Consider the following 55,097-nt stretch of genomic DNA (forward strand, 5'->3'; position numbering starts at 1 on the left):
ACTTGATGCACTCGGCCTCGCTCAAGCGGTATTCGTGCGTCACCTGCTCCAGCGTCCATTGGCTGAGGACGCAGATCGCGCACAGCAGCAGCTTCTTGTCGGCCACCACCGCCTTCTCCTGCTCCTGCGTCAGTTCCTTCAGCAGCGGCTGGGCGTCCGCCACCCGGCGCGCCAGTTCGGCGAAATCGATCTTGAGCACGCGGCAGATTGCATCGATGCGCGACAAGGCCATGTCGCCCTTGGCCAGCATGCGCTTGACGCTCGACTCCGCCATGCCCAGGCCGGCGGCCAGGTCGGCATACGTCATCTGCGCGGCCTTCAGTTCCTTCTTCAGCACGGTGACGAGGTCGGCGGTGGTGCTCATGAAAAGTACAGGATTGCGATACCGGGAGGGCGACAGGAGGACAATGTAGCCGGAATCCGTCCGCTTTCGACCGCCGAGTGCAGACACTGAAGCCTCAAGCAAGGAGGTCCCATGCGTTTGTCCCTGACCCGCACCGAATGGCTGCTGGCGCTGGCCGCGTCGGCGCTGCTGCTGGTGGCGCTGTTCGCGCCCGCGCTCGCCCAGCCGCCCGATGCGCACGGCTTCGTCGACCAGCGCGTGCTGTGGGGCGTGCCCCATGCGCTCGACGTGCTGTCCAACCTTCCCTTCGCCATCGCCGGCTGGCTGGGGCTGCGCGCCTTGCGGCGTGCGAGCGTGTCCCCAACGCAGCGCGCCTGTGCCCGCCTGTTCTTTGCCGGCCTGCTGGTCGTGGCCGTGGGCTCGTCCTGGTACCACTGGCTTCCGAACGACCTCGGCCTCGCGATCGACCGCGCCTCGATGTCCGTCGCCTTCGCCGGCCTGCTCGGCCTGCTGGTGGCGGGCCTGGTCAGCGAGCGCGCCGGCGCCTGCACCGCTGCGGCACTCCTCGTGCTGGCGCTCGCCAGCGTGCTCGTGTGGTCCCTCACCGGCAACGTCCTGCCCTGGGCCGTGGTGCAGTTCGGCGGCATGCCCTTGCTGTTGATCGCGGCCTGGCTGCCGCCCCGTGCAGGCGCGCTGCCGGTGCGCTGGAGCCTGGTGCTGTTGGCGTACGCGCTGGCCAAGCTGTTCGAAAGCAATGACGCCCTGGTCTTCGCGGCCACCGGGGAGTTGTTGTCCGGCCACAGCCTGAAGCACGCCGTCGCCGCCTTGGCCGCCTGGCCCGTGATCCACGCGTTGGTTACCCGGACGCGCGGGCAGAATGCCGAAGCCATCGGCGCCGCGCCGCTGGCCCACGCGCCCCACGCCTAGAACGAGAGGGAGTAGCCATGACCACCGCTGTCGCGGATCCCGCGCTGCCCGGCGCCGCCGAAGTGCATCCGAACCAGTTCGCGTTGCTGCGCCAGCGCCGCTTCGCGCCCTTCTTCTGGACGCAGTTCGCCGGCGCCGCCAACGACAACCTGTTCAAGTTCGCCTTCACGGTGCTGGTCACCTACCAGCTGCAAGTGGCCTGGCTGCCGCCGGCGCTGGCGGGGCTGGCGATCGGCGCGCTCTTCATCCTGCCCTTCCTGCTGTTCTCCGCCACCAGCGGCCAGCTCGCCGACAAATACGACAAGCGCAGCCTGATCCTGTTCGTGAAATGGCTGGAGATCGGAATCATGGCCATCGCGGCCTGGGGCTTCTTCCGCGCCGACGTCGTCGCGCTGCTGGCCTGCACCTTCCTCATGGGCCTGCACTCCACGCTGTTCGGGCCGGTCAAGTTCGCCTACCTGCCGCAGCACCTGAACGAGCGCGAGCTCACCGGCGGCAACGGCATGGTGGAGATGGGCACCTTCGTCGCCATCCTGCTCGGGCAGGTCGCGGGCGGGCTGCTGGTGGACGTGCCCGCCATCGGCCCGCAGGCGGTCGGCATCGCCTGCATCGCCCTGGCCCTCATCGGCCGCCTGGTCGCGCAGGCGATTCCGTCCTCGCCCGCCAGCGCGCCGGACCTGCGCATCAACTGGAACCCGTTCAGCGAGACCTGGCGCAACCTGAAGCTGGCGCACGGCAACGTCGTGGTGTTCCGCTCGCTCCTGGGCATCAGCTGGATGTGGTTCTTCGGCGCGGTGTTCCTGAGCCAGTTCCCTTCCTTCGCCAAGGAGGTGCTGCACGGCAACGCGCAGGTCGCCTCGCTGCTGCTGGTGGTGTTCTCGGTAGGCATCGGCATCGGCTCGCTGCTGTGCGAGATCCTGTCGCGCCGGCACGTGGAGATCGGCCTGGTCCCGCTGGGCGCGATCGGCATGACGGTGTTCGCCGTCGACCTGTATTTCGCCTCGCGCTCGCTGCCCCCGGCGGGGGAGATGGGCCTGGGTGCCTTCGTCGGCGTCGCGGCGCACTGGCGCGTGATGGCCGACCTCGCGCTGCTGTCGCTGTTCGCCGGTCTCTACTCGGTGCCGATGTACGCGTTGATCCAGCTGCGCGCCACGCCCACGCACCGCGCGCGCATCATCGCCGCCAACAACATCCTCAACGCGCTGTTCATGATCGCCAGCGCGGTGATCGCCGGCGCCTTGCTCAAGGCGGGCTTCACCATCGCGCAGATCTTCCTGTTCACCGGCCTCGCCAATGCGGTGGTCGCGGCCTATATCTTCCTGCTGGTGCCCGAGTACTTCCTGCGCTGCGTGGCCTGGCTGCTGTCGCGCGTGGTCTACCGCTTCGACGTGCGCGGCGACGACCACATCCCGGTGCAGGGCCCGGCGGTGCTGGTGTGCAACCACGTGAGCTTCGTCGATGCGGTGCTGCTGATGGCGGCGAGCCCGCGGCCGATCTATTTCATGATGGACCACCGCATCTTCCAGGTGCCGGTGCTGGGCTGGCTGTTCAAGCTGGCGCGCGCGATCCCCGTCGCGCCGCAGAAGGAGGATCCGGCCGTCTACGAAGCTGCCTTCGAGCGCGCGGCCCAGGTGCTGCGCGAAGGCGACCTGCTGGCGATCTTCCCGGAAGGCGGCATCACCCGCGATGGTGAACTGCAGCCGTTCAAGGGCGGGGTGATGAAGATCCTGGAGCGCGCCGCTGCGGATCGCGTGCCGGTGAGCGTGGTGCCGATGGCGCTGACCAACCTGTGGGGATCGTTCTTCAGCCGCATCGAGCGGGGCACGGCGATGGTGAAGCCGTTCCGGCGCGGGTTGTTCAACCGCGTGGGCTTGCATGTCGGGGCGCCGGTGGCGGCGGGGCAGGTGCAGCCGGAGCTGCTGCAGCAACGCGTGGCGGCGTTGATCGCCTCCTGACGGCTCAGACCCCGCGCGCCCGATCCGCCTTGAACTGCTGCACGAAGGCTGCGAACCGCCCCTGCTCCAGCGCCTCCCGCACCTCCTGCATCAGGTTCAGGTAGTAGTGCAGGTTGTGGATGGTCGCCAGCATGGGCGCCAGCATCTCGCCGCAGCGCTCCAGGTGGTGCAGGTAGGCGCGCGAGAAGCCGCCGCTGACAGTGCCGTCGGCGCGGGTCGCGCCCTTGCAGGCGTAGCAGGTGCAGGTCTCGTCCAGCGGCCGCTCGTCGCTGCGGTGCTTGGCGTTGCGGATCTTCAGGTCGCCGAAGCGCGTGAACATGTGGCCGTTGCGCGCATTGCGCGTGGGCATCACGCAGTCGAACATGTCGACGCCTTGCTCGACGCCCGCGACCAGGTCCTCCGGCGTGCCCACGCCCATCAGGTAGCGCGGCTTGTCCGCCGGCAGCCGGTGCGGCGTGTGCGCCATGATGCGCAGCATGTCTTCCTTGGGCTCGCCGACGCTGACGCCCCCCACCGCATAGCCGGGGAAATCCATCTCCACCAGCGCCGCCAGCGACTCCTCGCGCAGGTGCTCGAACATGCCGCCCTGCACGATGCCGAACAGGGCGTTCGGGTTCTGCAGGCGCGCGAATTCGTCCTTGCAGCGCAGCGCCCAGCGGCGCGACAGCTCCATCGACACTCGCGCTTCGGCTTCCGTCGTGACGTGGCCCTTGGTGTCGTACGGCGTGCACTCGTCGAACTGCATGACGATGTCGGAGTTGAGCGTCGTCTGGATCTGCATCGAGATCTCGGGCGTGAGGAACAGGCGGTCGCCGTTGACCGGCGAGGCGAACTTCACGCCCTCCTCGCTGATCTTGCGCATCTCGCCCAGGCTCCAGACCTGGAAGCCGCCGCTGTCGGTGAGGATCGGCTTGTTCCACTGCTCGAAGCGATGCAGGCCGCCGAACTGCTTGACCACGTCCAGGCCCGGCCGCATCCACAGGTGGAAGGTGTTGCCGAGGATGATCTGCGCGCCCATTTCCTCCAGCGAGCGCGGCATCACGCCCTTGACCGTGCCGTAGGTGCCCACGGGCATGAAGATGGGCGTCTGCACCACGCCATGGTTCAGGGTGAGGCGGCCGCGGCGCGCATGGCCTTCGGTAGCGAGGACTTCGAAGTTCAGCATGTTTCGTCTTTGCGTTGCAGCAGCATGGCGTCGCCATAGCTGAAGAAGCGGTAGTGGTGCTCCACGGCGTGCCGGTACAGCGCCATCATGTGCTCGTAGCCGGCCAGCGCGCTCACCAGCATCAGCAGGGTGGACTTGGGCAGGTGGAAGTTGGTGAGCAGCAGGTCGACCTGGCGGAAGCGGAAGCCCGGCGTGATGAAGATCTCGGTGTCGCCGCTCGCCTGGCCGCTCGCGGCCCAGGATTCGAGCGTCCGCACCGTGGTCGTGCCGACCGCGACCAGCCGGCCGCCCCGCGCACGTAGTTCGGCGATCGCCTGCTGCGTGGCCGCCGGCACTTCGTACCACTCGCTGTGCATCCGGTGTTCGGCGATGTTCTCGGTCTTCACCGGCTGGAAGGTGCCGGCGCCCACGTGCAGGGTGACCCCGGCGCGCCGCACGCCGCGCGCTTCCAGTTCGGCCAGCACCTGCTCGTCGAAGTGCAGGGCGGCGGTCGGAGCGGCGACGGCGCCCGGGTTCTTCGCGAACACGGTCTGGTAACGCTGCGCGTCTTCGGCCGTGTCGGCATGCGTGATGTAAGGCGGCAGCGGCACGTGGCCGTGCGCCTGCATCAGCGCGTGCGGCTCGGAACTGAAGGCGAAGCGGAACAGCGGGCCGTCTTCGCGCGGCCAGCGCCCGAGCAGCGTGGCGGTGAAGCCGCCGTCCATGCGCAGCACGGTGCCCACAGGCGGCTTCTTGCTCACCTTCATGTGGGCCACGACCTCGTGGCCGGTGAGCACGCGTTCGACCAGCAATTCCAGCTTGCCGCCGGTGGGCTTCTCGCCGAACAGGCGGGCCTTGATCACCTGGGTGTCGTTGAAGACCAGCAGGTCGCCGGCGCGCAGCAGCGAGGGGAACTCGCGGAAGCCGCGGTCGACGGGTTGCGCGCCGGTGCCATCGAGCAGGCGGGAGCCGCTGCGGGTTTCCGCGGGGTGCTGGGCGATGAGTTCGGGCGGCAGGGCGAAATCGAAATCGCCCAGGGTGAATTGACGCATGTCGCTTGAGGGCCGGACGGGCCCGTGCCAAGGGTTGTTGAAGAGCAGGGCAGAATTGTCCCATGCCGGAAACCAAGGCGCTGTCCGAACCCCAGAAAGCCCTCGTCAAGATGGGATTGGGCCGCGACATCGACCTGGCGCTGCACCTGCCCCTGCGCTACGAGGACGAAACCCGCATCGTCAAGCTGGGCGACTGCCGCGAGGGCGACACGGCGCAGATCGAGGCGACGGTGACCGAGAGCCACGTGGCCTTCCGTCCGCGGCGCCAGCTGGTGGTGACCGTGAACGACGGCAGCGACACCTGCCAGCTGCGCTTCTTCAGCTTCTATCCCTCGCAGCAGAAGGCGCTGGCCGTCGGCACGCGGCTGCGCATCCGCGGTGAACTGAAGGGCGGCTTCATCGGCTGGCAGATGGTGCACCCGACCTACAAGGCGGCCGGTGGCGAGCTGCCGCAGGCGCTGACGCCGGTCTATTCCACCGTCGCCGCACTGCCGCAGGCCTACCTGCGCAAGGCGGTGCAGTCGGGGCTGGCGCGTGCCGACCTGTCCGAGACCTTGCCGCCCGACGTGCCGCCGGCGCCCGCGCGCGCAACGACGTGGACGCTGCAGCGGTCGCTGCGCTTCCTGCACCATCCGACGCCGGACGTCTCGCTGGCCGCGCTGGAGGATCACAGCCACCCGGCCTGGCAGCGGCTGAAGGCGGAAGAACTGCTGGCGCAGCAGCTGTCGCAGCTGGAAAGCCGGCGCGAGCACGAACTGCTGCGCGCGGCGCCGCTGCAGGCGCGACCGGGCGGATTCCAGGAGCAACTGCTCGCCGCGCTGCCCTTCCAGCTCACCGCCGCCCAGCGGCGCGTCGGCGAGGAGATCGCCCAGGGCCTGGCGCGGACCACGCCGATGAACCGCCTGCTGCAAGGCGACGTCGGCTCCGGCAAGACCGTGGTTGCCGCGCTGGCCGCGGCCATCGCGATCGACGCCGGGCGGCAATGCGCGCTGATGGCGCCGACGGAAATCCTCGCCGAGCAGCATTTCCGCAAGCTGATCGGCTGGCTGGAGCCCTTGCTGGCGCCGCGGGGCCAGCGCGTGGCCTGGCTCACCGGCTCGCAGCGCAAGAAGGAACGCGCCGAAATGCTGGAACTCGTGGCCAGCGGCGAAGCGGCACTTGTGATCGGCACCCACGCGGTGATCCAGGAGCAGGTGCAATTCCACCGGCTGGGCCTGGCGGTCATCGACGAACAGCACCGCTTCGGCGTTGCGCAGCGGCTGGCCTTGCGCGGCAAGACGGCAGGCGAGGGCAACGAGCCGCATCTGCTCATGATGTCGGCCACGCCGATCCCGCGCACGCTGGCCATGAGCTACTACGCGGACCTCGACGTCTCCACCATCGACGAACTGCCGCCGGGCCGCACGCCCATCGTCACCAAGGTGATCTCGGACAGCCGGCGCGACGAGGTGATCGAGCGCATCCGTGCGCAGGTGGCCTCCGGCCGGCAGGTCTACTGGGTCTGTCCGCTGATCGAGGAAAGCGAGTCGCTGGACCTCACCAATGCCACCGCGACGCACCTGGCGCTCTCCGAGGCGTTGCCCGGCGTGCTGGTCGGACTGCTGCATTCGCGCATGCCGCAGCCGGAGAAGAAGGCGGTGATGTCGCTCTTCACCGGCGGGCAGATGGGCGTGCTGGTGGCGACGACGGTGATCGAAGTCGGCGTCGACGTGCCCAATGCCTCGCTGATGGTGATCGAGCATGCGGAGCGCTTCGGCTTGTCGCAGCTGCACCAGTTGCGCGGCCGGGTCGGGCGCGGCGCGGCAGCGTCGGCCTGCGTGCTGCTCTATTCCGCCGGCGACAACGGCCGCCTGGGGGAGACGGCGCGCGCGCGGCTGAAGGCCATGGCCGAAACCAACGACGGCTTCGAGATCGCCCGGCGCGACCTGGAGATCCGCGGGCCCGGCGAATTCCTGGGCGCCCGCCAGTCCGGCGCGCCGCTGCTGCGCTTCGCCGACCTGGTGCTGGACGCGGCCCTGCTGGAATGGGCCAAGGACGTCGCCCCGCACATGCTGGATCGCCATCCGGAGCTCGCGCGCAAACACGTGAACCGGTGGTTGGGTGGAAAATCGGAATACCTCAAAGCTTGATGGGGGACAGACCGCAGCTCTGTCCTCCACTGACTAGAAAAGAAGAATGACGCTCACCGAACTCAAGTACATCGTCGCCGTCGCGCGCGAAAAGCATTTCGGGCGGGCCGCCGAAGCCTGCTTCGTCTCGCAGCCGACGCTTTCGGTGGCGATCAAGAAGCTCGAGGATGAGCTGGAAGTGAAGCTGTTCGAGCGCAGCGCCAACGAGGTGGCCGTCACGCCTCTGGGCGACGAGATCGTGCGGCAGGCGCAAAGCGTGCTGGAGCAGGCCGCGGCCATCAAGGAAATCGCCAAGCGCGGCAAGGACCCGCTGGCCGGGCCGCTGCGGCTGGGCGTGATCTACACGATCGGGCCCTACCTGCTGCCGGACCTGGTGCGCCAGGCCATCGCGCGCACCCCGCAGATGCCGCTGATGCTGCAGGAGAACTTCACGGTGAAGCTGCTGGAGATGCTGCGCACCGGCGAGATCGACTGCGCCATCATGGCCGAACCTTTTCCCGACACCGGGCTGGCGATCGCGCCGCTGTACGACGAGCCGTTCCTGGCCGCCGTGCCCACCACGCACCACCTGGCCGTGCACAAGACCATCGTCGCCGAGGAGCTGAAGAAGGAAACGATGCTGCTGCTGGGCACCGGCCACTGCTTTCGCGACCACGTGCTGGAGGTGTGCCCGGAGTTCGCGCGCTTCTCCAGCGACGCCGAGGGCATCCGCAAGAGCTTCGAAGGCTCCTCGCTGGAAACCATCAAGCACATGGTGGCCGCCGGCATGGGCGTGACGCTGGTGCCGCGCCTTTCGGTCCCGAAGGACGCCTTCGCCGCCAAGCCCAAGCGGCGCAGCGACGACCAGGCCTTCGTCAAGTACATCCCGTTCGAAGGCGAGCCGCCCAGCCGCCGCGTCGTGCTGGCCTGGCGGCGCAGCTTCACGCGCTACGAGGCCATCGCCGAATTGCGCAACTCCATCTACGCCTGCGAACTGCCGGGCGTGAAGAGGCTTTCATGAGAACCGACGCACCGAAGAAAGATCCGCTCTACCAGCCGGGCATCCTGGACGGCGTGCCGCCGGTGGCGCGCTACGTTCTGTTCAACCTGGCGGACGGCGTGGATGCCGCGGCCATCAAGCAAGCGCTGTCGCGGCTGGCGCCGCTGGTGAACGGCAGCGACGTGGTGGTCGGCATCGGCCCCTCGCTGGTGAAGGCGCTGGGCGCGGAGATCCCGAACCTGCACGAATTCCCGGACCTGTCCGCGCACGGCGTCAAGGTGCCGTCCACGCCCGGCACGCTGTGGTGCTGGCTGCGCGGCTCCGACCTGGGCGATTTGCTGCACGTCACGCGCAAGGTGCAGAAGGCGCTGGCACCCGCCTTCACCGTGCGCCACGTGCTCGATGCCTTCCGCCACGCCTGGAGCGAAGGCGGCCACGGCCGCGACCTGACCGGCTTCGAGGACGGCACCGAGAACCCGGAAGGCGAGGCCGCGGAAGAGGCAGCCTTCGCGCACGGACTCGGCGAAGGACTGGATGGCTCCAGCTACGTCGCCACCCAGCAATGGGTGCACGACCTCGACGCCTTCGAGGCGCTGGGCGACCAGGACCGCGACCACGCCATCGGCCGTCGCCTTTCGGACAACGAGGAACTGGAAGACGCGCCGGAAGCCTCGCACGTGAAGCGCACCGCGCAGGAAAGTTTCGACCCCGAGGCCTTCGTGCTGCGCCGCTCCATGCCCTGGATGCTGAGCATGCAGGCCGGGTTGATGTTCGTCGCTTTCGGCAAGTCGCACGCGGCCTTCGAGGCGCAGATGCGGCGCATGGCGGGCTACGACGACGGCATCACCGATGCGATGTTCAGGATCTCCAAGCCGGTGACGGGTGCCTACTTCTGGTGCCCGCCGATGCGCGACGGCCGGCTCGACCTGCGCCGGCTCGGTCTCGGCACGGCGTGATGCTGCAAGAGAAGGCGCGGCTCTACCTCGACCTGATCCGCTGGAACCGGCCGGCCGGCTGGCTGCTGCTGCTCTGGCCCTCGCTGGCCGCGCTGTGGATCGCGGCCGGCGGCTTCCCCGGCTGGCACCTGGTGGTGGTGTTCACGCTCGGCACGATCCTGATGCGCAGCGCCGGCTGCTGCGTGAACGACGTGGCCGACAAGGAGTTCGACCGGCACGTGAAGCGCACGGCGCAAAGGCCGGTGACCACCGGGCGCGTCTCGGTGCGGGAAGCGCTGGTGTTCGGCGCCTTGCTGGCACTGCTGGCGTTCGGCCTGGTGCTGACGACGAACGCGGTTGCCGTCGCCTGGTCCTTCGCGGCCCTGGCCATCGCGATCGCCTATCCCTACGCCAAGCGCTACGTCGCCATGCCGCAGGCGGTGCTGGGCGTGGCCTTCAGCTTCGGCATCCCGATGGCTTTTGCCGCCGTCCAGGCGCGCGTGCCGCTGCTGGCGTGGGTGCTGTTGCTCGGCAACCTGTTCTGGGTGCTGGCCTACGACACGGAATACGCAATGGTCGACCGCGACGACGACCTGCGCATCGGCATCAAGACCTCCGCCATCACGCTCGGGCGCGCCGATGTGGCGGTGGTGATGGCCTGCTACGTCGCCACGCTCGCTATCTGGGCCGCGGTGCTGGCGGGAAGGATTCCGGCGTGGGTGGTCGCGGCGACCGTGCTTGCGGCCGGCGCGCAGGCGGCCTGGCACTACGCGCTGATCCGCGACCGCTCGCGCGAAGGCTGCTTCCGGGCCTTCCGCCTGAACCACTGGCTGGGGTTCACGCTGTTCGCGGGAACCGTGCTCGGCTACGCCGTGCGGTAGCCGCTTCAGCGGCCGAATTCGTCCCCGAGTTCCTCGGCGCGCCTGCTCGCCGCGTGCAAGGCCTTGATGAAGCGCGCCTTCACGGCGTCCTGCTCCATCGAAGTCAGCGCCGCGTAGGTGGTCCCGCCCTTGGAGGTCACGCGTTCGCGCAGCAACTCCAGCGGGTCGGACGAAGCCTTGGCCAGCGCCGCTGCACCCGCGAAGGTGCCGACGGCCAGGCGGCGCGCCTGCTCGGCGCTCAAGCCCATTTCGCCACCGGCCTGCACCATGGCTTCGAGGAAATAGAAGACGTAGGCCGGGCCGGATCCCGACAAGGCCGTCACCGCATCGAGCTGCTCTTCGCGCTCCACCCAGAGCGACTCGCCGGTGGTGGCGATGACCTCTTCGACGCGGGCCTTGTCTTCGGCACTTACCGCGCCGCGGGCAAACAGCGCCGTCATGCCCTGCCCCACCAGGGCCGGCGTGTTGGGCATGGAACGCACGATGCGCTCGGTGCCCAGCCACTGGGCGATGCTGCCGGATCGGATGCCGGCGGCCACGCTCAGGTGCAGCGCCTGCGCGACGTGGGGCCTGGCCGCCGCGGCGGCGTCCTTGAAGGTCTGCGGCTTCACCGCCCAGACCACCAGCGTGGCGTCGGCCAGTGCCGCGCCGGCGGCTTCGTCGGCGCGCACGCCGAACTGCTGCTGCAGCTTCTGCCTCGCTTCGGCCCAGGGCTCCACCACCGCGACGCGCGCGGCCGGCAGGCCCTGCTTGACCAGGCCGCCGATGATGGCGCTGGCCATGTTGCCGCCGCCAATGAAGGCGATCCGGCCGCTGTCTTGTGTGCTCATGGGCAGGAGTCTAGTCGAGGAATTCGAAGGCGGCGAACTGCGTCACCTGGTTCGCCGCGAAGTTGTCGTCGCTCACCACCACCAGCGTGCGCCGGCCGTTGGGCAGGCGCGGTCCCCAGCACATGCCCTCGGTGTTGTCCAGGCGCGAGAGGCCGAAGTCGGCGAAATCCGCGACGGGCTGCTTGGTGAGCGCGCGGAATTCGCCCGCCACCAGCTTGTCCTGGCGCAGCACGTCGCTTCCTTCGCGCGTGTCCACCGCGTAGATGCGCAGCGACATGCCGGTGCCCATCGCGAAAGAACGCTCCAGCACCAGCATGCGATCGGCGTCCAGCATCAGGATCTCGCTCACGCCGTTGTCGGCAAAGCCGCCGGGCAGTTGCGGTGCGCGCGGGATCGGATCGGGGATGTACGCGACCTGGCGGACCGCCTGCCCGCTGGCGACGTCGAAAGCGGTGAAGCGGCAGGGGCCGCCGGCGGCACCGACGCGCGGCACCGGGCCGTCCTGCTCCAGCGCCGCTTCCATGGCGACCCAGGCCGTGCGCGCATCGGGCGTCAGCGCGAGACCCTCGAACGTGAGGTTGTTGCGCGGGCCGGTGCCGGGCTTGGCGGGCCAGCGCAGCATCGCAGGGAGGTCGAACTCGCGCACGTAGCTGCCGTCCAGGCGCGCCTCGGTGACGGCCGGCGAGCGGTTGGCGCGCGGATCGCCTTCGCTGGTCCACAGCACGCCGCGGCCTTGCGGCAGCAGGCGGATCGATTCCGGATCGATGGTCTCGGGCGCGCCGCGCGGCGGGTAAGGCCGGCCATCGGGGCCGCGCAAGGTCGAGACGCCTTTCACCTGCACCGCGATGCCTTGTGGGGTTACGCCGATGTCCAGCGCGTAGAAGCGCGCCGGCTGCAGTTCCGAGCGGTCGTCGCTGATGGCCACCCAGGTGCCGGTCGCGGGATCGAAGTCGATGCCGGACAGGCCGCCGACGGTGGTGCCCTGGAACTGCATCTTGTGCGGCAGCGTCGTTTCGCCGAGCAGGCGCAGGTGCGGCGTGGAAGCGCGCGGCAGCGGGATGGGACTGGCGCAGCCGGCCAGGGTGGCGGCGCCGGCCGCGCGCAACAAGGCGCGGCGCGTGAAGGCGGAATCCATGGGGAAGCAGTCTAGCCGCGGGGAGCTGCGATCGCTGCGCGAACGCGCCCTAGGCGGGCGGCGCGGTGCTGCCGCGCACCACCAGGTCCACCGGATACTGCTGGAAGCTTTCCCACGGCTGGCCCTCCAGCCGCGCGACCAGCTGGTCGGCGGCGGCGCGCCCGATCTCGGTGATGGGCGTCGCGACGCTGGTCAGGCCGGGCGTCTGCGTCGCGCCCAGGTCCGTGTTGTCCACGCCCGTGATCGAGATGTCCTCGGGGATGCGCAGGCCGGCCTTGCGGCAGGCCTGCATCGCGCCTACGGCGAAGACGTCGTTGGTGGCGACGATCGCCGTGGGCCGGTCCGGCAGCGCGAGCAGGCGCGCCGCGGCCGCCTCCGCCGCCGGCAGCGAGATCGGCGCATAGGCGATGTAGCGCTCTTCCAGCGCGAGGCCGTGCTCGGCCAGTGCCGCGCGCAGCCCTTCGCCGCGGGCACGCGAGCGGTCGTTGCCCTGCAGCGGCGCGCTGAGCAGCCCGATGCGCCGGTGGCCCAGGGCCAGCAGGTGCCGCGTGGCCTGGCCGGACGCGGCGCGGTTGTCGAAGCCGACACTCGGATGCCGCTGCAGCGTGTCCACGCCCCAGGTGAGCACGTAGGGGCGGCCATAGTCCTCCAGCAGCGAGAACAGGGCCTGCTCGTGGTCCAGGCCCACCAGCACGAAGGCGTCGACGCCATGCTCGATCAGCTGGCCGGCGATGCGCGTTTCGGTCGCCAGGTCGTAGTGGTGTTCGGCCAGCACCAGCGCGTAGCCGCGTTCGTCGAGACGCTGCTGCAAGGCGCTGGTGGTGCGCGCGTACAGCGCGTAGTCGAAGCTGGGGACGATCGCGCCCACCATCTTGCTGCGGTGGCTGCGCAGCGTGCGCGCCGCCCCGTGCGGAACGTAGCGCAGCTTGGTGGCCGCATCGAGCACGCGCTGGCGCGTGGCCGGGTCGACCGCCTGCGAGTTGTTCAAAACCCGGGAGACGGTGGCGGTGGACACGCCGGCCAGCCGCGCCACGTCCTTCGCGCCCGAGCGGGCCTTCTGCTCCATCGCCTGCCTGTCCATGAAATCGATTGCACGAATCTACCCGATCCGATAAGCAAATGAAAACTCTATCCATGGGGAAAGCCCTAGGTAGCACCACAATGACAGGCCGCGTCGCGCTCGCTAGACTTGCCATGTAATCGATTGCATGGCGAACCACCCTTTTCGCTCCCCTACCCACAAGGAGACAGCTGCAATGAAGAAACAAGCATCCACCCGGCGTCGCTTCCTCGGCCAGGCCGCCGCGCTCGGCGCGGTCGGCGCCGCCGGCACCGGCTGGGTCGGCCCGGCCCTCGCCCAGGCGCCCGCCGACCTGGCGCCTTACACCAAGGCGAAGATCAACTGGAAGCAGGCCGAAGGCGAGCAGATCTCCGTGGCGGTGATCCCGGCCAGCTACTTCGACAACCTGCTCTCGCTGCTGCCGCAGTTCGAGGCGCTCACCGGCATCAAGGTGCGTGCCGAGAAGGTGCCGCCCGGCCAGATCCGCCAGAAGGCGATGCTGGACCTGTCTTCCAAGACGGCCACCTACGCCACGCACGCGGCGGACCCGATGTACTACCCGCTGTACGTGTCCAACAAGTGGGTGGAACCGCTGGACAAGTACCTGAACGACGCCACGCTGACCGACAAGGACTGGTTCAACTACGGCGACATCCTGAAGGCCTGGCGCGAAGCCGACTCGGTGGACGGCAAGCCCTACGGCATTCCCTACGACGGCGAGGTGACGGTGCAGGTCTACCGCAAGGACCTGTACGCGGCCAAGGGCCTCAAGCCCGCGGAAACCTACGACCAGCTGGTGTCCAACGCGAAGGCGCTGAACGATCCGGCCAGCCGCGTCTACGGCCTGGCCATGCGCGGCTTCTCCGGTGCCGGCCAGAACATGTACATCTACCCGTCGCTGTTCCGCAGCTTCGGCGGCGACTGGTTCCACAACAAGCAGGTCACCGTCAACAGCCCCGAGGCGGTCAAGGCGCTGGAGTGGTACGTGAACACGCTCACCGCCTATGCGCCGCCGGCGGTGCGCAACTGGAACTGGCCCGACATCGCCGATGCCTTCTCGCAAGGCACGGTGGCCTGCTACCTCGACGCCCACTCCTCGGCGGCGGTGATCACCAACCCCGAGAAGTCCAAGGTGGTCGGCAAGGTGGCCTATGCCCGCTGGCCCAAGGGCCCCAACGGCAAGCGCGTCACCTCGATCTGGAACTGGGGCTTCCCGATCAACGCCGCGCTGACGGAAAAGCAGAAGAAGGCCACCTGGCTCTTCATCAGCTGGGCCGCCTCAGCCGAGACCCAGGCCCGCACCTCCTGGAAGTTCGACGGCCCGGCCAAGCGCTCCGGCCTGAACCGCACCTCGCTGTGGAAGGCGCCCGAGTTCGCCGCCGCCATGAAGGGCGCGGGCGACAACTTCATCGAGGCCGCCCTCGAATCGCTGGAGCACGACACCGACGTCGAATGGCGCCCGCGCGTGCCGCAATGGCCCGCCGTCGGCGAAACCATGGCCACCGCGATCCAGTCGGCCCTGGTCGGCCAGAAGAAGCCGAAGGAAGCGCTGGACGAGGCGCAGGCGCGCATCGTCCAGATCATGAAGGCCTGATGCCACGATGACGGTTGCCACGCCCGCGGGCGTGGGCACGCTGGAGCGGCAGGAGCGGCGCTTTGCGCTCGCCCTGTTCGCTCCGGCGTTCCTGCTGCTCCTCCTCACCACCACCATCCCGCTGGTGTTCCTGGCCTGGAACAGCCTGCAGAAGCTGGACCTGTCCATGCCGTGGGTTTCCGGCTTCGCGGGGCTGGACAACTACGCCAAGATGGGCGGCGACCCGCGCTTCTGGAATTCGCTGTTCCTCACCGTCGTCTACACCGCGTCGACGGTCATCCTGCAGGTGGTGGTCGGCCTGTCGCTGGCGCTGCTCGTGCTGCAGATCCCCAAGGGGCAGGGCATCCTGCGCGTCGCCGCCATCCTGCCGATCGTGCTGGCCCCGGTGGTGGTGGGCCTGTTCTGGCGCACGCTGGTGCTGTCGCCGGACGTGGGGCTGGTCGACCTCGTGACGCGCACGCTGGGCCTGGGCAGCCACAACTGGCTCGGCGATCCGCAGCTGGCGCTGGTCTCCGTGATCGCGATCCACACCTGGCAGTGGACGCCGTTCGCCTTCCTGGTGCTGCTGGCGACGCTGGCCACCTTGCCGCCCGATGTCTACGAAGCGGCGCGGCTGGACCGCGCCGGTCCCTGGCAGCGCTTCCGCCACATCACGCTGCCGCTCATCCGCCCCGCGGTGGTGATGGTGGTGATCCTGCGCACCATGACCGCCCTGTCGGCGTTTGCCGCGATCTTCGCCGCCACCGGCGGCGGGCCCGGCACCTCCACCGAGATCCTGAACCTGTACGCCTACCGCACCTCCTTCACCGAGCTGAACATCGGCTACGGCTCCGCGCTGGCGATGGTGCTGCTGGCGATCACGGTGTTCGTCTCCTGGCTGCTGTTCCGGCGGCGCAAGGCGGCCGCATGAAGAACAACTCGCATTCGCGCCGAGTTGCGCTGTTCGCGATCGCCGGCCTGCTCGTTTCGGTCTGGGCCTTCCCGGTACTATGGGCGCTGCTCACGTCCTTCAAGACCGAGCGCGACGTGCTGGCCTATCCGCCGCTGCTGGTCTTCACGCCCACGCTGGCCAACTACAAGGAAGTGCTGTGGGGCAGCTCCAGCATCCTGCCCAACCTCTGGTCCAGCACGGTGGTGAGCGTGTCGGCGACGCTGCTGACGATGCTGTTCGCGATCCCCGCCGCCTACGCGCTGGCGCGGCTGCGCTACCCGGGCAAGAAGGCGAGCGGCTTCTACGTGCTGGCCACGCAGATGCTGCCGCCGGTGGGCCTGGTCATCCCCTACTACCTCGCCTTGCAGAAGGTGGGCGCGCTCGACACCTACACCGGGCTGGTGCTGATCTACCTGACCTTCTCGCTGCCCTTCGCCATCTGGCTGATGGTGTCCTACTTCGAGGACGTGCCTTACGAGATGGAAGAAGCGGCGCTGCTCGATCGCGCCGGTCGGGTGCGCACGCTCTGGTACGTGATCCTGCCGCAGGTGGGCGGCGGCATCGCCGTGACCACGGTGTTCGTGTTCCTGAACGCCTGGAACGAGTTCATGTTCGCCGTCGTCCTGGGCGGCAACAAGGTGCGGCCGGTGACGGTCGCCATGTTCAATTTCATTTCGGTGGAGCAGACGCAGTGGGCGCGGCTGGCGGCCGGGGCGATGGTCGCCATGGCGCCCGTGATCCTGGTCGGCCTGCTGGCGCAGCGCCACATCGTCAAGGGCCTCACGGTGGGAGCGGTCAAGGGAGGGGGCCGGCGATGAAGCAAGGCAATGGAAACGTCCGCATGCTGGGCGTGGTGAAGAAGCACGGCGAGACGACCGTGCTGCATGGGGTCGACCTCGAGATCCGGGCCGGCGAGTTCTTCGTGCTGCTCGGGCCCTCGGGCTCGGGCAAGACGACCACGCTGCGCATCCTGGCGGGCCTGGAGTCGGTGAGCGGCGGCCAGGTTTTCATGGACGACGTCGACGTGACCGGCGCCGAGCCGGGCGCGCGGGACGTGGCGATGGTGTTCCAGAGCTACGCGCTCTATCCGCACATGACGGTGGCCGAGAACATCGGCTTTCCGCTGAAGATGGTCGGCACCGGCAAGGACGCCATCGCCCAGGCGGTAGCGGATGCCGCGGCGCGCGTGAGCATCGGCCACCTGCTGCAGCGCCGGCCCGGACAGCTCTCCGGCGGCCAGCAGCAGCGCGTGGCGCTGGCGCGAGCCATCGTGCGCCAGCCCAAGCTGTTCCTGCTGGACGAGCCGCTGTCCAACCTGGACGCCAAGTTGCGGCTGGAAACGCGGCTCGAACTGAAGCAGCTGCAGCGCGCGCTGGGCGTCACCACGGTCTACGTCACGCACGACCAGGAAGAAGCCATGACCCTGGCCGACCGCGTCGCCGTGTTCATGGACGGCCGCATCGTGCAGGTCGCCACGCCGCGCGACATCTACAGCCGCCCGGCCCAGGTGTCCGTGGCCGGCTTCATCGGCACGCCGCCGATGAACCTGGTGCCCGCCACCTGGCGCGGCGACACGGCCTTGATCGACGGCGTGGCGCATCCGGTGGGCATCGCCACGCCGCAGCCGCGCGAGATCGTGCTGGGGGTGCGGCCCGGCGAACTGCGCGCCGGCGGCTCCGGCACCGAGGCGCGCGTGGAATACATCGAGGAGCTGGGCGACCACAGCATCGTCGACCTGAAGGCGGGCGGGCAGCGCCTGCGCCTGAAGGCCGATGGCGAGGCCCGCGTGCGCGAAGGCGAGACCACGCACCTGAGCTTCGACGCGCGCGCCGCCCACATTTTCGACCGCGCAAGCGGCCAGCGACTGAACTGAGGACGTCCCATGACCAAGCGACCCAACATCCTGCTGATCCTGAACGACGACATGGGCTATTCCGACATCGGCTGCTACGGCGGCGAAGTCGAAACGCCGAACCTGGACCGGCTGGCGGCCCACGGGCTGCGCTTCTCGCAGTTCTACAACACGGCGCGCTGCAGCCCGTCGCGTGCCTCGCTGCTGACCGGCCTGCATCCGCACCAGACCGGCATCGGCATCCTGACCTACGACTCGGGTCCGGAAGGCTACGCCGGCAACCTCAACCAGAAGTGCGCCACCATCCCCGAGGTGCTGAAGCCCGCCGGCTACCGCAGCTACCTGTCCGGCAAGTGGCACGTGTCGAGCAACCTGAAGGAGCCCACCGACTCCTGGCCGATGCAGCGCGGCTTCGACGACTTCTTCGGCACCATCATCGGCGCCGGCAGCTTCTACGACCCCAACACGCTGACGCGGCGCAACGAGAACGCCGAACACGAGGCGCGCAAGCCGGGCTTCTTCTACACCGACGCCATCAGCGACGAAGCGGTGAAGTTCCTGCAAGGCCACCACGCGCAGCATGCGGACCAGCCGTTCTTCCAGTACGTGGCCTACACGGCGCCGCACTGGCCGCTGCATGCGCACCCGGAGGACATCGCCAAGTACAAGGGCCGCTTCGATGCCGGATGGGACACGCTGCGCGAGCAGCGCCTGCAGCGCCTGGTGGAAAGCGGCATCCTCGACGCGCAGTGGAAGCTGACCGCGCGCGACCCGCGCCAGCCGGCCTGGACCGACGCCGAGCACCAGGCCTGGCTGGCCAACTGCATGGAAGTCTATGCGGCGCAGATCGACCGCATGGACCAGGGCATTGGCCGCATCCTGGGCGCGCTGGAAGACATGGGCGAGCTGGACAACACGCTGGTGATCTTCCTGTCCGACAACGGCGCCTGCGCCGAGGACATCCCGGAAAACGTCACCGTCGACGAACTCGTGAACAAGCTGATGATCGCGCGCTCGCACACCCGGGACGGCGCGGTCGTGAAGTTCGGCAACAACCCGGAGGTCGCGCCCGGCCCGGAGGACACCTACCAGAGCTACGGCCAGGCCTGGGCCAACCTCTCGAACACGCCCTTCCGGCTGTACAAGCACTGGGCGCACGAGGGCGGCATTTCCACGCCGCTGATCTTCCACTGGCCGCAGGGCATCGCGCAGCGCGGCGAGATCCGCCACACGCCGGGCTACCTGCCGGACATCATGGCGACCATCTGCGCCGTCACCGGCGCGCCCTATCCGCAGGCGCTGGACGGCCGCAGCATCCTGCCGCTGGAAGGCCATTCGCTCACGCAGTCCTTCGCCGCCGATGCCGGCACCCGCCCGCCGATGTTCTGGGAGCACGAGGGCAACGGCGCGATGCGCGACGGCAAGTGGAAGCTGGTGCGCGACTATCCCAAGTCCTGGGAGCTGTACGACATGGAAGCCGACCGCACCGAGACGCGCGACCTGGCCTCGCAGTATCCGGAGCGCGTCGCCGCGATGAAGAAGCAGTACGAGGCCTGGGCGCAGCGCTGCGGCGTGCTGCCGCGCGACAAGGTCGTCGCGCTGATGCGCAGCCAGGGCGTGACGAAGGCGTTCTGGGAAGACGAGTGAGCTGCTGCACGCCGCAAGCCGCGGTTCGCGCGGCTCACCACGGCCTACAGGCCGGGGGCCCATCCCCCGTAGGCCGTGGTGAGCCCGCAGGCGAACCGCGGCTGCTTGCGTTGCCCGGCGGCTCCTTCCTCATGGGCACGGACGCGAACGAAGGCTTCGCCGAAGACGGCGAAGGCCCCGCGCGCGAGGTCACGCTCACCCCCTTCGCCATCGCACCCACCGCCGTCACCAACGCGCAGTTCAGCGACTTCGTGCGCGCCACGCGCTACATCACCGAAGCCGAACAGGCCGGCTCCTCCTTCGTCTTCTACCTGCAGATCGAGGAAGAGCAGCGCCACGCGATCCGCCAGGTCTCGCGCGAGCTGCCCTGGTGGCTGGATGTGGAAGGCGCCTGCTGGCAGCGCCCGACCGGCCCGGGCTCGGGCGTCCACGACAAGCCGGACCACCCCGTGGTGCACATCGCCTGGAACGACGCCGCGGCCTACTGCGCGTGGGCCGGCTTGCGCCTGCCGACCGAAGCCGAGTGGGAATACGCGGCGCGCGGCGGGCTGGCGGGCAAGCGCTATCCCTGGGGCGACGAGCTCGCGCCGTGCAACATCTTCCAGGGCGAGTTTCCGTCCCGGCCGGCCGCGGGCTGGACCCCCGGCACGGTTCCCGTGGACAGCTTCGCACCCAACGGCTTTGGCCTCTACAACATGGCCGGCAATTGCTGGGAGTGGTGCGCGGACTGGAGCAGCGCCGACTACCATCGCACGACCGCCGCGCGCGACCCGCTGCAGGACCAGCCCTCCGGCCGCAAGTCGCTGCGGGGCGGCTCCTTCCTCTGCCACGATTCCTATTGCAACCGTTACCGCGTCGCCGCCCGCGGCTCCAACACGCCGGACAGCAGCGCGAGCAACCTCGGTTTCCGCGTCGCCGCGGCCCTGGATTAAAGTAGCGCGCCCATGAAATACATCCTCGCCCTCGACCAGGGCACGACCAGTTCGCGCGCCATCGTGTTCGACCGCGAAGGCCGGCTGGTGGCCGTGGCCCAGCGCGAATTCCGGCAGATCTTTCCGCAACCCGGCTGGGTGGAACACGATGCCCGCGAGATCTGGTCCACGCAGCACGCCGTGGCCCTCGAGGCGCTCAAGAGCGCCGGCGCCGATCGCGCCAACGTGGCGGACTTCGCGGCCATAGGCATCACCAACCAGCGCGAGACCACGGTGCTGTGGGACCGCGCAACCGGACACCCCGTCGCCAACGCCATCGTCTGGCAGGACCGGCGCACCGCGCAGCGTTGCGACCAGCTGCGCGCGCAAGGCCATGCGGCGCTGATCCAGCGAAAGACCGGCCTGGTGATCGATGCCTACTTCTCCGGCACCAAGCTGGAATGGCTGCTGGACAACGTGCCCGGGGCGCGCGAGCGGGCCGAACGCGGTGAGCTCGCTTTCGGCACGATCGACAGCTGGCTGGTGTGGAACCTCACCGGCGGGCGCGTGCACGCCACCGACGCCAGCAATGCCTCGCGCACCATGCTGTTCAACCTGCGCACGCAGGACTGGGACGACGAGCTGCTCGCGCTGCTGCGGGTGCCGCGTTCCGTGCTGCCCAAGGTCGTGCCCTCCAGCGGCGTCCTGGCCGAGAGCGAAAGTTCGCTGTTCGGCGCGCCGCTGCCCATCGCCGGCATGGCGGGCGACCAGCAGGCCGCGACCTTCGGCCAGGCCTGCTTCGCGCCGGGCATGGCGAAGAACACGTACGGCACCGGCTGCTTCATGCTGATGAACACGGGCGCCACGCCGGTGCAGAGCCGGAACCGGCTGCTGACGACGGTCGGCTGGCAAGGCCCCGCCGGCAAGGACAGGACGGCCTACTGCCTGGAAGGCTCCGTCTTCATGGCCGGCGCCACGGTGCAATGGCTGCGCGACGGCCTGCAGATCATCCAGGCCGCGCCGGAAGTGGAATCGCTGGCGGCGCAGGTCGACGACACCGGCGACGTCTACCTGGTGCCCGCCTTTGCGGGACTGGGCACGCCGGACTGGGACGGCTACGCGCGCGGCACCCTGGTCGGCATGACGCGAGGCACGGGCCGCGCCCACATCGCGCGGGCCGCGCTCGAAGCCGTGGCCTTGCAGTCGGCCGACGTGTTTGCCGCGATGACGCGCGACGCCCGCATCCCGCTGAAGGAACTGCGCGTGGACGGCGGCGCTTCGCGCAACAATCTGCTGATGCAGATGCAGGCGGATTTCCTGGGCGTGCCGGTGGTGCGCCCGCAAGTGACCGAGACCACCGCGCTGGGCGCGGCCTACCTGGCCGGCCTGGCCACCGGTTTCTGGCGCGACGCCGGCGAGATCTCCGCCCAATGGCAGGCGGACCGGCGCTTCGAGCCGCGGCTGGGTGAGGCCGAACGGGTCGCCAAGCTCGCGCGCTGGCGCGAGGCCGTGGAACGCTCCAAAGGCTGGGCCCGATCCTGATGCAAGCCATGGATCGACCCGCCGCGGCGACACGGCGCGAGGAACTATTGACCCGCCTGGCGCAGCCGGGCACCTGGGACCTGGCCGTGGTCGGCGGCGGCGCGACCGGCCTGGGCGTGGCGCTCGACGCGGCGGCGCGCGGCTTCCAGGTGGTGCTGGTCGAATCGCACGACTTCGCCAAGGGCACGTCCTCGCGGGCCACCAAGCTGGTCCACGGCGGCGTGCGCTACCTCGCGCAAGGCAACATCGCGCTGGTGCGCGAAGCGCTGCACGAGCGGACCACGCTGCTGCACAACGCGCCGCACCTGGCGCAGCCGCTGGCCTTCGTGATGCCTTCGTACAAGCTGTGGGAGACGCCTTTCTATGGCGTCGGCCTGAAGATGTACGACGCGCTGGCCGGCAAGGCGGGCCTGGGCGCCACCGAATTCCTCAATCGCCGCGAAACCCTGGAACGCCTGCCCACGGCCCGCGCCGAAGGCTTGAAGGGCGGCGTCCAATACTGGGACGGCCAGTTCGACGACGCCCGCCTCGCCCTGGCGCTGGCGCGCACCGCGGCCACGCGCGGCGCCCTCCTGGTCAACTACTGTCCCGCCACCCGCCTGCTGCACGAGAACGGCAAGGTGACGGGCGTCGCCTGCCAGGACGCCGAAACGGGTCGCAGCTTCGAGATCAAGGCCCGCTGCGTGGTCAATGCCACGGGCGTCTGGGTCGACCAGCTGCGGCAGCAGGACGGCGAAGCGACGCAGCATCCGGTGCGGCCCATCGTCGCGCCCAGCCAGGGCGTGCATGCGGTGGTCGACCGGGAATTCCTGCCGGGCCAGCACGCCCTGATGGTTCCCAAGACCGCCGACGGCCGCGTGCTGTTCGGCGTGCCCTGGATGGGCAAGGTCATCCTGGGCACCACCGACACGCCGCGCGGCGACCTGGCGCGGGAGCCGCGGCCGTTCCGCGAAGAGCTGGAATTCATCCTCGGCGAATCGGCCCGCTACCTCAGCCGGGCCCCGCGGCGCGAAGACGTGCGCAGCCTCTGGGTGGGCTTGCGTCCGCTGGTGAAGCCTGACGGGTCGGACGGGGAATCGACCAAGAAGCTCAGCCGGGAGCACACCGTGCTGGTCAGCCGCAGCGGGCTGGTGACGGTGACCGGCGGCAAGTGGACGACCTACCGGGCCATGGCCGAGGATGTGCTGGAGAGCTGCTTCGGCGCGGGCCTGCTGGCCAGGGCTCCGGCAGGAGTGACGGCTAACTTGCCTCTGATCGGGGCGCCTGCTCCTGGCGCCACCCCGACTTCCATCAGCGCGCCTCCGGGCCTGCATCTGTACGGCACGGAAGCCGCGCAGGTCGGCCAGGATCGGGAGCTGGGAGGCGGCCTGACCGCCGCCATGGTGCGTTTTGCCGCCCGCCATGAATATGCGCGGACCGTCGAAGACGTCCTGGCGCGCCGGATCCGGCTGCTGTTCCTGGATGCGGCCCTGGCCGCCGGGCTGGCGGAAGAGGTGGCGGCCATTCTCCAGGCGGAAACCGGCGTGGATCCCAAGTTGGCGGCCTTCCGGGAGTTGGCGGCGACCTACACGGATCTCCCGCTTTGAACTACCCCGTTTGACAAACTCCGCCAATCCGTCATAATCGCGGGCTCGCCTTTTCTCAGGCGAGTTTCTGCCCATTCGAAGCCATGGGTGCCTTCTTCAAGGGGGTCTGCGGCGACGGCGGGCCCAAGACTGCCCCGATGTCCTGCCGGATCGTCCTGCAGGGTGCGTTCGGGACAAGTTGGGAATATTTGAAATGATCCAGACTGAATCTCGGCTCGAAGTCGCCGACAACACCGGCGCGAAGTCCGTCCTGTGCATCAAGGTGCTCGGCGGCTCCAAGCGTCGCTATGCGAGTGTTGGCGACATCATCAAGGTGAGCATCAAGGAAGCCGCGCCGCGTGGCCGCGTCAAGAAGGGCGAGGTCTACAGCGCCGTGGTGGTCCGCACCGCCAAGGGCATCCGCCGTGGCGATGGCTCCCTCATCAAGTTCGACGGCAATGCCGCCGTGCTGCTCAACAACAAGCTGGAGCCCATCGGCACCCGCATCTTCGGACCGGTCACGCGCGAGCTGCGTACCGAGAAGTTCATGAAGATCGTGTCCTTGGCCCCGGAAGTCCTGTAAGGAACCGCCATGAACAAGATCCGCAAGGGTGACGAAGTCATCGTGCTGGCAGGCAAAGACAAGGGCAAGCGCGGCCGCGTGGTCCTGCGCAAGGACGACGAGAAAGTCGTCGTCGAGGGCATCAACCTGGTGAAGAAGCACACCAAGCCCAACCCGCTCAAGGGCACCACCGGCGGCATCGTGGAAAAGGCCATGCCGATCCACCAGTCCAACGTGGCGATCTACAACGCGGCGACCGGCAAGGCCGACCGCGTGGGCATCAAGGTCGACGGCGACAAGCGCACCCGCGTCTTCAAGTCGTCCGGCGAAGAAATCAAGGTGGCCTGAACATGACCCGTCTGCAAGATCATTACAAGGACAAGGTTGTCCCGCAGCTGACCGAGAAGTTCGGCTACAAGTCGCCGATGCAGGTCCCGCGCATCACCAAGATCACCCTGAACATGGGCGTGAGCGAAGCGGTGGCGGACAAGAAGGTCATGGAACACGCCGTCGGCGACCTGACCAAGATCGCCGGCCAGAAGCCCGTGGTCACCAAGGCCAAGAAGGCCATCGCCGGCTTCAAGATCCGCGAGCAGCAGGCCATCGGCACGATGGTCACCCTGCGCGGCGCCCGCATGTATGAATTCCTGGACCGTTTCGTCACCGTGGCCCTGCCGCGCGTGCGTGACTTCCGCGGTGTCAGCGGCCGTGCCTTCGATGGCCGCGGCAACTACAACATCGGCGTCAAGGAACAGATCATCTTCCCGGAAATCGAGTACGACAAGGTCGACGCCCTGCGCGGCCTGAACATCTCGATCACGACGACGGCCAAGACCGACGAAGAAGCCAAGGCGCTTCTGGCGGGCTTCCGTTTCCCGTTCAAGAACTGAGGTAGACCGTGGCTAAAACTGCTTTGATCCAGCGCGAACTGAAGCGCGAAAAGCTGGTCGCCCAGTACGCGACCAAGCTCGCCGATCTGAAGGCGATCGCCGCCGACGGCAAGAAGAGCGACGAGGAACGCGCGGCTGCCCGCGTGGCGATCCAGAAGATCCCCCGCAACGCCAACCCGACCCGCCAGCGCAACCGCTGCGAAATGACCGGCCGCCCGCGCGGCACCTTCCGCCAGTTCGGCCTGGCCCGCGCCAAGATCCGTGAACTCGCCTTCGCTGGCGACATTCCCGGCATCACCAAGGCCAGCTGGTAAGCGGCGAGGAGAGACTTCTATGAGCATGAGTGATCCCATCTCCGACCTGCTGACGCGCATCCGTAACGCGCAGATGGTCTCCAAGGCTACCGTGAGCGTGCCGTCTTCCAAAGTGAAGGTCGCCATCGCCCAGGTGCTGAAGGACGAGGGTTACATCGACGGCTTCCAGGTGAAGTCCGAGTCCGGCAAGTCCGAGCTCGTGATCGACCTGAAGTACTACGCCGGCCGTCCGGTGATCGAGCGTATCGAGCGCGTGAGCCGCCCCGGCCTGCGCGTCTACAAGGGCAGCGCCGCCATCCCCCAGGTCATGAACGGCCTGGGCGTGGCGATCGTCACCACGCCGAAGGGCGTGATGACGGACCGCAAGGCACGTGCCACCGGCGTCGGCGGCGAAGTGCTGTGCTACGTCGCCTAAGGGAAGGATAGAGAAATGTCCCGAGTCGGAAAAATGCCGGTCGCCATCCCCAAGGGTGTCGACGTGGCCATCAAGGAAGACCAGATCAACGTGAAGGGCACCGGCGGCGCGCTGTCGCTGGCCCTGAACCCCCTGGTCAAGGTGAGCAACGAAGACGGCAAGCTGACTTTCGTCGCTGCCGACGCGTCGCGCGAAGCCAATGCCATGAGCGGCACCATGCGCCAGCTGGTGAACAACATGGTGGTGGGCGTGACCAAGGGCTTCGAGAAGAAGCTGAGCCTGGTGGGCGTGGGTTACCGTGCCGCCGCGCAAGGCAACAAGCTGAACCTGACGGTCGGCTACTCGCACCCCGTGAACATCGAAATGCCCGCCGGCATCACGGTCGCCACCGCCACGCCCACGGAAATCGTGGTCAAGGGCGCCGACCGCCAGCGCGTGGGCCAACTGGCCGCCGAGATCCGTGCCGTTCGTCCGCCCGAGCCCTACAAGGGCAAGGGCATCCGCTACGCGGACGAAAAGATCACGATCAAAGAGACCAAGAAGAAGTAAGGAGCACCATGATGTTGACCAAGAAGGAACAGCGTCTGCGCCGCGCGCGCCAGACCCGCATCCGCATTGCGACGCAGGGTGTGGCCCGCCTCACCGTGAACCGCACCAACCTGCACATCTACGCGAGCCTGATCTCCGACGACGGCTCCAAGGTGCTGGCCACCGCCTCCACCGCCGAAGCCGGCGTCCGCAAGGAACTCGGCGGCGCTGGCAAGGGCGCCACGGTTGCCGCCGCGCAGCAGATTGGCAAGCTGATCGCCGAGAAGGCGAAGGCCGCCGGCGTCGAGAAGGTCGCCTTCGACCGCGCCGGTTTTGCGTACCACGGCCGCGTCAAGGCGCTGGCCGAAGCGGCCCGCGAAGCCGGCCTGCAGTTCTAACGGACACGGAACACCGATATGGCAAAGATCCAAGCAAATCGCCAGGCCGACGGCCCGGAAGACGGCCTCAAAGAGAAGATGATCGCGGTCAACCGCGTCACCAAGGTGGTGAAGGGCGGCCGGATCCTCGGTTTCGCGGCGCTCACCGTGGTCGGCGACGGCAATGGCAAGGTCGGCATGGGCAAGGGCAAGTCGAAGGAAGTGCCCCTGGCCGTGCAGAAGGCGATGGAAGAAGCCCGTCGCAACATGACCAGCGTCACGCTCAAGAACGGCACCATCCACCACAACGTGTTCGGCCACCACGGTGCCGCCCGCGTCATGATGGCGCCGGCTCCCAAGGGTACCGGCATCATCGCCGGCGGCCCGATGCGCGCCGTGTTCGAAGTGATGGGCATCACCGACATCGTGGCCAAGAGCCACGGTTCGACCAATCCCTACAACATGGTCCGCGCCACGTTCGACGCGCTGAAGAACGCCACGACCCCGGGTCAGGTGGCGGCGAAGCGCGGCAAGTCGGTCGAAGACATCTTCGCCGCCTGAGCCCGAAGGAATCAACATGGCTACCAAGCAAGAACAGCAAAAGACCGTGAAGGTCCAGCTCGTTCGCAGCCCGATCGGCACCAAGGAAGCGCACCGCGCGACCGTCCGTGGCCTGGGCCTGCGCAAGCTGAATTCCGTGAGCGAGCTGGAAGACACTCCGGCCGTGCGCGGCATGATCAACAAGGTCGACTACCTGGTGAAGGTGCTCTGACATGGAACTGAACTCCATCAAGCCGGCTGACGGCTCGAAGAAGGCGCGTCGCCGCGTCGGCCGCGGCATCGGCTCCGGCCTGGGCAAGACCGCGGGTCGCGGCCACAAGGGCCAGAAGTCGCGTTCCGGCGGCTACCACAAGGTGGGCTTCGAAGGCGGCCAGATGCCGCTGCAGCGTCGCCTGCCCAAGCGCGGCTTCAAGTCGCACAACCTGAAGTTCAATGGCGAAGTGACCCTCGGTCAGCTGGAAGCCCTCGGCCTGGCCGAAGTCGACCTGCTGGCGCTGAAGACCGCCAAGCTGGTGGGCCAGATCGTGCAGAACGTGAAGGTCATCAAGTCCGGCGAGCTGAAGAAGGCCGTCAAGCTGACGGGCATCGGCGCCACCGCCGGCGCCAAGGCTGCCATCGAGGCAGCCGGCGGCAGCCTGAACTAAGCGAAAGCGAAAGGCATCCGTGGCAACGAGCGCAGCCCAGATCGCGAAGACCGGCAAGTTCGGCGACCTGCGTCGCCGGCTGGTCTTCCTGCTGCTGGCATTGGTCGTTTATCGCGTCGGCGCGCACATCCCCGTCCCTGGCATCAACCCCGACCAGCTCGCGCAGCTGTTCAAGGGCCAGCAGGGCGGCATCCTGAGCCTGTTCAACATGTTCTCGGGTGGTGCGCTGTCGCGGTTCACCGTGTTCGCCCTGGGCATCATGCCCTACATCTCTGCCTCGATCATCATGCAGCTGCTCACCTACGTGCTGCCGCAGTTCGAGCAGATGAAGAAGGAAGGCGAAGCGGGGCGGCGCAAGATCACGCAGTACACGCGCTACGGCACCCTGGGCCTGGCCCTCTTCCAGTCGCTGGGCATCGCCATGGCGCTGGAAGGCTCGGCCGGCCTGGTGATGAACCCGGGCTTCGGCTTCCGCATGACCGCGGTGATCAGCCTGACGGCCGGCACCATGTTCCTGATGTGGCTGGGTGAGCAGATCACCGAACGGGGTCTCGGCAACGGCATCTCGATCCTGATCTTCGCCGGCATCGCGGCGGGCCTGCCCAACGCCATCGGCGGACTGCTGGAACTGGTGAACACGGGCGCGATGAGCATCCTGGCCGCCATGTTCGTGGTGGTGGTCGTGGCGGGCGTGACCTACTTCGTGGTGTTCGTCGAACGCGGCCAGCGCAAGATCCTCGTGAACTATGCGCGCCGCCAGGTCGGCAACAAGGTCTACGGCGGCCAGTCGTCGCACCTGCCGCTGAAGCTGAACATGGCCGGCGTCATCCCGCCGATCTTCGCCTCGTCGATCATCCTGCTGCCGGCGACGGTGGTGAGCTGGTTCGCCACGGGCGACAGCCTCAGGTGGTTGAAGGACATTGCGAGCACGCTGAGCCCCGGCCAGCCGATCTATGTCATGCTGTATGCCGCCGCGATCGTGTTCTTCTGCTTCTTCTACACGGCCCTGGTGTTCAACAGCCGGGAAACCGCGGACAACCTGAAGAAGAGCGGCGCTTTCGTCCCGGGCATCCGTCCGGGCGAGCAGACGGCGAAGTACATCGACAAGATCCTGGCCCGCCTGACGCTGGCCGGCGCGCTGTACATCACCTTCGTCTGCCTGCTGCCCGAGTTCCTGATCCTGAAGTACAACGTGCCGTTCTATTTCGGCGGCACCTCCCTGCTGATCATCGTGGTGGTCACCATGGACTTCATGGCACAGGTGCAGAACTACCTGATGAGCCAGCAGTACGAATCGCTGCTCAAAAAGGCCAACTTCAAGACGTCGCTTGGCGGCTGATTTAGAGATTTAGGAGAAAGAACATGAGAGTTTCGGCTTCCGTCAAGAAGATCTGCCGCAACTGCAAGATCATCCGCCGCAAGGGCGTCGTCCGCGTGATCTGCACGGACCCGCGTCACAAGCAGCGTCAAGGTTAAGAGGTAAGACATGGCACGTATTGCTGGCATCAACATTCCGCCGCACCAACACGCCGAGATCGGCCTGACCGCGATCTTCGGCATCGGCCGCACGCGCGCCCGCAAGATCTGCGAAGCGACGGGCATCGCCTATTCCAAGAAGGTGAAGGACCTGACCGACGCCGACCTGGAAAAGATCCGCGACCAGATCGCCCAGTACACCATCGAAGGTGACCTGCGCCGCGAAACCACGATGAACATCAAGCGCCTGATGGACATCGGCTGCTACCGCGGCTTCCGCCATCGCCGTGGCCTGCCCATGCGCGGCCAGCGCACCCGCACCAATGCCCGCACCCGCAAGGGTCCGCGCAAGGCTGCCCAGGCGCTGAAGAAGTAAATGATTTGGGGTCGGACCAAAAGCGCGTAGCGCGTTGCTCGGACCCCTCTGATCAACGAAAGAGATAAGACATGGCCAAGGCTCCTGCCAACAACGCCGCGCAGCGTGTGCGCAAGAAGGTTCGCAAGAACGTGTCGGACGGCGTCTGCCACGTGCACGCGTCCTTCAACAACACGATCATCACGATCACCGACCGCCAGGGCAACGCCTTGAGCTGGGCCTCCTCCGGCGGCCAGGGCTTCAAGGGCTCGCGCAAGTCGACCCCCTTCGCCGCGCAGGTCGCGTCGGAAGTGGCCGGCCGCGCCGCCATGGAGCAGGGCATCAAGAACCTGGACGTCGAGATCCGCGGCCCCGGCCCGGGCCGCGAGTCCTCGGTGCGCGCGCTGGCTGCGCTGGGCATCCGCATCACGTCGATCTCCGACGTGACGCCGGTCCCGCACAACGGCTGCCGCCCGCAAAAGCGTCGTCGTATCTGATTCCGGTTTAACAACCAAGCCCACCGCCGGCGGCGCATGCGCTGCCGGCTCCTGCGCCGAATGGGCGCAGTAGTCATTTAAGGAAAGCAAAGTGGCACGTTACCTCGGCCCCAAGGCCAAACTCTCCCGCCGTGAAGGCACCGACCTGTTCCTGAAGAGCGCCCGCCGCTCGATCAGCGACAAGGCGAAGTTCGACTCCAAGCCCGGCCAGCACGGCCGCACCTCGGGCCAGCGCACCAGCGACTTCGGCCTGCAGCTGCGCGAGAAGCAGAAGGTCAAGCGCATGTACGGCGTGCTGGAAAAGCAGTTCCGCCGCTACTTCGAGGAAGCCGACCGCCGCAAGGGCAACACCGGCGCCAACCTGCTGTTCCTGCTGGAATCGCGCCTGGACAACGTCGTCTACCGCATGGGCTTCGGCTCCACCCGCGCCGAAGCGCGCCAGCTGGTGAGCCACAAGGCCATCACGGTGAACGGCAAGGCCGTCAACATCCCGTCGTACATGGTCAAGGCCGGCGACGTGGTCGCGGTGCGCGAGAAGTCCAAGAAGCAGAACCGCGTCGTCGAGGCCCTGCAGCTGGCCACGCAGGTCGGCATCCCCGCCTGGATCGAAGTGAACGTCGAAAAGGCCGAAGGCACCTTCAAGAAGGTCCCCGACCGCGACGAGTTCGGCGCCGACATCAACGAATCGCTGATCGTCGAACTGTATTCGCGTTAAGCGAGAGAGTGCGTTTTAGTTCCCTGGCGGCCGGGCACGGCGCCAGGGCCCCAGCCTTACCGGTGTAACGAGCCGGGGGTATTGAGAGGAAGTCCTGCATGCAAACCAACCTGCTGAAGCCCAAATCCATCAACGTTGAACAGCTTGGCGTGAACCGCGCCAAGGTCACCCTGGAGCCGTTCGAGCGTGGCTATGGCCACACCCTCGGCAACGCGCTGCGCCGGGTGCTGCTCTCGTCGATGGTGGGTTATGGCGCGACGGAGGTGACCATCGCCGGCGTCCTGCACGAATACTCGTCGATCGACGGCGTGCAGGAAGACGTGGTGGGCATCCTGTTGAACCTCAAGGGCGTGGTGTTCAAGCTCCACAACCGCGACGAGGTCACCCTGTCGCTGCGCAAGGACGGCGAAGGCGTCGTCACCGCCGCCGACATCCAGACGCCGCACGACGTCGAGATCATCAACCCGGATCACGTGATCGCCACGCTGTCGCAAGGCGGCAAGATCGACATGCAGATCAAGGTGGAGAAGGGCCGCGGCTACGTGCCCGGCACGATGCGCCGCTACGGCGACGAGCCGACCAAGTCCATTGGCCGCATCGTCCTGGACGCCTCGTTCTCGCCGGTCAAGCGCGTGAGCTACACCGTCGAAAGCGCCCGCGTCGAGCAGCGCACCGACCTCGACAAGCTGGTGATGGAGATCGAGACCAACGGCGCGATCACCGCCGAAGACGCCGTGCGCGCGTCGGCAAAGATCCTCGTCGAACAGCTCGCCGTCTTCGCCCAGCTGGAAGGCTCCGAACTGGCCGCGTTCGACGCGCCGGTGCAGCGTTCCTCGCAGCAGTTCGACCCGATCCTGCTGCGCCCGGTCGACGAACTCGAACTGACGGTGCGTTCGGCCAACTGCCTGAAGGCCGAAAACATCTACTACATCGGTGACCTGATCCAGCGCACCGAGAACGAGCTGCTGAAGACCCCGAACCTGGGTCGCAAGTCGCTCAACGAAATCAAGGAAGTGCTTGCCTCGCGCGGCCTGACCTTGGGCATGAAACTGGAATCCTGGCCGCCCGCCGGCCTCGACAAGCGTTAATCAATCAATGGTGAACTGACGGTACCTGACACGGCCGTCTTTCAAGATAAGGAAAGGAACACACCATGCGTCACGGACACGGCCTTCGCAAACTGAACCGCACCAGCGAGCACCGCCTCGCGATGCTGCGCAACATGATGGTCTCGCTGCTCGAGCACGAAGCCATCAAGACCACGGTCCCCAAGGCCAAGGAACTGCGCCGCGTCGTCGAGCCGATGATCACGCTGGCCAAGGAACCGACGCTCGCGAACAAGCGCCTGGCCTTCGACCGCCTGCGCAATCGCGACATCGTCGCCAAGCTGTTCAACGAACTCGGCCCGCGTTACCAGACGCGCCCGGGTGGCTACACGCGCATCCTGAAGATGGGCTTCCGCGTCGGCGACAACGCGCCGATGGCGCTGGTCGAACTCGTGGACCGTCCCGAGATCGCCGAAGCCGACAACGCCGAGCAGTCGGCCGCTGAATAAGCTATAATTTCCCTTCTGACGCGCGGTGGAGCAGCCTGGTAGCTCGTTGGGCTCATAACCCAAAGGTCGCAAGTTCAAATCTTGCCCGCGCAACCAAATCAAGACGCCTGGTTTTCACCAGGCGTTTTTGTTTTCCGGCCTCGCGGCGCCGGTGAATATCGGCGCGGGCACAATCGCCGTCCATGACCGAGACCGCTTCCACGAACGAGACCCTGCAGCTGGCTTTCGCGCTGGCGCCGGTGGGCTTGTGCGTGTCGCGAGATCGCGTCGTGGACCTCTGCAACGAAGCCTTCGCGCGCATGTTCGGCTACGAGGCCGGCGAACTGCAGGGCCGGCCGCTGGCGCCGCTCTATCCTTCCCTGGAGGAGTTCGAGGACATCGGCAACCTGGGACTGCCGGTCATGCGCGAGTCGGGCATGTACAGCGACGAGCGGATCATGCGGCGCAAGGACGGCACGCTGTTCTGGTGCCACGTCGCCGGCCGCGCCCTGGACCGGTCGGATCCTTTCGGCTGCGCCGTCTGGATGTTCGAGGACATCTCCGCGCGCCGCCCCGTACGCGCCACCTTGACGGCGCGCGAACGCGAGATCGCGCAGCAACTCGTGGCCGGCGCGACCAGCAAGCAGATCGCGCGGGCGCTGGCCATCAGTCCGCGCACGGTGGAGGCACACCGCGCGCGCCTGATGCGCAAGTTCGACGCGGCGACGGCCGGCGAGCTGGTGGCGCGACTCGTCGGCGCCGGCTGAGCGCCCCAGCGACCGGCGCCACCAACGCCTGGCCAGGGCCGCGCCCCAGGTGGTACTACCCTATTGGCAGCCGCGCGCCCGCTGGACTATCGTTCAGGCCCTGCCATGAACCTTGCCCACACCCTCCTGCGCGTGGCGCGCGCCGATCCGCGCCGGCCCGCCTTGTACGAGGGCGAGCGCCTGCTGTTCGACTACGGCCAGCTGGCCGAGCGCGTGGCGCGCCTGGCCGCCGCGATGCGCGAGGGCGGGCTCGCGCCGGGCGACCGCGTCGCCGTGTTCATGCGCAACCACCCGGCGTACCTGGAAGTCTTCTACGCCGCGTGGTGGGCCGGGCTGGCCGTCGTGCCGATCAACGCCAAGCTGCACGTGCGCGAAGCGCAGTGGATCCTGGACCACGCCCAGGCCCGCTGGGCCTTCGTCACCCCGGACGTCGGCGCCGGCCTCCAGGCGCCAGGGCGCATCCTCGACGTGACCGGCCCGCAGTACCCGGCCCTGTTCTCCGCGTCACCCGCAGTCCTGGCCGAGCGCGACGCGGAAGATCTCGCGTGGCTGTTCTACACCAGCGGCACCACCGGCAAGCCCAAGGGCGTGATGCTCACCCATCGCAACCTCATGACGATGGGCCTCACCTACTTCGTCGACGTGGACGCGATCGACTGCCGGGATGCCATCGTGTACGCCGCGCCCATGTCGCATGGCGCGGGCATCTATGCGATCCCGCATGTCATGGCCGGGGCGCGCCACGTCGTCCCCGCATCGGGCAGCTTCGACCCGGCGGAGCTGTTCGCGCTGGCCCGCACGGTGGGGCGCTTGTCGCTGTTCGCGGCGCCGACCATCGTGAAGCGGCTCGTCGACCACGCCGAGGCCACGGGTTCCGACGGTGAAGGCTTCAAGACGATCGTCTACGGCGGGGCACCCATGTACCTGGCGGACCTCCAGCGGGCCCTGCGCGTCATGGGGCAGCGCTTCGTGCAGATCTACGGGCAGGGCGAGAGCCCGATGGTCATCACCTCGCTGCCGCGGTCCTACTTGTCGGACACGGCGCATCCCCGCTACCTGCAGCGCCTGGCGTCGGTGGGCTTCTCGCAGACCCCGGTGCAGGTGCGCGTGGCGACCGCGGAAGGCGAACCGCTGCCGCCGGGCGAGATCGGCGAGGTGCTGGTGCGCGGCGACACGGTGATGGCGGGCTATTGGCGCGACCCCGAGGCCACCGCCGCCGCGCTGCGAGAGGGCTGGCTGTTCACGGGCGACATGGGCGCGCTGGACGAAGACGGCTTCCTGACCTTGAAGGACCGCAGCAAGGACGTCCTGATCAGCGGCGGGTCCAACATCTACCCCCGCGAGGTCGAAGAGGTGCTGCTCCTGCATCCCGCCGTCGCGGAAGTGGCGGTGGTCGGCGCGCCGGATCCGGAGTGGGGCGAGGTCGTCGTCGCTTTCGTCGTGGCCCGGCCCGGGCAAAAGCCGGCGACGGAGGAGCTCGACGCGCTGTGCCTAGAACACATCGGCCGCTTCAAGCGGCCCAAGCGCTACGAGATCGTCGCAGCGCTGCCCAAGAACAATTACGGCAAGGTCCTGAAGCGCGAGCTGCGCCAGCGCCTGCAGGAAGACGGTCCCCCGGCCGGCGGCTGAACCGGGCGCCTGGGCCAGTCTTCCAGCCCGGCCGCATCTTGCCCCGCCGAATCGACGCTTCGTCGCAGCCAGCGGCAATCCATCCCATGGGCGTTGAGCGGGGCGGGACGGATATGCAACACTTTCGCCTTCGCGGCTGACCCGGCCGCCCATCCAAGAGGACCCGGAGGCGCGGCTGCGATCCAGCCGCGGAGGGGAGTGCTCCATGAGACATAGAACGATTCTTGCCCTGCAGTGCGCCGCCGTCGGCGTCCTGCTGCTCGCCCTGGCGGGCTGCGGAGGCGGCAACGCCAACGCCGCCAAGGCCGAAACCCAGCCGGTGCTGCTCTCGCCCGAAGACGTGCTGACCGTGCGGCCCAGCGCCATCACGGCCGGCCCGCTGATCACCGGCAGCCTGCAGCCCGACAAGCGCGCCGACCTGCGCGCCGAGGTGTCGGCCGTGGTCACCGCCGTGCTGAAGGAGAACGGCGACGCCGTGAAGCGCGGCGACCTCCTGGTGCGCCTCGACGACACCTCCATCCGCGAAGGACTCACTTCCGCGCAGGAGGCCGAGCGCGCCGCCGTCCAGGCGTCCGAGCAGGCCGAGCGCCAGCTGCAGCGCCTGAACACCTTGCGCGCCTCCGGCATGGCCTCGGCCCAGGCCCTGGAGGACGCGGAGATCCGCCGCAACACCACGCAGAGCGACCTGGCCTCGGCCAAGATGCGGCTCGTGCAGGCGAAGCAGCAGATGCAGCGCACCGAAGTCCGCGCACCCTTCGACGGCGTGGTGGCGGACCGCAAGCTGTCGGTCGGCGACACCGCCCAGGTCGGCAAGGAACTGCTGAAGGTGATCGACCCGAGCAGCCTGCGCTTCGAAGGCCTGATCTCTTCCGACGCCATCCAGTCGGTCCAGCGCGGCCAGACCGTGACCTTCCGCGTCAACGGCTTCGGCGAGCGCGAGTTCGCCGGCACCGTGCGGCTGGTGAGCCCGAACGCCAACGCCATGACGCGCCAGGTCGAAGTGCTGGTGGATGTGGCCGGCGCGCCGCCGCGCCTGGCCGGCCTGTATGCGGAAGGACGGGTGGCCGCATCGAGCACGCAGGCGCTGGTCTTGCCGGCCTCGGCCGTGGTCCGCAGCGGCGACCGGGCTTCGGCCTGGAAGGTGCAAGGCGGCAAGCTGCAGCAGGCGACGCTGCAGCTCGGCGAGCGGGACCCGCGCCGCGGCGACTTCGTCGTGCGTTCGGGGCTGGTCGAAGGCGACCGCGTGCTGCGGCATCCCGTCGCCACACTGAAGGACGGCCAGCCGGTGCAGGAAAACGCGAGCGCGGCCGCCAGCGCCGCACCGTCGACCCTGGTGCGCTGACATGATCCTCTCCGACTTCAGCATCCGCCGGCCGCTGGCCACGGTGGTGATCATCCTGTCGCTGATGGCGCTCGGCGTGCTGGCGCTGCAGAAACTGCGCGTCAACGAGATCCCCGACGTCGAACAGCCGGTGATGGCCATCAACATCGCCTACCCCGGCGCCTCGCCCGAGACCGTGGAGCGCGAGGTCATCAACCGCATCGAGCGCTCGCTGCAGGGCATCGCCGGCGTCTACGAGATCCGCTCCACCGCCAAGGAGAGCAACGCCCAGATCATCGTCATCTTCAACTTCAGCAAGAACATGATCGAGGCGGCCGACGAGATCCGCAACGCGATCTCCACCGTGCGCTACAAGCTGCCGGTCGAAATGCGCGAGCCGGAGATCCGCCGCCGCGACCCGGGTGCGCAGCCGATCATGGAGCTGGCGCTGTCCTCCACCGGCCAGAGCCATGCCGAGATCTCGCGGCTGGCGGAAGACGAACTGGCCGACAAGCTGCGCGGTGTCGACGGCGTGGCGGTGGTGAACGTGACAGGCTCGCTCAAGCGCGAACTGAGCGTGCTGCTGCACGCGGACCGCCTGCGCGAATACGGCATCTCGGTGGCCGAAGTGGTCGACGCGGTGCGCAGCCAGAACGCCAACGCGCCGGTGGGCCGGGTGGTCGGCCCGCTGCGCGACCAGAGCATCCGGCTCGTGGGACGCATCGAATCGCCGGCCGATTTCGGCCAGGTCATCGTGCGCCGCCGCGGCAGCGAGGTGGTGCGCCTGGGCCAGCTGGCCGAAACCATCGACGGCTTTGCCGACGTCGAAAGCGTGAGCCTGCGCAACGCGCACCCGAACGTCAGCCTGTCCGTCACGCGTTCGCGCGAAGCCAGCACGGTGGCCGTCGCCCACGGCGTGCGCAAGCTGGTGGGCGAGATCAATGCCACGCTTCCCGCCGGCACCAAGCTGGACATCGTGCGTGACGGCGGCATCGACGCGCAGGACAACCTGAACAACGTGATCGAGGCGCTGGTGCTCGGCGCCGTGCTCACGGTGCTGGTCGTCTACGTGTTCCTCAACTCGTGGCGCTCCACGCTGATCACCGCCTTGAGCCTGCCCACTTCGGCGCTCACCGCCTTCATCGCCGTCTGGCTGTGCGGCTTCACGCTGAACTTCATGACGCTGCTCGGGATCTCGCTGGCCATCGGCGTGCTGATCGACGATGCGATCGTGGTGCGCGAAAACATCGTGCGCCACCTGGAAAACGGCGCCGACCGCATCACCGCGGCCAGCCGCGGCACCGCGGAGATCGGCCTGGCGGTGGCGGCCACGACCTTCTCGATCGTCGCCATCTTCATTCCCGTGGCCTTCATGCCGGGCGTGGCCGGCGAGTGGTTCCGCCCCTTCGCGTTGACGGTCGCCACCTCGGTGCTGGTGAGCCTGTACATCTCCTTCACGCTGGACCCGATGATCTCGGCCTACTGGGGCGACCCGCCGGCGCATGAACGCAAGCCGCGCGGCCGCATCGGCCACGCGCTGGAGCGCTTCAACAACTGGTTCGACCACCAGTCCGACCGCTACGGCAAGTTCATCGCCTTCGCCCTCCACCATCGCTGGTCGATGGCGGCGGTCGCGATCGGCAGCCTGGTGGTTTCCGTCGGCCTGTTCGCCAAGTTCGGCGGCTCCAGTTTCCTGCCGCAGCAGGACGTGGGCCAGATCGCCATCGACATCCGCACGCCGCCCAGCGCCAGCCTGGCCTACGCGCGCCTGAAGGTGGAGAAAGCCGCGGAGCTGGCGCGCACGCTGCCGGAAACCAAGTCGACAAACAGCCAGGTCTATGCCGGCGGCGGCCGCGTCTACGTCGACCTCGGCAAGCGCATGGAACGCAAGCGCAATGCCGCCGAAGTGGCGACCGAACTGCGCGGCAAGGTGGCGCGGCTGGTGGGCGCCGAGTTCGTCGTGTTCGACGACCTGAACAACGGCACGCGCAAGCCGGTGCAGATCCAGTTCTACGGCCAGGACGCGCGCACGCTGCTGGGCGTGACCAACGCCTACATGGACAAGCTGCGCAGAGTGAAAGGCGCCGTCGACGTCGGCCTGTCGGAGCAGGCGCCGAAGGAGGAACTGAAGATCGAGCTGGATCGCGGCCTCGCCAACCAGCTGGGCATCACGGTCGCCGACGCGGCGCAGGCGCTGCGCGTGGCCTTCGCCGGCGTCGAGGTCGGCGACTGGGTCGACCCGATCGGGCAATCGCGCGACGTCGCCGTGCGGCTGCACAAGGCGGACCGCGTCGACGCCGAGAACCTGGAGCGGCTTCCGGTGGCGGTCGGCACCAGCGGCACGGTCGTGCCCCTGAACCAGATCGCCCGCATCAGCATGGGCGAGGCGCCCGCGCAGATCCAGCACCTGACCGGCCGCCGCATGATCGCGGTGTCGGCCAACGTGCAGGACCGGCCGCAGGGCGACGTGATCGCCGACGCCGTCAAGCTGGCCAAGGAAATGAGCTTCCCGCCCGGCTACGGCGTGGAGCTGGGCGGCGCGGGCAAGGACCAGAAGGAAGTGTTCGGCGCGATGGCGACGGCGCTGGTGATGGGCGTGGGTCTCATGTACCTGATCCTGGTCGTGCAGTTCGGCTCGTTCACCGCGCCCCTGGCCGTGATGCTGTCGCTGCCCCTGAGCATGGTCGGCGTGGTGCTGGCCCTGCTGGTCACGCGCAGCACGCTCAACCTCATGAGCTTCATCGGCATCATCATGCTGATGGGGCTGGTGGCGAAGAACGCGATCCTGCTGCTGGATGCGGCGCGTTCGCGCGAGGAAGCCGGCATGGACCGCGAGGAGGCGCTGATGGCGGCCGGCCGCGCGCGGCTGCGCCCCATCCTGATGACCACCTTCGCGCTGATCGCCGGCATGCTGCCGGTGGCCATCGGCATGGGCGACAGCGGCGAGTTCTACCGGCCGATGGCGATCGCCATCATCGGCGGCATGGTGACGTCCACGCTGCTCACCTTGCTGGTGGTGCCGTCCTTCTACGACAGCATCGAGATCGGGCGCGAACGGCTGCTTGCCCGGTTCCGCCGGCGCCGGGCCGCGCCTACCCCGCTGCCTGCGTCGTCCTGAGTTCGGGCGCGACCGCGACCGGGCGCGCGCGCCGCGCCTGCGCGAAGGTGCCGACGCCGAGCCAGTTCCAGAGCCGGCCGGCCGCCTCCTGGGGACCCAGCACGCGCAGGTCGCCGGCCGCCATCGCCTGCTGCGGCGTGTCGTCGCCGGACCAGATCTCCGTCAGTGCGCGCAGCGTCGCGTCGAGCACCAGCGTGATCTCGCGGCCCGGGTCCTCGCGGCACAGGTCGGCCGTGCCGGCCTCCACCACCAGCCACCACTTGCGCTCGTCCTTGTGGCCGTCGCGGAACAGGAATTGCACCACCACCGGCTGCGGCGGGAATTCGGCCAGGCGCAGCGAACGCCGCATGTCCCACAACAGCAAGCCGGCGTCGAGCTCGCCCTCGCGCAGGCGGCTGCCGATCCAGCGGGCGCCCCATTGGCCCAGCCCCATGATGAGCGGGCGCAGCTCCTCGCCGGCCGCGGTCAGGTGGTATTCCCAGACCTTGCCCACCGCATGGCGCTCCACCACGCCGCATTCCTCGAGCTGGCGCAAGCGCTGCGCCAGCAGGCTGGTGGACATGCGCGGCACCCCGCGGTGCAGGTCGTTGAAGCGGTGGCTGCCGATCAGCAGCTCGCGGATGACGAGGGGCGTCCAGCGCTCGCACAGCACCTCGGCGCCCCGGGCCACGGTGCAGAACTGGCCATAGCCTTGCATGGGTCAGCCTCCTTGGGGGGACGAACGCTTCTGATTCTGGACTAGTCCTGGCCGGGCGTCACCCGCATGCTTCAGGCCTGCCTTTCTTCTCACGCCAGGAGCAACCCATGCCGATCGAACTCACCCGCCTCAATGGCCAAGCCGCCCCGCTCGAGGACGCAGCGCTGCAGGCTTTCCGCGGCGCCTTCAAGGGCGCCGTGCTGACTGCCGCCGACCCCGCCTACGAAGAGGTGCGCAAGCTCTGGAATGCGATGGTCGACCGCCGTCCCGGCCTCATCGCCCGCTGCACCGGGACCGCCGACGTGGTGCAGGCCGTGCGCTTCGCGCGCCAGCACCAGCTGTTGCTGACGGTGCGCGGCGGCGGCCACAACATCGCCGGGCTGGCGGTGGCGGACGGCGCGCTGATGGTCGACATGTCGCTGCTGCGCGGGGTGTGGGTCGATCCCGCCGCCGGCACGGCCCGTGCCCAGGCGGGCTGCACGCTGGCCGACGTCGACCGCGAGACGCAGCTGCATGGCTTGGCCGCCGTGCTCGGCTTCGTTTCCGCCACCGGCATCGCCGGCCTCACCGTAGGCGGCGGCTTCGGCTACCTGAGCCGCCGCTTCGGCTGGACCTGCGACACCTTGCAGTCCATGGAGGTGGTGACGGCCGAGGGCCAGGTCGTGCGGGCCTCGGCGCAGGAGAATGCCGACCTGTTCTGGGCCCTGCGCGGAGGCAGCGGCAACTTCGGCATCGTCACCTCGTTCGAGTACCGGCTGTTCCCGGTCGGGCCCGAGATCCTCGGCGGCGCCGTTGCCTGGCGCGGCGCGGACACGGCGCAGGTGCTGGAGGCCTGGCGCGAGTTCAGCGCTTCCGCGCCGCGCGAGCTCACCACGGTGGCGGTGCTGCGCATCGCGCCGCCCGCGCCCTGGCTGCCCAAGGAGATCCATGGCCAGCCCATCGTGGCCATCTTCGCCTGCTACAGCGGCAAGCCGGAAGAAGGCGAGGCGCTGCTGGCGCCGCTGCGCAAGCTGGGCCAGCCGGTGGCCGACATCATCACCCGCCGGCCCTACACGCAGATGCAGTCGCTGCTGGACGCCACGCAGCCGAAGGGCCGGCGCTATTACTGGAAGTCGCACTACCTGCCGGCCGTGACGCGCCAGGCCGCGGAACTGGCCGCCACCCATGCGGCGCAGCTGCCTTCGCCCTTCTCGGCGATCCTGCTGTTCCAGATCGGCGGTGCCCTCAACGAGCTGCCGGCCGGCCACTCGCCGGTGGGCAACCGCGATGCGGCCTATGTGCTGAACATCGCGGCCTCCTGGGAACACGCGCAGGACGATGCGGCCAACGTGGCCTGGGCGCGCACCGCCTTCCGGGCGATGCAGCCCTGCTCCACCGGCGGTACCTACATCAACTTCCTCACCGAGGAAGAGGGCGCCGACCGCATCGCGGCGGCCTATGGCCGCGCCAACCTGTCCAAGCTCACCGAGTTGAAGCAAAAGTGGGATCCGGACAACCTGCTGCGCCACAACAAGCCGGTGGCTTGACCCTCCAGCAGGATGCGCGGGTTTTTGGCACACTCCGGGTCCCAACACGAGGACCCCCATGCCCGCGCTCTCTGGCTTCCCCATCACCAAGAAATGGCCGGCGCAGCACCCGGACCGCATCCAGCTTTACTCGCTGCCCACGCCCAACGGCGTGAAGGTGTCGATCGCGCTGGAGGAAACGGGGCTGCCGTATGAAGTGCACCGCGTCGGCTTCGAGAACAACGACCAGATGACGCCGGAGTTCCTGTCGCTGAATCCGAACAACAAGATCCCCGCGATCCTCGACCCGAACGGCCCGGGCGGCAAGCCGCTGGCCTTGTTCGAGTCGGGTGCGATCCTGGTCTACCTGGCCGCGAAGTCGGGCCAGCTGATGCCCAAGGACGAGGCGGCGAAGTACGAGTGCCTGCAGTGGGTGATGTTCCAGATGGGCGGCATCGGGCCGATGTTCGGCCAGCTCGGCTTCTTCCACAAGTTCGCCGGCAAGGACTACGAGGACAAGCGTCCGCGCGACCGCTACGTCGCCGAATCGAAACGCCTGCTCGCGGTGCTGGACAAGCACCTGCAGGGCAAGCAGTGGATGATGGGCAAGGAGTACAGCGTCGCGGATATCGCGATCTTCCCGTGGGTGCGCAACCTGGTGGGCTTCTACGGCGCTGGCGAGCTCGTCGAGTTCGCGCAGTTCCACGAAGTGAAGCGCGTGCTCGACGCCTTCGCCGCACGGCCGGCGGTTGCGCGCGGGCTGGACATCCCGCCGCGCAACGCCTGAGCCTCAGGCCGCCGTCGTCACGCGGATCCCGCGCAGCTGCCCCGCCTGCGGCTTGCCCTCGGGCCGCGGATACTTCGCCGGATCGAAGCGGTGCAGCAGCTCCGCTTCGCGCACCCGGGCCAGCGCCACGTTGGCGAGCTTCACGTGGCCGTATCCGCGCATGGTCAGCGGCAGGGCGGCAATCTCGATGGCCGCCTTCAGGCGCTCGGGCGAAAGCGCGGGCAGCAGCGCGTCCACGCGCCGCAGGTAGTCCTCGACCAGCGCCCGCTCCATCCGCCGCTCCTCGGTGCGGCCGAAGATGTCGAAGGCCGTGCCGCGCAGCCGTTTGCCGTGGGCCAGTACTTTCAGCGCCGGCATCATCCACGACCCGAGCCGCACCTTGCGCGGCGCCTGCCCGTCGCGCGATTTGCTGATCACCGGCGGCGCCATGTAGAACTCCAGCTGCACGTCGCCTTCGAACTGCTGCGCCAGCGACTTGCGGAAGGCGCCGTCGGTGTACAGGCGCGCGACTTCGTATTCGTCCTTGTACGCCATCAGCTTGAGCAAGGCCTGAGCGAAGGTGCGCGTGAGAGGCATGGAAGCATCGGCGCCGACGGCCGCCTCGCGGCTGCGCACGGCTTCCACCGCGCTCGTGAAGCGGCGCGCATAGGCGGCGTCCTGGTAGGCGGTGAGGTGGTCCACCGCGCGTGCCAGCAGCGCCGGCAGGGGTTCGACCTCGGGCGGCGCCTCGGGCGTCCCGCGCAGCAGCCAGGCCAGGCTCTCCGCATCGGCGGCAGCGAGGCGACCGAGCGAGAACGCCAGCTTGTTGCTGTCCACCACCACGTTGTTCAGCTCGATCGCGCGCAGCAGCGCCTCCAGGCTGACCGGCACGAGCCCGCGCTGCCAGGCAAAGCCCAGCGCGACGATGTTGGAGAAGATCGTGTCGCCGAGGAAGCTCTCGGCGAGCTTCTGCGCATCGAGCGTCTCCAGGCGATCGGCGCCGGCGGCGAAGCGCAGCTTCTCCAGCAGCTGCGGCACCTTCAGGCTCGCATCCGGGTTGCGCAGGCTCTCGGCCACCGGCACTTCGTGCGTGTTGGCCAGGATGCGCGTGCGGCCGTGGCGCACCGTCACCAGCGCTTCCGGCGAAGCGCCGACCACGAGGTCGCAGGCGAGGATCGCATCGGCCTGCTGGGTGTCGATGCGCACCTGGTTCAGGCGCGAGGGAATGTCCGCCACGCGCACGAAGCTGAGCACCGAGCCGCCCTTCTGCGCGAAGCCCATGAAGTCCAGCACGCTGGCGCTCTTGCCTTCCAGGTGCGCGGCCATCGCGATCAGGGCGCCGACGGTCACCACGCCGGTACCGCCGACGCCGGTGACCAGCAGGTCGTAAGGCGCATTCCACACGTGCGCGCCGGGGCGCGGCAGGCAATCCACGCGCTGCATGAAATCATCGGCGCCGCCGGCCAGCGCACCCGTGCCCTTGCGCACCTTGCCGCCCACCACGCCGACGAAGCTGGGGCAGAAGCCCTTGGCGCAGGAGTAGTCCTTGTTGCAGCTGCTCTGGTCGATCTTGCGCTTGCGGCCCAGCGGCGTTTCCAGCGGCTGCACCGCCACGCAGTTGCTTTGCACGGTGCAGTCGCCGCAACCTTCGCAGACGCGGTCGTTGATGAACAGGCGGCGCGCCGGCTCGACCAGCTCGCCCTTCTTGCGCCGGCGGCGCTTTTCCGCGGCGCAGGTCTGTTCGTAGATCAGCACGGTGACGCCCGGTAGTTCGCGCAGGCGGCGCTGCACCGCATCGAGCTGGTCGCGGTCGTGGAATTCGGTGCCGGCGGGGAAGCGGTTGCGGAGGCCGTCGTATTTCCTGATGTCGTCCGACAGCACGACCACTTGCTTCACGCCCTCGGCTTCCACCTGGCGCGCGATGCCGTCGACCGTGATGATGCCGTCGACCGGCTGGCCGCCGGTCATGGCGACGGCGTCGTTGAACAGGATCTTGTAGGTGAGCGTGGCCTTGGCCGCCACGGCCTGGCGGATCGCCAGGTAGCCCGAGTGGTAGTAGGTGCCGTCGCCCAGGTTCTGGAACACGTGCGGCACCTTGGTGAACATGGCGTGCGACACCCAGTCGACGCCTTCGCCGCCCATCTGGATCAGGCCCTCGGTGCCCCGGTCCATCCAGCTGGCCATGAAGTGGCAGCCGATGCCGGCCTGCGCATGCGAGCCTTCGGGTACCTTGGTGCTGGTGTTGTGCGGGCAGCCGGCGCAGAAGTAGGGCAGGCGCTTGACGCTGTCGGAAGCGTTGGACAGCAGCTCGGGCGGCGTGAAGTCACGCACCAGGTGGCGCCGGTCGAGGTCCGCGAAGTGGCCGTGCAGCCAGTTGGCCACGATGGCGATCAGGCGCGAAGGCCGCAGTTCGCCGAGCTCGGACACCAGCGGCTGCTCCTGCGCATCGCGCTTGCCGACGATCACGGGGCGCTCCGCCGCGTTGTAGAACATCGCGCGCAGCTGGTCCTCCACCACCGGGCCCTTTTCCTCGATGACGAGCACTTCCTTCAGCCCGCGCGCGAACTCGCGCATGCGCGTCGGCTCGATCGGATAGGTGAGGCCCAGCTTGTGGATGCGCACGCCGTGCTGCGCCAGCGTCTCCTCCGAAATCTCCAGCCGGCGCAGCACTTCCATGAAGTCGTAGTGCGCCTTGCCGGCGGTGACGATGCCCACCGTGGCCTGCGGGCTGCGCACGATGTCGCGGTCGATGCTGTTGATGCGGGCAAAGGCGCGCACCGCCTCCAGCTTGGCGTGCAGGCGCTGCTCGATGGTGAGCGAGGGCAGGTCGGGCCAGCGGTAGTGCAGGCCGCCCGCCGGTGCGGCGTAGCCGGTGAGCTGGCGCACGGTATCGGCATCCTGCCAGGTCGCGACGCGTGCGTTCACCAGGTCCAGGTCCACCGTCGATGCGCTCTCCACCACTTCCGACAGGGCCGTGAAGCCGACCCAGTTGCCGGAGAAGCGCGAGAGCGCCCAGCCGTACAGGCCGAACTCCAGGTATTCGGCGACGCTGCCCGGCGACACGATGGGCGCGTGCATGCTCTGGAAGATCTGGTCGCTCTGGTGCGGCATCGACGAGGACACGCAGCCGTGGTCGTCGCCCGCCACCATCAGCACGCCGCCGTGCGGCGAGGCCCCGTAGGCATTGCCGTGCTTGAGCGCGTCGCCGGCGCGGTCCACGCCCGGGCCCTTGCCGTACCACATGGCAAACACGCCTTCGCAAGTGCGCTCCGGGTCGGCCTCGACGCGCTGCGTGCCCAGCACCGCGGTCGCGCCCAGTTCCTCGTTGATGGCCGGCAGGAAACGGATGCCGCTCTCCTCCAGCTTCTTGCCCGCCTTCCACACCTGCTGGTCCACCATGCCCAGCGGCGAGCCGCGGTAGCCGCTGATGAAGCCGCGGGTGCCCAGGCCCGCGGCGGCGTCGCGCTGGCGCTGCATCAGCAGCAGCCGCACCAGGGCCTGCGTGCCGGTGAGGAAGACGGCGCCTTGCGGGGCCCACAGGTTGTCCTGCAGGCGGTAGCCCGGGCGCTTCAGGGTGGTCGTGTCCATCCGGGAAGCTTAAGCAGCCGGGCTGGAAAAAGGCTTCTTTTCTTTCCGGCGGCAGTCCGGTGGTGGAGAATGCCATTCTCGAAAGCGCCTGGGAAAGAGAATGAACGGACTCGACCGCCACGACATCGCCCTGCTGGCCGAACTGCAGCGCGACTCGCGCCAGACCGTGCAGCAGCTGGCCGACGCCGCCGGCCTGAGCAGCACGCCTTGCTGGAAGCGGGTGAAGGAGATGGAAGCCACCGGCATCATCCGTGGCTACACGGCGCTGGTGGACCGCGAGCTGGTCGGCCTGTCGCTCGCCGTGCTGGCCGAGGTGAACCTCACCCGCCACAACGAGGACGACGTGCGCAAGTTCGAACGCGCGGTGGCCGATTGCCCGCAGATCGTCAGCTGCTACGCCACCACCGGCCAGGCCGACTACGTCATCAAGGTGCTCGTTCCGGACATCAAGAGCTACGAAAGCTTCCTGCACGAGACGGCTTTCAAGCTGCCCGGCGTGACGCGCGTGCGCTCGAGCGTGGTGCTGAAAGAGGTGAAAGCCGAGACTCGCCTGCCGCTCGCGCCCGCCGTGGCGGCCAAGACGGCCAAGGCGGCCAAGCGGGCGCGCGCCTAGTGGACGATTCCAACTCCCTGCAGCGGCGCGCCCAGCTGCTGCAGCACCAGGCCGCCCGCCTGTCGCCCACCACGCGCGCGATGGCCTGGTCGATCGCCTCCAGCTTCCTGTTCGTGGCGCTCAACTCGCTGATGCGCGAGCTGACGATGCAGATGCACGCCTACGAAGTGCAGTTCCTGCGCTACCTGATGGGCCTGCTGGTGATGCTGCCGCTGATGCTGCGCGCCGGCCTCGCCACCTACCGGCCGAAGAACATCGTGGGCCAGTTCACGCGGGGCGCGGTGCACACGGTGGGCCTCATCCTTTGGTTCATCGCCATCCCGCACATCACCATCGCCGACACCACGGCCATCGGCTTCACCACGCCCATCTTCATCATGCTGGGCGCGGTGCTGCTGTTCAAGGAGCCGATGCGCTGGGAGCGCTGGCTGGCCGCGGCCATCGGCTTCGCCGGCGTGCTGATCGTGGTGGCGCCCAAGCTCACCGGGCAGGGCGGCTGGTACAGCCTGGTGATGCTGGCGGCCTCGCCGGTCTTCGCAATCTCCTTCCTGATCACCAAGGCCCTCACGCGCTACGAGCGCGCGGAGGTCATCGTGGCCTGGCAGGCGATCAGCATCACGGTGCTGAGCCTGCCGCTGGCCTTGTTGCACTGGACGATGCCCGGCCTCGGCCAGTGGCTCTTGTTCGCGCTGTGCGGGCTGCTCGGCAGTTCGGTGCACTACTGCCTCACCCGCTCCTATGCCGCCGCCGACATCTCGGCCACGCAATCGGTGCGCTTCCTGGAACTGGTCTGGGCGACGCTGCTGGGCTGGCTGGTGTTCGGCGACATCGTCAGCAGCAGCACGCTGATGGGCGGCGTGGTGATCTGCGCCTCCACGCTGTGGATCGCGCGGCGCGAATCACGCGGGCCGCGCTGAGTCCAAGGTCCCATTGCCTGGGCAAGCCAATCGGCGGATCATGGCAAACAGTTCATCGAGGACCGTCCAGATGCGTGACCATCCGCTTCCCGTCCTGCCCGTCGCCGGCCCCATCCGCATCTGCACGCCCACGCAGGGCGCCACCGAGGTGACGCTGGATTCCTCGGCGCTGCTGGTGATGACCGACCTGAAACGCGTGGCCGCCGCGGTGATCTCGCCGCAGGCCACCATGGAGGCCGCCGAAGCCTTCATGTTCCAGCGCGGCGTGCGCATGCTGCTGGTGACGGAGGCCGACCAGGGGCTGGCCGGCATCGTCACCACCAACGACGTGCTGGGCGAGAAGCCGCTGGCCGTGGCGCGCGAGCGGCGCCTGCGGCACAGCGAGATCCTGGTGGCCGACGTCATGACGCCCGCCGAACGGCTCGAGGCCTTCGACATGCACGAACTGCGCACGGCGCGCGTCGGCCAGGTGGTGGCCAGCCTGCGCGAAGCAGGCAGGCACCACGCGCTGGTGGTGCAGACCTCGCCGGCCGGCGAGCGCGAAGTGCGCGGCATCTTCTCGCTGTCGCAGATCGCGCGGCAGCTGGGCATGCCGCTCCAGCTGAAAGAGCACGCCCATTCGTTTGCGGAAATCGAAGCGGCGCTGGCCTAGCTGACGACGTTGGAAATGCCGGACGCCACGTGTCCCGCCGGCACGTGGAGCGCCGCATGGCTCACATGCCGCGTCTGGTCGTCGAAGAAGAAGTCCGGCTCGAACTCGCGCAGGAACTCGCCCTTGGCCAGGCCGCCGAGGAACATGGCCTCGTCGACGTTGATCTTCCAGTTCAGCAGCGTGTTGATGGCGCGTTCGTGCGCCGGTGCGCTGCGCGCCGTCACCAGCGCGGTGCGGATGCGCATCTGCGAATTGCCGGCCTGCTGCAGCCGATGCAGCGCCATCAGCAGCGGCTTGAACGGGCCGTCGGGCAGCGGCTGCGCCGCCTTGGTCGACTCGTGCTGCTGGAAGGCCTCCAGCCCCTGGGCCTGGAACACCTGTTCGGCCTCGTCGGAAAACAGCACGGCGTCGCCGTCGAAAGCGATGCGCACTTCGTTCGGGTAGTTGCCGCCGGCCAGCACCGATTCCGTCAATACCCGCGCCGCGGGAAAACCGGCCATCAGCGCCTGCCGCACGTCTTCCTCGTTGGCCGACAGGAAGAGGTTGGCGTGCAGCGGCCGCAGGTAGCCGAACGGTGAGCGCCCCTGCGTGAACACGCCACGCTGCAGGTGGATGGCGTTGGCCTGGGCCGAGCGGAACACGCGCATGCCCGACACCGGGTCGTTGCGCGAGAGCACCACCACCTCCACCCGCTGCGCGCCGGCGTCGTTGAAGGCCAGCAGCTTGCGGATCAGCGAGAAGGCGATGCCCGGGCGGGCCGGCTGGTCCAGCCGTTCCAGCTGCAGCCGCATGTAGCCGGCGGCGTCACCGCTTTCGAAGACCTGGTTCTCCTCCTCGAAGTCGAACAGGGCGCGCGAGGAAATCGCCACCACCAGCTTGTCGTCGAGGGTCGGCATGGCCATGGCTTACTTCACCCACTGGTTGAGCTGGATGATGGGCAGCAGCACCGCCAGCACGATCAGCATGACCACGAGGCCCATGCCGACGATCAGCAGCGGCTCCAGCAGCGTCGCCATCTGCAGGGCGCGGCGCTGCACTTCCGCCGAGAGCTGGTTGGCCGCGCGCTGCAGCATCTGCGGCAGCTGGCCGGTCTGCTCGCCCATGCGCGCGAACATCGCCAGCAGGCCGGGGAAGCGCTTCTTCTGCGCCAGCGCGGCGGCCAGCGGCGCGCCTTCGCGCACCAGCACCAGCGCGTCGAGCGCGTCGGCGCGCATGGCGCTGTTGTTCAAGGTTTCGGCCGCGGCCTGCAGCGACTTGAGGATGGGCACGCCGGCGCCGGACAGCATGGCCAGCGTGCCGGCGAAGCGCGCGGCGTTGTACTGGCGGGCGAGCCGGCCCAACAGCGGAAGCTTCAGCCAGCCGGCGTCGAAGCGCTCGCGGAAGGCGGGCGCGCGCAAAGACCAGCGCAGCATGGCGAAGGCGATGCCCAGCGCGATCAGCAGCACGATGCCCCAGCTGCGCAGGAAGGCGCTGAACGCCAGCATCACCACCGTGAGCAGCGGCAGCGCATGCTTGGTGCCGGCAAACACGTTGGCCACCTGCGGCACCACGTAAGTCATGAGCAGCAGCACGATGGAGATCGCCGCCACCGTGACGATGGCCGGATAGAGCGTGGCGGCCATCAGCTTGGCGTTGAGCGCCTGGCGCTCCTCCAGGTCGTCGGCCAGCCGCTCCAGCACCTGGCCGAGGTGGCCGCTCTGTTCGCCCGCGCCGACCACGGCGACGTAGATCGACGGGAACTCGCGCGGGAAGCGCGCCAGTGCCTTGGCGAACGAGGAGCCGGCGTTCACCTCGGCCCGCAGCGCCGCCACCATGTGGTGCTGGCGCTCGTTCTCCATTTCGTCGGCCAGGGCCGTGAGCGCCCGCTCCAGCGTGAGGCCGGAGCCGACCAGGCCGGCCAGCTGGCGCGTCCAGATCGCCAGGCTGGTGGCGCTGAAGACCGGGCGGGTGAACAGGGCACGGCCGGCGTCGGCCATCGCCCCCTCGCTACCGGCGGCGACCGGCTTCACGTCCAGCGGCACCAGGGCGCGGGTGCGCAGCAGGCCGCGCGCGGCCTTGGCCGTGTCGGCTTCGATCACGCCTTTCTGGGTGGCGCCCTCCGCGTCGAGTGCCTCGAAGGCATATGCTGGCATGCGGCCATTATGCGGAAAGCAGGAAGGTGCCGAGTTGGTCGACCGCCGCGGCCAGTTGCGGATCGCCTTGCATCTGCGCCTGGACCGCGTCGACCATGTCGGCGAAGCTGGGGTCGGCGACGAGCTGGCCGCCCAGCTCATAGAGCAGCACCGACTCGAGGAAGATGCGCACGGCCTTGGACTTGCGGCGTGGATCGTCGCGGTCCAGCGCGTGCACGCGCTGGGCCACCAGGGCCCGCACGCCGCTGTGCGCCGCTGATCGCGCGGTCGCCGGCGGCTGCGCGGCGCCCTGGCCCGGGCGCGCGCGGAAGGCCTGCACCTCGCCGTGCACGGCGGCGGCCAGCCGCTGGTTGGGGTCTATGGTGGTCAATGCAGCCGCCTCTCGTAACCGGACAGCAGGACATGGCGAGCGTCCGGATCGCTTTCCTCCGCGTCGGCCACCACCGCCTGGCCTGCCGCGAGCTTTTCGACGGCGGCCACCACCTCCTGGATGTCGGAGGCCATGGCCTGGTTGACGTCGTCGCAGGCGAGGCCCGCGCGGTAATGCGCCACCGCCTCCGCGAAGGCGTCCCCGGCCAGTGCGGCGAAGCCGCGCACGAAGTGCCCCAGCGCGCGGGCGCCGGGCAATTCGAGCAGCGGCTGCCAGGTCACCAGCGCCATGGCCGCGCGCTGCGAACTGAACTGCAGCAGTCCCAGCTGGTAGCGCGCCAGCGCGAACTCCGGCGCCAGCAGCACCGCCCGCGCGAAGGCGGACTCCGCCAGCTCGATGTTGCCGGCATTCGCATGCTCCGAGCCGGCCAGGAAATGCGGAACGCCCGAGGCCGGCGCGAGTGCGCTGGCCTGCGCGAACCGGGCGAGGGCCGCCTCCATCCGGTTGTCCCGGCTGGCCTCCAGCCCTTCGGCGATGAGGCGGTCAAAGCTCGGCTCCTGGTTCATGGTCAGCCCCCGTGTCTTCGAATACATCCGCGGTACGGGCCACGGGTTTAGGCCCGGAGCCCCGGTGTGCCAGCGGCTACAGTGCGCGGGTGCCCAGCCCTCCCCACCAAGCCTCCACGCGGGGCGCCGCAGGCGTGGCCGTCCCCCCAGCGCCCAAGCCGCTTCCCATCCGCTTCCTCGGCTTCCTCGCACCCCTCATCCTCACCAACGTCGTCCAGGTCCTCTCCGGCACCCTGAGCAACATCTACCTGGGCCAACTCGTGGGCCTGCAAGCCATGGCCGCCGCGGCCAGCTTCTTCCCGGTGTTGATGTGTTTCATCGCCTTTTTCGTCGGCCTCGGCGGCGGCGCCACGGTCCTCGTCGGCCAGGCCTGGGGCGCGCGCGACCTGGAGAAGGTGCGGCGCATCGCGGGCAGCGTGCTGCTGTTCGGCGTGGTGCTGGCCACGGCGCTGGCGATCCTGGGCGTGCTGGGCATCGCCCCCTTGCTGCGCTGGCTGGGCACGCCGGCCGACATCCTGCCGCAATCCACCTTGTACGCCCAGGTGATGCTGGCGGGCCTGCCGATTCCCTTCGTGTACCTCCTGATCGGCGCCATGCTGCGCGGCACCGGCGACAGCGTGACGCCGCTGCGCGCGCTGCTTGTGTCGGTCGGCACGTCCGTGGCGCTCACGCCGGCGTTGATCCTCGGCTGGGTCGGCCTGCCGCCCCTGGGCGTGCTGGGCGCGGCCATCGCCAACGTGCTGGCGCCCACGTTCGCCCTGGCCTGGCTGGTGTGGTTCCAGGGGCGGCGCGGGCACCTGATCTCGCTGCGGTCGCTGCGCGGCCACTTCGCCTTCGACGCTCCGCTGCTCAAGACGGTCGTGCGCCTGGGCATCCCGAGCGGGCTCTTCGCCATCACCAGCTCGCTGGCCGACGTGGCGCTGCTTTCGCTGGTCAACCAGCACGGCTCGAACGCCACGGCGGCCTGGGGCGCGGTGAGCCAGGTGATGACCTACGTGATGTTCCCGGCCATGTCGATCGCCATCGCGTCGTCGGTGTTTGCCGCCCAGGCCATCGGCGCCAACCAGATGCACGAGGTGGGCCACGTCACCCGCGTGGGCCTGTGGATGAACCTGCTGCTGACCGGTTCGCTGGCCGTGCTGGTCGCCCTGCTGGCGCCGTGGGCGGCGGCCCTGTTCCTGAAGGATCCGGAGGTGATCGCCTTCACCGCCTCGCTGCTGCGCATCACGGCCTGGGGCGCGATTGCCTTCGGCATGGCCAGCGTCTTCACCGGCGTGATGCGCGCCAGCGGCACGGTGCGCGTGCCGACGATGATCTCGCTGGGCTGCATCCTCGTGCTGGTGTATCCCGTGGCCACGGTCTTGCAGCACGCCATCGGCGTCAAGGGCATCTGGGCCAGCTACCCGGTCACCTACGGCTGCGCGCTGGTGCTGCAGGCGCTGTATTTCTTCGGGGTGTGGAAGCGCAAGCCGCTGCGGCGGCTGGTGTGATCGGTGGGCTTCCCTCATTGGGGTTACGGCGTCTGCGTCACACGCCGTTACGCTGGCGGGCTCATGGCCATCGCCCGCAAGCTGGCGGCGGACTTCCGCACCCGCATCTACCTCGAGTTCCTGCAGGTCCTGCAAGCCGCGGGCCGGGATGCGGCCGACTTCCAGCTCAAGGCCAGCAAGGTCGATCCGCCGATCCCGCCCGATTACGTCGAGGCGGTCGTGTCGGTTACCTGGTTGCCAGGCAAGCTGTCCTGCACCTATTGGTCGTCGAAGAAGCGCGACTGGACCTCGGACTTCCGCCGCGACGTCAGGGCCGGTCGGTTCGCGTGACCACGCGGATCGCGCATTCGCGGTAGACCGCGAAGCCCATGCGCTCGTAGAGCGCCACGGCGCCGGTGTTCGCCGTCATCACATGCAGGAAGGGCCGCTCGCCGCGCAACAGCTGGCGGCGCACCAGCAGTTCCATCAACCCGCGCGCCAGGCCGCGGCCCTGGAAGTCCGGATGCGTGCAGACGCCGCTCACCTCGCGCAGGCCGGGTGCATGCGCGCGCTCTCCCGCCATGGCGACCAGGCGCTCGCCTTCGAAGATGCCGAAGTAATCGCCCATCTCCAGCGTGCGCGGGCCGAAGGGGCCGGGGCGCGTGAGCTGCGCCAGCTGCAAGGCATGGTCCGCGTGTTCGGGGCGCAAAGGCAAAGCTTCGCGGGCACGGTCGCCGGCCGGCAGTTCCGCGTCCCAGGCCATGCGGTACATGGTGCCGTCGAAGTCCACCCGCCAGCCTGGCGGCGCCGCGCCGGTCCAGTCCGCGCAATAGAACTGCTCGCCGCTTTCGCAGAAGGGCAGCAGCGCCTGCGCGTCCGGCTGCTCCATGTCGGCAAAAGCCAGCAGCGGCGTGAAGCCGCGCGCGTAGCGGCGCGCCGTGGCGGTGCCGGCGGCCCAGGGCGCGTGCGGGCCGGCGAGCGCGCTCCAGAAGACGTTGTGCAGGGGGTCGGTCATGGCTGGCCCGCACGATACCGCAAGCACAATACGCCCCGATGCAACGTTCCTTTTTCGGCCTGGCGCTGGTGCTGGGCCTGATTTCCGCCGTCGGCCCCTTCGCCATCGACATGTACCTGCCGGCCCTGCCCACCATCGGGCAGTCGCTGCATGCCAGCCCGGGCGCGGTGCAAGGCAGCCTGATCGTGTTCTTCGTCGCGCTGGGCCTGGGCCAGGTGGTCTACGGACCGGTGTCCGACATGGTGGGCCGCAAGGCGCCGCTCTATTTCGGGCTGCTGCTGTTCGCGGCCGGCAGCATCGGCTGCGCGCTGGCGCCCAGCGTCGAATGGCTGATCGCGCTGCGCTTCGTGCAGGGACTGGGCGCCTGCGCCGGCATGGTGGTGCCGCGCGCGGTGATCCGCGACCTGCACACCGGCAACGATGCGGCGCGGCTCATGTCGCTGCTGATGCTGGTGTTCAGCGTGTCGCCTATCCTGGCCCCGCTCACGGGCAGCCTGCTGATCGACAACTTCGGCTGGCGCGCGGTGTTCTGGGCCGTGACGGTGGCGGCGGCCTTCAGCCTGGTGCTGCTCGCGACCGCGCTGCCCGAGACGCGGCCGCCCCAGGAGCGCGCCGACAGCAGCGTGGGCAGCGCCTTGAATGCCTACGGCGTGCTGCTGCGCGACCCGCATTTCCTGGGACTGTCGCTGATCGGCGGCTTCGGCGTGGCGAGCTTCTTCGCCTATCTCTCCAACTCCTCCTTCGTGCTGATCGACCACTACGGCCTGACCTCGCGCCAGTACAGCATCGCCTTCGCGGCCAACGCGGCCTCGTTCATCGGCGTGTCGCAGCTCACGAGCCGGCTGGGCACGCGCTTCGGCCTGGCGCGCATGGTGAAGGTGGCGGTGACGGTGTACGCGGCGGTGATGGTGGTGGCGCTGGCATGCCAGCTCGCCGGCCTGCAAAGCCTGTGGCTGTTGCTGGCGCTGCTGTTCGTCGCCTACGGCTTCCTCGGGCTGGTGATTCCGGCGACGATGGTGCTATCGATGGATGCGCACGGGCCCATCGCCGGCACCGCGTCCGCGCTGGGCGGGACGCTGCACTTCGTGGCCGGCATCCTGGTGATGGGGCTGGTGAGCCCGTTCGCCAACGGGAACCCGGTGCCGATGATGGTGGGGATCGCGGGCAGCGCCGTGATCGCGTTCGTCCTGGCCCTGGTGACGATCAGGACTGCCGCAGCTTGAAGCGCTGCAGCTTGCCCGTCTCCGTCCGCGGCAAGGCGCTCACGAACTCGATCTCGCGCGGGTACTTGAAGGGCGCAATGGTGGCCTTCACGTGGTCCTGCAGCGTCTTGACCATGGCGGCGTCCCCGTTTTGGCCCGGCTTCAGCACGCAGAACGCCTTCACGATCATCCCGCGCTCCTCGTCCGGCTTGCCGATCACGCCGCATTCCGCCACGGCGGGATGCTTCAGCAGCGCGTCTTCCACCTCGGGCCCGCCCACGTTGTAGCCGGCGGTGATGATCATGTCGTCGGCCCGCGCCTGGTAGACGAAGTAGCCGTCCTCGTCCTGCAGGAAGGCGTCGCCCGGGTAGTTCCAGCCGTCCTTCACGTAGTTGGCCTGGCGCGCGTCGTCCAGGTACTTGCAGCCCGTCGGCCCGATCACGGCGAGCTTGCCGATGGTGCCGCGCGGCACTTCGCGGCCTTCGTCGTC

57 protein-coding genes and 1 tRNA gene (2 of these 58 cut by a window edge) are annotated in these 55,097 nt (G+C 68.6%); 44 read left to right on the forward strand and 14 right to left on the reverse strand.

The annotated features are described in order from the left end of the window. Positions 1-364, reverse strand: partial view of a helix-turn-helix domain-containing protein gene (locus tag LZ009_RS18835; RefSeq protein ID WP_275699500.1) — the start only. 368 nt of this gene lie to the left of the window's left edge; the window shows 364 of its 732 coding nt (coding positions 1-364); its start codon is at positions 362-364; its stop codon lies off the left edge, out of view. A 111-nt stretch (positions 365-475) separates the two neighbouring features. Here LZ009_RS18835 and LZ009_RS18840 point away from each other — a divergent pair, with 111 nt between their 5' ends. Together LZ009_RS18840 and LZ009_RS18845 are read left to right on the forward strand one after the other, a co-directional pair. After that, positions 476-1,270: a hypothetical protein gene (locus LZ009_RS18840; RefSeq protein ID WP_275699501.1), complete on the forward strand. Its 795-nt coding sequence runs from the start codon at positions 476-478 to the stop codon at positions 1,268-1,270. Between the two features lie 17 nt (positions 1,271-1,287). Beyond that, positions 1,288-3,225 (forward strand): MFS transporter, encoded by a 1,938-nt coding sequence (locus tag LZ009_RS18845; protein ID WP_275699502.1) that lies wholly within the window; start codon positions 1,288-1,290, stop codon positions 3,223-3,225. A gap of 4 nt (positions 3,226-3,229) precedes the next feature. Here the strand turns inward: LZ009_RS18845 and tgt are convergent, their stop codons facing one another. Both tgt and queA read right to left on the reverse strand, forming a co-directional pair. Continuing rightward, positions 3,230-4,390 carry a tRNA guanosine(34) transglycosylase Tgt gene (gene tgt / locus LZ009_RS18850; protein WP_275699503.1) on the reverse strand — a complete coding sequence of 387 codons (1,161 nt, stop codon included), beginning with the start codon at positions 4,388-4,390 and terminating at the stop codon, positions 3,230-3,232. Continuing rightward, complete coding sequence (queA, locus tag LZ009_RS18855) at positions 4,384-5,421, reverse strand: tRNA preQ1(34) S-adenosylmethionine ribosyltransferase-isomerase QueA (protein ID WP_275699504.1); 1,038 nt, start codon at positions 5,419-5,421, stop codon at positions 4,384-4,386. The genes tgt and queA overlap by 7 nt, the downstream gene beginning before the upstream one ends. 62 nt (positions 5,422-5,483) lie before the next feature. On the opposite strand from queA, the gene recG reads away from it, so the two are divergent. Genes recG through ubiA form a run of 4 tightly spaced genes read left to right on the forward strand, consistent with a single transcriptional unit; the run spans position 5,484 to position 10,345 of the window. Beyond that, complete coding sequence (gene recG, locus LZ009_RS18860; protein ID WP_275699505.1) at positions 5,484-7,550, forward strand: ATP-dependent DNA helicase RecG; 2,067 nt, start codon at positions 5,484-5,486, stop codon at positions 7,548-7,550. A gap of 46 nt (positions 7,551-7,596) precedes the next feature. Continuing rightward, positions 7,597-8,550 (forward strand): LysR substrate-binding domain-containing protein, encoded by a 954-nt coding sequence (locus LZ009_RS18865; protein ID WP_275699506.1) that lies wholly within the window; start codon positions 7,597-7,599, stop codon positions 8,548-8,550. Then, the gene (locus LZ009_RS18870) at positions 8,547-9,485 is read left to right on the forward strand and encodes a Dyp-type peroxidase (RefSeq protein ID WP_275699507.1); all 939 of its coding nucleotides are present in this window, start codon (positions 8,547-8,549) and stop codon (positions 9,483-9,485) included. Before LZ009_RS18865 ends, LZ009_RS18870 begins: the two co-directional genes overlap by 4 nt. Next, complete coding sequence (gene ubiA / locus LZ009_RS18875; RefSeq protein WP_275699508.1) at positions 9,485-10,345, forward strand: 4-hydroxybenzoate octaprenyltransferase; 861 nt, start codon at positions 9,485-9,487, stop codon at positions 10,343-10,345. The genes LZ009_RS18870 and ubiA overlap by 1 nt, the downstream gene beginning before the upstream one ends. Positions 10,346-10,350: 5 nt before the next feature. Here ubiA and proC read toward each other — a convergent pair whose 3' ends face one another. Genes proC through LZ009_RS18890 form a run of 3 tightly spaced genes read right to left on the reverse strand, consistent with a single transcriptional unit; the run spans position 10,351 to position 13,391 of the window. After that, positions 10,351-11,175 carry a pyrroline-5-carboxylate reductase gene (gene proC / locus LZ009_RS18880; RefSeq protein ID WP_275699509.1) on the reverse strand — a complete coding sequence of 275 codons (825 nt, stop codon included), beginning with the start codon at positions 11,173-11,175 and terminating at the stop codon, positions 10,351-10,353. Positions 11,176-11,185: 10 nt separating this feature from the next. Beyond that, positions 11,186-12,310, reverse strand: a complete 1,125-nt coding sequence (locus LZ009_RS18885; protein WP_275699510.1) for an esterase-like activity of phytase family protein — start codon at positions 12,308-12,310, stop codon at positions 11,186-11,188. Between the two features lie 49 nt (positions 12,311-12,359). Further along, positions 12,360-13,391: a LacI family DNA-binding transcriptional regulator gene (locus LZ009_RS18890; protein ID WP_275699511.1), complete on the reverse strand. Its 1,032-nt coding sequence runs from the start codon at positions 13,389-13,391 to the stop codon at positions 12,360-12,362. Positions 13,392-13,566: 175 nt separating this feature from the next. Between LZ009_RS18890 and LZ009_RS18895 the strand changes: the two genes are divergently transcribed. From LZ009_RS18895 to LZ009_RS19040, 30 genes are all read left to right on the forward strand, one after another. Beyond that, complete coding sequence (locus LZ009_RS18895; protein ID WP_275699512.1) at positions 13,567-14,964, forward strand: ABC transporter substrate-binding protein; 1,398 nt, start codon at positions 13,567-13,569, stop codon at positions 14,962-14,964. A gap of 7 nt (positions 14,965-14,971) precedes the next feature. Next, on the forward strand, positions 14,972-15,874 hold the full coding sequence (locus LZ009_RS18900) for a carbohydrate ABC transporter permease (protein WP_275699513.1): 903 nt from the start codon (positions 14,972-14,974) through the stop codon (positions 15,872-15,874). After that, positions 15,871-16,713 (forward strand): carbohydrate ABC transporter permease, encoded by an 843-nt coding sequence (locus LZ009_RS18905; protein ID WP_275699514.1) that lies wholly within the window; start codon positions 15,871-15,873, stop codon positions 16,711-16,713. The genes LZ009_RS18900 and LZ009_RS18905 overlap by 4 nt, the downstream gene beginning before the upstream one ends. Further along, the gene (locus LZ009_RS18910; RefSeq protein ID WP_275699515.1) at positions 16,710-17,768 is read left to right on the forward strand and encodes an ABC transporter ATP-binding protein; all 1,059 of its coding nucleotides are present in this window, start codon (positions 16,710-16,712) and stop codon (positions 17,766-17,768) included. Before LZ009_RS18905 ends, LZ009_RS18910 begins: the two co-directional genes overlap by 4 nt. A gap of 9 nt (positions 17,769-17,777) precedes the next feature. Then, complete coding sequence (locus LZ009_RS18915) at positions 17,778-19,394, forward strand: arylsulfatase (protein ID WP_275699516.1); 1,617 nt, start codon at positions 17,778-17,780, stop codon at positions 19,392-19,394. Beyond that, complete coding sequence (locus LZ009_RS18920) at positions 19,391-20,326, forward strand: formylglycine-generating enzyme family protein (RefSeq protein WP_275699517.1); 936 nt, start codon at positions 19,391-19,393, stop codon at positions 20,324-20,326. The genes LZ009_RS18915 and LZ009_RS18920 overlap by 4 nt, the downstream gene beginning before the upstream one ends. Before the next feature lie 12 nt (positions 20,327-20,338). Then, positions 20,339-21,847, forward strand: a complete 1,509-nt coding sequence (glpK, locus tag LZ009_RS18925; RefSeq protein WP_275699518.1) for a glycerol kinase GlpK — start codon at positions 20,339-20,341, stop codon at positions 21,845-21,847. 8 nt (positions 21,848-21,855) lie between these two features. Next, positions 21,856-23,433, forward strand: coding sequence for a glycerol-3-phosphate dehydrogenase/oxidase (locus LZ009_RS18930; protein WP_275699519.1), 1,578 nt, complete (start codon positions 21,856-21,858; stop codon positions 23,431-23,433). A gap of 193 nt (positions 23,434-23,626) precedes the next feature. Continuing rightward, positions 23,627-23,995, forward strand: coding sequence for a 50S ribosomal protein L14 (gene rplN / locus LZ009_RS18935; protein ID WP_187075638.1), 369 nt, complete (start codon positions 23,627-23,629; stop codon positions 23,993-23,995). Between the two features lie 9 nt (positions 23,996-24,004). Then, a complete protein-coding gene (gene rplX / locus LZ009_RS18940; protein WP_275699520.1) occupies positions 24,005-24,322 on the forward strand; it encodes a 50S ribosomal protein L24 in 318 nt (105 codons plus the stop codon). Between the two features lie 2 nt (positions 24,323-24,324). After that, entirely contained in the window at positions 24,325-24,864 is a 540-nt protein-coding gene (gene rplE, locus LZ009_RS18945) for a 50S ribosomal protein L5 (RefSeq protein WP_275699521.1), read from the forward strand. An 8-nt stretch (positions 24,865-24,872) separates the two neighbouring features. Beyond that, positions 24,873-25,178, forward strand: coding sequence for a 30S ribosomal protein S14 (gene rpsN, locus LZ009_RS18950; protein ID WP_275699522.1), 306 nt, complete (start codon positions 24,873-24,875; stop codon positions 25,176-25,178). A gap of 19 nt (positions 25,179-25,197) precedes the next feature. Further along, complete coding sequence (gene rpsH, locus LZ009_RS18955) at positions 25,198-25,593, forward strand: 30S ribosomal protein S8 (protein ID WP_275699523.1); 396 nt, start codon at positions 25,198-25,200, stop codon at positions 25,591-25,593. 15 nt (positions 25,594-25,608) lie between these two features. Beyond that, the gene (gene rplF / locus LZ009_RS18960; protein WP_275699524.1) at positions 25,609-26,142 is read left to right on the forward strand and encodes a 50S ribosomal protein L6; all 534 of its coding nucleotides are present in this window, start codon (positions 25,609-25,611) and stop codon (positions 26,140-26,142) included. A gap of 11 nt (positions 26,143-26,153) precedes the next feature. Further along, entirely contained in the window at positions 26,154-26,519 is a 366-nt protein-coding gene (gene rplR / locus LZ009_RS18965) for a 50S ribosomal protein L18 (protein WP_275699525.1), read from the forward strand. 18 nt (positions 26,520-26,537) lie between these two features. Then, positions 26,538-27,059, forward strand: coding sequence for a 30S ribosomal protein S5 (gene rpsE, locus LZ009_RS18970; protein WP_275699526.1), 522 nt, complete (start codon positions 26,538-26,540; stop codon positions 27,057-27,059). A gap of 16 nt (positions 27,060-27,075) precedes the next feature. Further along, a complete protein-coding gene (gene rpmD, locus LZ009_RS18975) occupies positions 27,076-27,270 on the forward strand; it encodes a 50S ribosomal protein L30 (RefSeq protein WP_275699527.1) in 195 nt (64 codons plus the stop codon). Between the two features lies 1 nt (position 27,271). Next, positions 27,272-27,703, forward strand: coding sequence for a 50S ribosomal protein L15 (rplO, locus tag LZ009_RS18980; RefSeq protein WP_275699528.1), 432 nt, complete (start codon positions 27,272-27,274; stop codon positions 27,701-27,703). 19 nt (positions 27,704-27,722) lie between these two features. Then, positions 27,723-29,042 (forward strand): preprotein translocase subunit SecY, encoded by a 1,320-nt coding sequence (gene secY, locus LZ009_RS18985; RefSeq protein WP_275699529.1) that lies wholly within the window; start codon positions 27,723-27,725, stop codon positions 29,040-29,042. Between the two features lie 23 nt (positions 29,043-29,065). After that, positions 29,066-29,179 carry a 50S ribosomal protein L36 gene (gene rpmJ, locus LZ009_RS18990; protein ID WP_011481465.1) on the forward strand — a complete coding sequence of 38 codons (114 nt, stop codon included), beginning with the start codon at positions 29,066-29,068 and terminating at the stop codon, positions 29,177-29,179. Positions 29,180-29,189: 10 nt separating this feature from the next. Further along, entirely contained in the window at positions 29,190-29,555 is a 366-nt protein-coding gene (rpsM, locus tag LZ009_RS18995; RefSeq protein WP_275699530.1) for a 30S ribosomal protein S13, read from the forward strand. 71 nt (positions 29,556-29,626) lie between these two features. Beyond that, on the forward strand, positions 29,627-30,031 hold the full coding sequence (gene rpsK / locus LZ009_RS19000; RefSeq protein ID WP_193675917.1) for a 30S ribosomal protein S11: 405 nt from the start codon (positions 29,627-29,629) through the stop codon (positions 30,029-30,031). A gap of 91 nt (positions 30,032-30,122) precedes the next feature. Next, positions 30,123-30,746: a 30S ribosomal protein S4 gene (gene rpsD, locus LZ009_RS19005; RefSeq protein ID WP_275699531.1), complete on the forward strand. Its 624-nt coding sequence runs from the start codon at positions 30,123-30,125 to the stop codon at positions 30,744-30,746. Positions 30,747-30,844: 98 nt separating this feature from the next. Beyond that, a complete protein-coding gene (locus LZ009_RS19010; protein WP_275699532.1) occupies positions 30,845-31,834 on the forward strand; it encodes a DNA-directed RNA polymerase subunit alpha in 990 nt (329 codons plus the stop codon). 65 nt (positions 31,835-31,899) lie between these two features. Further along, positions 31,900-32,301 carry a 50S ribosomal protein L17 gene (gene rplQ, locus LZ009_RS19015; RefSeq protein WP_275699533.1) on the forward strand — a complete coding sequence of 134 codons (402 nt, stop codon included), beginning with the start codon at positions 31,900-31,902 and terminating at the stop codon, positions 32,299-32,301. Between the two features lie 19 nt (positions 32,302-32,320). Then, a tRNA-Met gene (locus tag LZ009_RS19020) sits at positions 32,321-32,397 on the forward strand. An 86-nt stretch (positions 32,398-32,483) separates the two neighbouring features. Beyond that, positions 32,484-33,047, forward strand: a complete 564-nt coding sequence (locus LZ009_RS19025; protein ID WP_275699534.1) for a LuxR C-terminal-related transcriptional regulator — start codon at positions 32,484-32,486, stop codon at positions 33,045-33,047. Positions 33,048-33,152: 105 nt separating this feature from the next. Next, the gene (locus tag LZ009_RS19030; protein ID WP_275699535.1) at positions 33,153-34,676 is read left to right on the forward strand and encodes a class I adenylate-forming enzyme family protein; all 1,524 of its coding nucleotides are present in this window, start codon (positions 33,153-33,155) and stop codon (positions 34,674-34,676) included. Between the two features lie 205 nt (positions 34,677-34,881). Beyond that, a complete protein-coding gene (locus LZ009_RS19035) occupies positions 34,882-36,018 on the forward strand; it encodes an efflux RND transporter periplasmic adaptor subunit (protein ID WP_275699536.1) in 1,137 nt (378 codons plus the stop codon). Between the two features lies 1 nt (position 36,019). After that, complete coding sequence (locus LZ009_RS19040; RefSeq protein WP_275699537.1) at positions 36,020-39,115, forward strand: efflux RND transporter permease subunit; 3,096 nt, start codon at positions 36,020-36,022, stop codon at positions 39,113-39,115. On the opposite strand, the gene LZ009_RS19045 is transcribed toward LZ009_RS19040, so the two are convergent. Next, a complete protein-coding gene (locus LZ009_RS19045) occupies positions 39,090-39,812 on the reverse strand; it encodes a winged helix-turn-helix transcriptional regulator (protein WP_275699538.1) in 723 nt (240 codons plus the stop codon). The two genes, LZ009_RS19040 and LZ009_RS19045, sit on opposite strands and share 26 nt — an antisense overlap. Positions 39,813-39,919: 107 nt before the next feature. On the opposite strand from LZ009_RS19045, the gene LZ009_RS19050 reads away from it, so the two are divergent. Both LZ009_RS19050 and LZ009_RS19055 read left to right on the forward strand, forming a co-directional pair. Beyond that, on the forward strand, positions 39,920-41,338 hold the full coding sequence (locus LZ009_RS19050; protein ID WP_275699539.1) for an FAD-binding oxidoreductase: 1,419 nt from the start codon (positions 39,920-39,922) through the stop codon (positions 41,336-41,338). A gap of 58 nt (positions 41,339-41,396) precedes the next feature. Continuing rightward, positions 41,397-42,104, forward strand: a complete 708-nt coding sequence (locus LZ009_RS19055) for a glutathione S-transferase N-terminal domain-containing protein (RefSeq protein WP_275699540.1) — start codon at positions 41,397-41,399, stop codon at positions 42,102-42,104. Positions 42,105-42,107: 3 nt separating this feature from the next. Here the strand turns inward: LZ009_RS19055 and LZ009_RS19060 are convergent, their stop codons facing one another. Then, on the reverse strand, positions 42,108-45,671 hold the full coding sequence (locus tag LZ009_RS19060) for an indolepyruvate ferredoxin oxidoreductase family protein (RefSeq protein WP_275699541.1): 3,564 nt from the start codon (positions 45,669-45,671) through the stop codon (positions 42,108-42,110). 100 nt (positions 45,672-45,771) lie between these two features. Here LZ009_RS19060 and LZ009_RS19065 point away from each other — a divergent pair, with 100 nt between their 5' ends. The 3 genes from LZ009_RS19065 to LZ009_RS19075 all read left to right on the forward strand — a co-directional run bounded on the left by LZ009_RS19065 (position 45,772) and on the right by LZ009_RS19075 (position 47,853). Beyond that, entirely contained in the window at positions 45,772-46,284 is a 513-nt protein-coding gene (locus LZ009_RS19065) for an Lrp/AsnC family transcriptional regulator (RefSeq protein ID WP_275699542.1), read from the forward strand. Next, the gene (locus tag LZ009_RS19070) at positions 46,284-47,201 is read left to right on the forward strand and encodes a DMT family transporter (protein ID WP_275699543.1); all 918 of its coding nucleotides are present in this window, start codon (positions 46,284-46,286) and stop codon (positions 47,199-47,201) included. Before LZ009_RS19065 ends, LZ009_RS19070 begins: the two co-directional genes overlap by 1 nt. Before the next feature lie 70 nt (positions 47,202-47,271). After that, entirely contained in the window at positions 47,272-47,853 is a 582-nt protein-coding gene (locus LZ009_RS19075) for a CBS domain-containing protein (RefSeq protein WP_275699544.1), read from the forward strand. Here the strand turns inward: LZ009_RS19075 and LZ009_RS19080 are convergent. Genes LZ009_RS19080 through LZ009_RS19095 form a run of 4 tightly spaced genes read right to left on the reverse strand, consistent with a single transcriptional unit; the run spans position 47,850 to position 50,921 of the window. Next, positions 47,850-48,755 (reverse strand): 5'-nucleotidase, encoded by a 906-nt coding sequence (locus LZ009_RS19080; RefSeq protein ID WP_275699545.1) that lies wholly within the window; start codon positions 48,753-48,755, stop codon positions 47,850-47,852. The genes LZ009_RS19075 and LZ009_RS19080 overlap by 4 nt on opposite strands. Before the next feature lie 3 nt (positions 48,756-48,758). After that, positions 48,759-49,985: a type II secretion system inner membrane protein GspF gene (gspF, locus tag LZ009_RS19085; protein WP_275699546.1), complete on the reverse strand. Its 1,227-nt coding sequence runs from the start codon at positions 49,983-49,985 to the stop codon at positions 48,759-48,761. A 7-nt stretch (positions 49,986-49,992) separates the two neighbouring features. Next, positions 49,993-50,355: a hypothetical protein gene (locus LZ009_RS19090; RefSeq protein WP_275699547.1), complete on the reverse strand. Its 363-nt coding sequence runs from the start codon at positions 50,353-50,355 to the stop codon at positions 49,993-49,995. Further along, positions 50,352-50,921, reverse strand: a complete 570-nt coding sequence (locus LZ009_RS19095) for a hypothetical protein (RefSeq protein WP_275699548.1) — start codon at positions 50,919-50,921, stop codon at positions 50,352-50,354. Before LZ009_RS19095 ends, LZ009_RS19090 begins: the two co-directional genes overlap by 4 nt. A 134-nt stretch (positions 50,922-51,055) precedes the next feature. Here LZ009_RS19095 and LZ009_RS19100 point away from each other — a divergent pair, with 134 nt between their 5' ends. Both LZ009_RS19100 and LZ009_RS19105 read left to right on the forward strand, forming a co-directional pair. Beyond that, positions 51,056-52,411, forward strand: a complete 1,356-nt coding sequence (locus LZ009_RS19100) for an MATE family efflux transporter (RefSeq protein ID WP_275699549.1) — start codon at positions 51,056-51,058, stop codon at positions 52,409-52,411. A gap of 63 nt (positions 52,412-52,474) precedes the next feature. Continuing rightward, positions 52,475-52,741 carry a hypothetical protein gene (locus LZ009_RS19105; RefSeq protein ID WP_275699550.1) on the forward strand — a complete coding sequence of 89 codons (267 nt, stop codon included), beginning with the start codon at positions 52,475-52,477 and terminating at the stop codon, positions 52,739-52,741. Here LZ009_RS19105 and LZ009_RS19110 read toward each other — a convergent pair. Continuing rightward, positions 52,719-53,405, reverse strand: a complete 687-nt coding sequence (locus tag LZ009_RS19110) for a GNAT family N-acetyltransferase (protein ID WP_275699551.1) — start codon at positions 53,403-53,405, stop codon at positions 52,719-52,721. The two genes, LZ009_RS19105 and LZ009_RS19110, sit on opposite strands and share 23 nt — an antisense overlap. A 38-nt stretch (positions 53,406-53,443) precedes the next feature. On the opposite strand from LZ009_RS19110, the gene LZ009_RS19115 reads away from it, so the two are divergent. After that, positions 53,444-54,628: a multidrug effflux MFS transporter gene (locus LZ009_RS19115; RefSeq protein WP_275699552.1), complete on the forward strand. Its 1,185-nt coding sequence runs from the start codon at positions 53,444-53,446 to the stop codon at positions 54,626-54,628. Here the strand turns inward: LZ009_RS19115 and LZ009_RS19120 are convergent. Further along, on the reverse strand, positions 54,609-55,097 hold the final stretch of the coding sequence (locus LZ009_RS19120; protein WP_275699553.1) for an AMP-binding protein. It continues 1,125 nt past the right edge of the window; only the last 489 of its 1,614 coding nucleotides appear in the window; the start codon falls outside the window, past its right edge — the gene reads right to left on this strand; the stop codon is at positions 54,609-54,611. The genes LZ009_RS19115 and LZ009_RS19120 overlap by 20 nt on opposite strands.

Source organism: Ramlibacter paludis (assembly GCF_022012305.1).
GTDB lineage: Bacteria > Pseudomonadota > Gammaproteobacteria > Burkholderiales > Burkholderiaceae_C > Ramlibacter > Ramlibacter paludis.

Coding starts and splice junctions, on each gene's coding strand:
- LZ009_RS19025 (WP_275699534.1), top strand. CDS start 32,484: ATGACCGAGACCGCTTCCACGAACGAGACCCTGCAGCTGGCTTTCGCG.
- recG (WP_275699505.1), top strand. CDS start 5,484: ATGCCGGAAACCAAGGCGCTGTCCGAACCCCAGAAAGCCCTCGTCAAG.
- LZ009_RS19105 (WP_275699550.1), top strand. CDS start 52,475: ATGGCCATCGCCCGCAAGCTGGCGGCGGACTTCCGCACCCGCATCTAC.
- rplX (WP_275699520.1), top strand. CDS start 24,005: ATGAACAAGATCCGCAAGGGTGACGAAGTCATCGTGCTGGCAGGCAAA.
- rplQ (WP_275699533.1), top strand. CDS start 31,900: ATGCGTCACGGACACGGCCTTCGCAAACTGAACCGCACCAGCGAGCAC.
- LZ009_RS18845 (WP_275699502.1), top strand. CDS start 1,288: ATGACCACCGCTGTCGCGGATCCCGCGCTGCCCGGCGCCGCCGAAGTG.
- LZ009_RS19050 (WP_275699539.1), top strand. CDS start 39,920: ATGCCGATCGAACTCACCCGCCTCAATGGCCAAGCCGCCCCGCTCGAG.
- rpsE (WP_275699526.1), top strand. CDS start 26,538: ATGGCAAAGATCCAAGCAAATCGCCAGGCCGACGGCCCGGAAGACGGC.
- LZ009_RS19030 (WP_275699535.1), top strand. CDS start 33,153: ATGAACCTTGCCCACACCCTCCTGCGCGTGGCGCGCGCCGATCCGCGC.
- tgt (WP_275699503.1), bottom strand. CDS start 4,390: ATGCTGAACTTCGAAGTCCTCGCTACCGAAGGCCATGCGCGCCGCGGC.
- LZ009_RS19040 (WP_275699537.1), top strand. CDS start 36,020: ATGATCCTCTCCGACTTCAGCATCCGCCGGCCGCTGGCCACGGTGGTG.
- LZ009_RS19115 (WP_275699552.1), top strand. CDS start 53,444: ATGCAACGTTCCTTTTTCGGCCTGGCGCTGGTGCTGGGCCTGATTTCC.
- rplF (WP_275699524.1), top strand. CDS start 25,609: ATGTCCCGAGTCGGAAAAATGCCGGTCGCCATCCCCAAGGGTGTCGAC.
- glpK (WP_275699518.1), top strand. CDS start 20,339: ATGAAATACATCCTCGCCCTCGACCAGGGCACGACCAGTTCGCGCGCC.
- gspF (WP_275699546.1), bottom strand. CDS start 49,985: ATGCCAGCATATGCCTTCGAGGCACTCGACGCGGAGGGCGCCACCCAG.
- LZ009_RS18910 (WP_275699515.1), top strand. CDS start 16,710: ATGAAGCAAGGCAATGGAAACGTCCGCATGCTGGGCGTGGTGAAGAAG.
- rpmD (WP_275699527.1), top strand. CDS start 27,076: ATGGCTACCAAGCAAGAACAGCAAAAGACCGTGAAGGTCCAGCTCGTT.
- LZ009_RS19095 (WP_275699548.1), bottom strand. CDS start 50,921: ATGAACCAGGAGCCGAGCTTTGACCGCCTCATCGCCGAAGGGCTGGAG.
- rplE (WP_275699521.1), top strand. CDS start 24,325: ATGACCCGTCTGCAAGATCATTACAAGGACAAGGTTGTCCCGCAGCTG.
- LZ009_RS18930 (WP_275699519.1), top strand. CDS start 21,856: ATGGATCGACCCGCCGCGGCGACACGGCGCGAGGAACTATTGACCCGC.
- LZ009_RS18840 (WP_275699501.1), top strand. CDS start 476: ATGCGTTTGTCCCTGACCCGCACCGAATGGCTGCTGGCGCTGGCCGCG.
- LZ009_RS19065 (WP_275699542.1), top strand. CDS start 45,772: ATGAACGGACTCGACCGCCACGACATCGCCCTGCTGGCCGAACTGCAG.
- LZ009_RS19035 (WP_275699536.1), top strand. CDS start 34,882: ATGAGACATAGAACGATTCTTGCCCTGCAGTGCGCCGCCGTCGGCGTC.
- LZ009_RS18905 (WP_275699514.1), top strand. CDS start 15,871: ATGAAGAACAACTCGCATTCGCGCCGAGTTGCGCTGTTCGCGATCGCC.
- LZ009_RS18870 (WP_275699507.1), top strand. CDS start 8,547: ATGAGAACCGACGCACCGAAGAAAGATCCGCTCTACCAGCCGGGCATC.
- LZ009_RS19045 (WP_275699538.1), bottom strand. CDS start 39,812: ATGCAAGGCTATGGCCAGTTCTGCACCGTGGCCCGGGGCGCCGAGGTG.
- LZ009_RS18915 (WP_275699516.1), top strand. CDS start 17,778: ATGACCAAGCGACCCAACATCCTGCTGATCCTGAACGACGACATGGGC.
- ubiA (WP_275699508.1), top strand. CDS start 9,485: ATGCTGCAAGAGAAGGCGCGGCTCTACCTCGACCTGATCCGCTGGAAC.
- rpsH (WP_275699523.1), top strand. CDS start 25,198: ATGAGCATGAGTGATCCCATCTCCGACCTGCTGACGCGCATCCGTAAC.
- LZ009_RS18885 (WP_275699510.1), bottom strand. CDS start 12,310: ATGGATTCCGCCTTCACGCGCCGCGCCTTGTTGCGCGCGGCCGGCGCC.
- rplO (WP_275699528.1), top strand. CDS start 27,272: ATGGAACTGAACTCCATCAAGCCGGCTGACGGCTCGAAGAAGGCGCGT.
- LZ009_RS19080 (WP_275699545.1), bottom strand. CDS start 48,755: ATGGCCATGCCGACCCTCGACGACAAGCTGGTGGTGGCGATTTCCTCG.
- LZ009_RS18890 (WP_275699511.1), bottom strand. CDS start 13,391: ATGGACAGGCAGGCGATGGAGCAGAAGGCCCGCTCGGGCGCGAAGGAC.
- rpsM (WP_275699530.1), top strand. CDS start 29,190: ATGGCACGTATTGCTGGCATCAACATTCCGCCGCACCAACACGCCGAG.
- rpsK (WP_193675917.1), top strand. CDS start 29,627: ATGGCCAAGGCTCCTGCCAACAACGCCGCGCAGCGTGTGCGCAAGAAG.
- LZ009_RS18900 (WP_275699513.1), top strand. CDS start 14,972: ATGACGGTTGCCACGCCCGCGGGCGTGGGCACGCTGGAGCGGCAGGAG.
- LZ009_RS19055 (WP_275699540.1), top strand. CDS start 41,397: ATGCCCGCGCTCTCTGGCTTCCCCATCACCAAGAAATGGCCGGCGCAG.
- LZ009_RS18865 (WP_275699506.1), top strand. CDS start 7,597: ATGACGCTCACCGAACTCAAGTACATCGTCGCCGTCGCGCGCGAAAAG.
- LZ009_RS19110 (WP_275699551.1), bottom strand. CDS start 53,405: ATGACCGACCCCCTGCACAACGTCTTCTGGAGCGCGCTCGCCGGCCCG.
- rplR (WP_275699525.1), top strand. CDS start 26,154: ATGTTGACCAAGAAGGAACAGCGTCTGCGCCGCGCGCGCCAGACCCGC.
- LZ009_RS19060 (WP_275699541.1), bottom strand. CDS start 45,671: ATGGACACGACCACCCTGAAGCGCCCGGGCTACCGCCTGCAGGACAAC.
- LZ009_RS18895 (WP_275699512.1), top strand. CDS start 13,567: ATGAAGAAACAAGCATCCACCCGGCGTCGCTTCCTCGGCCAGGCCGCC.
- LZ009_RS19075 (WP_275699544.1), top strand. CDS start 47,272: ATGCGTGACCATCCGCTTCCCGTCCTGCCCGTCGCCGGCCCCATCCGC.
- rplN (WP_187075638.1), top strand. CDS start 23,627: ATGATCCAGACTGAATCTCGGCTCGAAGTCGCCGACAACACCGGCGCG.
- queA (WP_275699504.1), bottom strand. CDS start 5,421: ATGCGTCAATTCACCCTGGGCGATTTCGATTTCGCCCTGCCGCCCGAA.
- rpmJ (WP_011481465.1), top strand. CDS start 29,066: ATGAGAGTTTCGGCTTCCGTCAAGAAGATCTGCCGCAACTGCAAGATC.
- LZ009_RS19010 (WP_275699532.1), top strand. CDS start 30,845: ATGCAAACCAACCTGCTGAAGCCCAAATCCATCAACGTTGAACAGCTT.
- proC (WP_275699509.1), bottom strand. CDS start 11,175: ATGAGCACACAAGACAGCGGCCGGATCGCCTTCATTGGCGGCGGCAAC.